This window comes from Pseudomonas sp. Ps21-P2 (assembly GCF_039672565.1).
In the GTDB taxonomy this organism is placed as follows: Bacteria; Pseudomonadota; Gammaproteobacteria; order Pseudomonadales; family Pseudomonadaceae; genus Aquipseudomonas.
Genome location: NZ_JBDFPL010000001.1, coordinates 804,616 through 862,286, shown reverse-complemented (window position 1 = coordinate 862,286; position 57,671 = coordinate 804,616). Strand labels below are relative to the sequence as shown.

Below are 57,671 nucleotides of genomic sequence, written 5' to 3'. Positions count from 1 at the left end.
CGGGAGTTCCCACTTTCTGGACAGGGCTCACCCGAACGGTGGCACCCGCCTGCCGGCAGTCCTGAATATCAGTTTTCGCTTGCCAAAACCCGGTCGCACCCTTAAACAGAGCGTGCCGTTTCAGCACCCGCGACGACTTGCCGCGCCCGTTCTGCCCGTTGCGCCCTCGCAACCCGGCGTCGGGACAGGCCTGCCGAAACGCCCAGACACCTGCAAATCATGGAGACGCCAGGTAAACCCGATGACAGGAAATACGTCAGACACGCTCCCCCGCACCCGTCGCGCCCCCAAGGGTGAGAAACGCCGCGAAGAACTGCTCGACGCTGCGCTGCAATTGTTTTCGCTGGAGGGCTACACCGGCGCCTCCATTGCCCGCATCGCCGACATTGTCGGCATCTCGGTGGCGGGCGTGCTGCATCACTTTCCTAACAAGGTCGCCCTGCTGATGGGCGTGCTCGCCCGTCGCGACGAGGTCAACCACAAAGTGATCAGCAGCCTGCACAGCGAGCCGACGCTGCAGGGCTTCGTCAGCGGCCTGCGGCAGATCAATCGTTCCAACGCAACGGCGCCCGGCGTGATCCGCGCGTTCAGCATGCTGAACGCCGAAAGCCTGGTGGACAGCCATCCGGGGTGGGAATGGTTTCAGTCCCGCTACGTGACGATTCACGGACGCATGCGCGCACGGCTCGACCATCTGGTGGCCACCGGCGAAGTGCGTGGGGATGTGGATCTGGACGCGATCGTTCACCAGATACTGGCGATGATGGACGGGCTGCAGCTGCAATGGCTGCGCTTCCCCGAGACGGTGGATCTGGTGCAGCGTTTCGACAGTTACATGGCACAGGTCGAGCGCGATATCCGCGCATAAAAAATGAGGCGATCCGGGCTGGCCGGATCGCCTCATTCTCTGTTTCTCAAGCTCAGGTTGTCACTCGGGTTCAGGCCTCAGCCAGCGCCGGGATCAAGTCCCCGGCGCCGACCTGTTGCTCAGCCCTTTCCCGTTGCGATCAATCAGTACTCGGTGTTGCCGTCGTAGTCCGTGTTGCCATTGGCTGCGTCGGTGTCTTCGGTCTGATCAAGCACACCGCCGGTCTTCACCGCTGGCAGGGTCACTTTGACCGAGTTCAGCGCCGAACGTGGCAGCGGGTTGCTGGTGGTGGTCGACAGTTCCTGACGGAACGGGTTGACCAGCTTGGCATTCAGACGGATGTCGTCCGAAGCCGCGCCCAGGCTGATGTTGAAGGTGTCGGCATCGATCACCCACTGCTTGCTTGCCTCGTCGAAGTACGCCAGCGAACGATCGTTCAGTTCGATGGTGACGTGACGGGTTTCGCCCGGCTGCAGGAAGACCTTCTTGTAGCCTTTCAGCTCCTTGACGGCGCGCTCGACTTTCGGGTTCTGCTGGCCGACGTACAGCTCGGCGACTTCGGAACCGGCACGCTTGCCGCTGTTGGTCAGGTCGAACGAGACCTTGATCGGCGTGTTGCCCACTGCAACGCCCGGGGTGACCGAGATGTTGTTGTAAGTGAACTGGGTGTACGACAGGCCGTGACCGAACGCGAACAGCGGTTTGGTGTTGGTCTTGTCGTAGCCACGGTAGCCGAGCATGGTCAGGTCGTGGGCGTAGGTGATTTCCTTGACCTTGGTGCGTGTGTTATCGAAGGCCGGGAAATCCTTGTACAGCGGATTGTCTTCGATGTTGCGCTCGATACTGATCGGCAGCTTGCCCGACGGGTTGACCTTGCCGAACAGGATCTCGGCCAGGGCCTGACCGCCGTTCTGACCCGGGTAGAACGCGTGCAGCGCAGCCGGCACCTGGTCGATCCAGTCGCTCATCTTCAGCGCGGTACCGCCGTGCATGGTCACCACGGTGTTCGGGTTGGCCTTGGCGATGTTCTGGATCAGCTCGTTCTGGTACTCAGGCAGATCGAAGCTGTGGTCGAAACCTTCACCTTCGTATTCGGCGCTGTTACCCACGGCAACCACGACCGCGTCGTATTGCGACAGGTCGGAAGGTGCGGTCAGCGAAGCGGTCGACATCTGCACGCCCACCAGGCCGCCCATGGTCGACAGGTAACCGTCACGGCGCGAGTACTCAAGCTTCACGTCGTAAGCCTTGCCGGCTTCCAGCTTGATCTTGCCGGAAACAGGGATGGTCGGCGGAATGCTCTTGTTGGTGATGTTCTCACCGTCGCCGTTGTCGATGATCTTCTCGCCGTTGACCCATAGACGCACAGCGCCGTCGGCACGGACTTTGAAGACCTGGTCGCCGCTGATGGTCGGGGTGACCTGACCGCTCCAGCGAATGGAAGTGTTGGCGGTGTCGCCGTTGCTCGGCACGCTGTCGGTGGACCAGTCCAGGTTGACGTAGGTGTCGATCTGGGTGGCCGACGGGTCGCCGGACCAGGTGGCGTTGTTGAAGTACTCGGTCTTCATGCCAGCGACACTGTTGCCTTTGCTGTCGGTGGTGGTCCAGTGCATGGCCGTTGGATCGAGGGACAGCGTGTCGAGGAACTCGACCTGAGCGCCCGGGGCGATCTGGCGCAGACCGCTCAGCTCGCTGATGTAACGGGTGGCGTCAACGTGAGCACTGCCGAAACCGGTCGGCGGCGCGTACTTGGCCAGGTCGCCAACGACGGCGATGCGCTTGACCTTGTTCTTGTCCAGTGGCAGCACGTCGCCCTGGTTTTTCAGCAGCACGATGCCTTCGCGAGCGATGTTCAGAGCGACCTTGTTGCTGGTGGCGCTGTTCATGTTGTGCGTGGTCAGCGGTGCAAACTTGTCGAACTGGTACAGGTAGATGTTCTTCAGGATGCGGCGGACCTTGTCGTCGATGGTCGCCATGTCCAGCTCGCCGCTGTCCAGGTACGGCTTGAGCACCGAACTGTTCATCTGGCCGCCCATCATGTCCAGGTCGGTGCCGGCTTGTGCCGCTGGCAGACCGTGGACGACGGCGTTGTAGTCACTCTGTACCAGGCCCTTGAAGCCCCATTCCTTCTTCAGGATGTCGGCGATCAGGTGCTTGTTCTCGCAGGCGTACTCGCCGTTCACTTTCTGGAACGAGCACATCATCATCGCCACGGTGCCGTTTTTGGTCGCGGACTCGAACGGCGGCAGCGTCATCTCGCGCAGAACGCGCTCAGGCATGACCTGGTTGAGGATGAAGCGGTTGGTTTCCTGGTCGTTACCGGCGTAGTGCTTGGCTTCCGCCCAGACGCGACGCTGCTGGATACCGTTGATGACCGCAGGGCCCAGGCTTGCGCCGAGGAACGGGTCTTCACCGGAGAGGTATTCGAAGGCACGGCCGCTCCACGGCATGCGGTACAGGTTCATGCCTGGACCGGTGACGAACTGGTAGCCGCCGCTGGCAGTGTCGTAGCCCAGGGCGCGGCCGAAATCAATGGCGCGACGCGGGTTGAAGGTGGCCGCCAGGTTCGGGCCGGACGGATAGACCACGCCCGGATCGTTGCCTTCGCTGGTGTAACGGATGCCCGCGCCACCGTCGGCGCCGTGGATCTGTGGCACGCCGTACTGGGTCAGCGGCTTGACGTCCCAACCACCGATGCCGCCGATGTAGGCCAGCTTTTCTTCCTGAGTCATCTTCGCCAGGGTTTTTTCTGCCGCTTTGTCAGCGCGCAGTTCCTTGGCCGCCAGTTGCTCTTGGGTCGTGGTGTCGGCTGCGTTGGCGTGGCAGATAGCCAGGCTCAACAAAGCCAGTGCCGAGTGGGCACCGAAAGTTTTACGGTTTCGCATAGGGGACGCTCTCCAAGTATCACCCGCGCTCATTTGTCGCAGTTGACACGCCACAAGCCTTTAATTCAGGCATTACTCGGCCTATACCGAAGTTCTCGAAAGAACATCGGTGAACGGGAAAGTGGCGTTACAACGTGACGATGAGTGTGGGCAATTTGATCTTCTGTAACTAACGTTAATGGCGATGAGCCACCGAACTGCACGAGCGTTGCCCGAGACGTTTAAATTAAGGCAATTGTTTTCAATTGATGTCAAACAAAAAAATCAATCTTCAACAAACTCGACATTTTTTGATACATCATCTGAACTCTTGCTAAACCTACAGGTCTGTAGGTTTAGCAATTTTCACCGCTCAATGCCTGAAACCCCGTAAACACTGGGTTTCACCCCTGAAACGAGCGGTGGGCCCACGCTGAAGCCAGCGTTGCGATCATTTCAAACACATGACAAACATTGGAGAAACATCACATGAAACTGCCAGTACTGGGCGCCATCGCTGCACTGACCCTGTCGTTTGCAACTGCAACAATGGCCGCTGACTCCGATACTCAGGAAACTGTTTCCGGCGCAGCAGATTCCACTGTCATGACGCAAACACAAAAAGATGCCACCACCGTGAAAGCCACCAAACAGAATCAGGCTGATGAAAACAAGCGTGGCCGTCCGACCGCTAATACGTCGCCTGCGACAAACTAACGCACTCCGTTAGTTACTGTTTTATTACGGCTGTTTATACATCACCCCGAGGTCTCGTCAGAGGCCTCACTTATTTGAATCCCCGTTGTGTCCATAAAACTGTCCCCTATCAATAGCCAACAACTGACCGCGCACACGGCCGAAGCGCTGTGTGCGTGGCTGTTGGCCAATGCCGGGCTGAAGACAGGTGATCTGGAACGGGCACAGCGGCTGGCCCAGGAATCCGAAGGCAGCTCGCTCACCGAATTGCTGACCCGCCTGGGGTTGGTCTCGGAACTGGACCTGGCCAGGGCGTGGGCCTCGACGCTGCAAGCGCCCTTGCTGCTGGCGGAAAACGTGACGCTGTCGGGTGAACCGCTGCCGGAATTGAGCGAGCGCTTTCTGCGCCACTATCGCCTGCTGCCCATCGGCGCTTATGCCGATGGCGTGCATGTGTTGGCCGCCAACCCGGGCAATGCCTACGGGCTGGACGCCGTGGCCTACGCCTGCCAGGCGCCGGTGTATGTGTCGGTGGGTGCTGGTAGCGAGGTCGACGGGCTGATCGAGCGTTATTACGGCCAGGGCCGTTCGGCCATGGGCTCGCTGATCGAAACCCTCGACGAACACGGCGGCGCCGAAGAAGACATCGAGCACCTCAAGGACCTGGCGTCCGAGGCGCCGGTCATTCGACTGGTCAACCTGATCCTGCAGCGAGCCGTCGAGCAACGCGCTTCCGACATTCATATAGAGCCGTTCGAGAGCCAGCTGAAAGTGCGCTATCGCATCGACGGCGTGCTCCACGAAGCCGAAGCACCGCCCTCCAGCTCTTCAGCCGCCATTATTTCGCGACTGAAGATCATGGCGCGGCTGGACATCGCCGAGCGTCGTCTGCCCCAGGACGGCCGCATCATGTTGCGCATCCAGGGCAAAGAGCTGGACCTGCGGGTGAGCACGGTGCCTACCAGCTTTGGTGAGTCGGTGGTGATGCGACTGCTGGATCGACAGACCGTCAGCTTCGACTTCCCCAGCCTGGGCATGGACGGCGAACGCCTGCAGAACTTCCTCGACGTGCTGGAAAACCCCCACGGCATTCTGCTGGTCACCGGCCCCACCGGTTCCGGCAAAACCACCACGCTGTACACCGCGCTGTCACGGCTCAACACCGCCGAGCGCAAGATCATCACCGTTGAAGACCCGGTCGAGTATCAGCTAGAGGGCATCAACCAGATTCAGGTCAAGCCGGCCATTGGCCTGGACTTCGCCGGCGCCCTGCGCTCCATCGTCCGGCAAGACCCGGACGTGATCATGATCGGCGAGATGCGCGACCTGGAAACCTGCCGCATCGCCATCCAATCGTCGCTGACCGGTCACCTCGTGCTCTCGACCCTGCACACCAACAGTGCCGCCGCGAGTATCACGCGATTGCTGGACATGGGCGTCGAAAGCTACCTGATCGCGTCCACCGTTAAAGGCATTCTGGCCCAGCGGCTGGTGCGCAGGCTGGATCCGCTCACGCGCATCGCCTTTGAAGCACCGCAGGAACTGGTCGCCGAGCACGGGCTGGATCGCTTCACCGATCAGCGCCCGATTACTCTTTATCGTCCCGCCAGCGAATTGCCCGGCGGCGGTTATCACGGCCGTAGCGCCATCACCGAATTGCTGGTGATGAATGAAGAGTTGCGCGGCCTGCTGATGCGCCAGGCCGACGCCTCGACGCTGGAGCAAGCGGCCCGTCGCGGTGGCCTGCGTACCCTATATGAGGAAGGCCTGCGTCAGGCCGTGGCCGGCGTGACCTCCCTTGAAGAGGTGCTGCGCGTTACGCGTGGCGATTGACCATGGCCCATTTCAAATACCGCGCACTGGATGCCGACGGCGTCGCCCAACACGGCACCCTCGAAGCGGCTGATCAAAACGCAGCCACCGCGATTTTGCACAAGCGCGGCCTGTTGCTGCTCAGCCTCGAAGCCAGTGCCAACAGCGGCCTGCGCGCGGCCATGCGCCGGGGTGCGATGAACGGCGCGGCGCTGGTGAGTTTCACCCAGCAACTGGCGACCCTGCTCGGTGCCGGCCAGCCGCTGGAACGCGCCCTGACCATCCTCCTCAAGCAGACCCACGAGCCCAAGCGCCAGGCACTGCTCGAACGCATTCGCGAACAGGTCAAGGCCGGTAAACCCTTGAGCCAGGCGCTGGAAGAAGAGCACGGCCAGTTTTCCAGCCTGTACATCAGCATGGTGCGCGCGGGCGAAGCCGGCGGGTCCCTGGAAAACACCCTGCGCCAGCTCAGCGATTACCTTGAACGCAGCCAGATGCTGCGCGGCGAAGTCATCAATGCGCTGATCTACCCGATCTTTCTGGTGGTCGGCGTGCTGGGTTCGCTGGCCCTGCTGCTGGCCTACGTGGTGCCGCAGTTCGTGCCGATCTTTCGCGATCTGGGCGTACCGATTCCGTTCATCACCCAGGCCATTTTGTGGCTGGGTGAATTTCTCAGCGCCTATGGATTGCTGCTGCTCGGTGCGATCGTCGGGCTGATCTGGACCGTCGCCGTGCTGCGCCGAGATCCCCAGCGACGTCAGCGTCACGACCGGCGCCTGCTGTTTATCAAAGTCATCGGCCCGCTGTTGCAGCGGATCGAAGCCGCGCGTCTGGCGCGCACCCTCGGCACCCTGCTGAGCAACGGCGTTGCGCTGTTGCAGGCCATGACCATCGTCCGTCAGGTCTGCGGCAACTACGCCCTGCGCGCCCAGGTCGAGCAGGCCACCGAGTGGGTCAAGGGTGGCGGCACGCTGGCCCAGGCGTTCGGCGAGCAACCGCTGCTGCCGGAGCTGGCCCTGCAAATGATCGAAGTCGGCGAACAGGCCGGCAACCTGGACGGCATGCTGCTCAAGGTCGCCGACGTGTTCGACGTCGAGGCCAAGCGCGGCATCGACCGCCTGCTCGCGGCGCTGGTGCCGAGCCTGACTGTTGTCATGGCGGTGATGGTGGCGGTGATCATGCTCGCCATCATGCTGCCGCTGATGAGCCTTACCAGTAACATTTGAGGAAATAGACATGTCCCGATTCAACGCTGCCCAAGGCCGTCGCCAGGGCGGTTTCACCCTGCTGGAAATGCTCGCCGTGATCGTGCTGCTGGGCATCGTCGCCACCATCGTCGTGCGTCAGGTCGGCGGCAACGTCGACAAGGGCAAATACGGCGCGGGCAAGGCGCAACTCGCCAGCCTCGGCATGAAGGTCGAAAGCTACGGCCTGGACGTCGGCACGCCACCGGCCAATCTGCAGCAACTGGTGACCAAGCCGGCCAATGCCACCGGTTGGGCCGGCCCGTACGCCAAGCCTTCGGACCTGAAAGACCCGTTCGGCCACGCGTTCGGCTATCGCTACCCGGGCGAGCACGGCAGCTTTGACCTGATCTTCTTCGGTCAGGACGGCCAGCCTGGCGGTGACGGCTACAAGGCCGACATCGGTAACTGGGAATAACATGCACGCCCTGCCCCGCGCCCGCGGCTTCACCCTGTTCGAATTGCTGGTGGTGATCGTTCTGATCGGCATCAGCGTCGGGCTGGTGAGCTTTGGCGTGGGTCGGGGTTTGCACGCGGTCAGTGAGCGCCGGGCGTTGAGCGAGGTGGTGCAGTCACTGCGCGCGGCGCGGGTGCAGGCGATCGTCACCGGGCAACCGGCGCAGACGCGCTTTGATCTGCGCAACGGTCGGCTTCAAGGCCCGCAACTGAAGCCGGTGCAACTGCCCACCGACATGCGCGTGCAACTGCAGACCGCCGACGGCCTCGGCCCGGCGTTCGAGTTCTACCCGGACGGCGGTTCCAGCGGCGGCCATCTGCTGCTGGCCCGGGGCGACAAACACTGGCGCGTCGACATCAACTGGCTGACCGGCAACGTTCAGTTGCGCACGCTCAATTGAGGCGTCAGCGCGGTTTCACATTGCTGGAAATGCTCGCCGCCCTGGCTGTGCTGGCGGTGTGCAGCAGCGTGCTGGTGGTGGCGTTCGGGCAGAGCGCGCGGGCCTTGCAGCAGGCGCAACGCAGTGACCGGCTGAGTCTGGCCGCGCGTTCGCTGATCGATGAGGCCAGCGCCGGTCGCTTGCAGCCGGGCCGGACCGAAGGTCGCTGGAGCGGCGTGAACTGGCAGATGGATGTCAGCGCGCTGCCCCGGGGTAACGGCCCGGCGACGGCCTGGCGACTGGATCTGGAAGTGAGCGACGGAGCACAGCGCGCCCATTACAGCAGCCTGCAAGTGCGCAGTGCTGCCTCAGGTGCCGGGCAATGAGGCGCAGCGCTCAGGGTTTTACCTTGCTCGAAGTGCTGGTGGTGTTGAGCCTGCTCGGCGTGCTGCTGACCATGGTCGGCGCGGCGATCACCGGGGCCAACCGCGCCATGGCCAAGGCCGAGCGCTACAGCACGCGGCTCGACGAAATACGTTCGACACAAAATTTTCTGCGCAGCGCCATCGGTCAGGCGCTGCCTCTTGCCGCTGGCGGCTCCGAGCCCGGTCAGGCGCCAGTGTTCGAGGGCGACGCCCAGGCCATGAGCTTTTATGCGCCGCTGCCCGCCACATTAGGCGGGGGTTTGTACCGGCACAGCGTGACGCTGGCGGCCGGTCAGCGTCTGCAGATCAGCCTGGAGCGCTTGCGCGGTCAGGCCTTGCTGCCGGCCGAAGAGCCCCAGGTGTTGTTGCATGAAGTGCGCGCGCTGCAACTGAGTTACCGCGGTGTGTCGCCCACCGGCGAATCCACGGCGTGGCTGGATCACTGGCCATGGCCGGGACGCCTGCCCATTAGCGTGCGCATCGACGCGCAACTGGCCGGTCCCGTGCCGTGGCCGCTGCAAAGCATCAATCTGCGCCTGGATTTGTCCGGCGAGGCGCACACGTTATGACAGGCCGTCGGCAAAAGGGCGTCGCGCTGCTCCTGGTGTTGTGGGTGCTGGCGCTGCTCAGTACCCTGCTCGCCGGTTTGCTGGGCTGGGTGCACCTGCAGAACCGTCAGGCCCTGTGGCAACGCCAGCACACCCAGGCGGTACTCGCCGCAGAAGCCGGTATCGGCATGGCGGTGCTGGCGCAACTGGACCGCGACCCGCAACGGCACTGGAAAGCCGACAACCAGCCCCATGGATTGCGCTTCGATGAGGCCGCGCTCGCGGTGAGTCTGGGCAGCGAGACCGGCAAGCTCGACCTCAACGCGGCACCGGCGGAATCCTTCGCCCGCCTGCTGGTGGCATGCGGGGCAAATCCGGACCTGGCCCGGCAAGTGGCCCAGGCCCTGGAGCAGCGTCGCGGCGGCGGCCGGGCGCCGCTGCGGATGATCGAGGAAGTGCGCGAACTGCCGGGCATCGGCCAGCCGCTGTACCAGTGCGCCAGCCCGCACGTCACGTTATGGAGCGGCCTGACCGCGCCGGATCCGCGCATGGCGTCGCCCTGGCTGCGGCAAGCGTTGGGTCTGCCGCAAGCGGGCCCCGCAACCGAAGACGCCGGCCCGGTCGTCAGTATTCGAAGCCAGGCGACATTGCCCGGCGGTTACACCACGACGCTCAACGTCACGTTGTTATTGAACCCATCGAAGGAGGGAGCGCGACCGTATCGCGTTCTGCGTTGGCAAGAATGAAGCAATCACTTTTACAGCAGCTGGCGCCCTTGCAGGCCCGGGTGCGCAGTCAGTGGCGTGACAGCCCGGCGCAGCATCTGTGGCAGGCCTGGCTCGAGGAGTTGCAGGCGCTGCTGCCCGCCAGCGTCCGCGCCCGGCTGATGCCCCAGGTGCGCGAGCGGCTGATTGACTGGCCGCTGCCCGAGCACATCACCCACGAGAGCGGCGAACGACTGATCCTGATGCTCCCCGCCGGCATGGTCCTGGCGCAGCCGCTGCAACTGCCGCTGGCAGCGCTGCGGGATCTGCACAGCGTGGTCGGTTTCGAACTGGACAAGTACACGCCCTACCCCCGCGAGCAGATGCAGTACGTCGCGCGCGTCACCGCCAAGGGCAAAACCCTGGCGCAGGTGCTGCTGGTGGCGGTGCTGCGCGAGCGTTTGCAGCCGATCATCGACACCTGTCGTCAGCAAGGGGTGTCGCTCTATGCCGTGGACGCGCGCAACGCGAAGGGCGAACGGCTCAACGTTGATCTGCTGCCGGCCGAGCTGAAACCGGCATCTGCAGGTTCCGCGCGCTTGCCGCGTTTCCTCGCCGTGGTCTGCGGCGCCTTGCTGCTGACCTGCATGGTGCTCTGGCTGAATGCACGCACGGCCCAGGTCGAAGCGATGCAACAGCACGTCGACGAGCAACGCAGCCAGGTGCAAGCCGTGCAAAACCTGCGCCGCGAGCTGATCAACACCCAGGGCGCCGCGCGCTATCTGGCCCAGCAAAAAGCCGCGCAGCCGACCACTTCCAGCGTGCTCGCCGACCTCACCGGTTGCCTGGGCGCCGACACCTGGGTCGAGCAGCTGGAAATCTCTGACGGCGGCAGCGTCTCGATCACCGGCCAGAGCGCCAAGGCCAGCGCCCTCATCAGCCGCATGAAAGACTGCCGCACCCTTACCGACGCGCAGTTCCAGGGGATCATTCAGCCCGACGCGCAGACCGGCAAAGAGCGCTTTTCCCTGCGCGCCCAGTTGCGCAAGGAGTCCGCCGATGCGCCGTGAACTGACCCCCCGTGAACGTCGCGGCGCCGCGCTCATCGCGCTGGCCCTGGTCCTTTGGGCGGCGTGGTGGCTGTTGGTGCAAAGCTGGTTTCTCGATCCGTTGAGCGACCTGCAGGACCAGGCCGACACTCTGCGCCAACAGGAACAACGCTACGCCGGCGCCCTCGCCCAGCGCGACAGCCTTGAGCAGCAATTGCAGGCGGCCCGCCGCGACCCGTCAAGCCGCAGCAGCCTGTTGCCCGGCGAAGACCCGAGCGCCGTGGCGGCCGATTTGATGCAGCGCAGCCTCGATCTGGTCAAGGCCCACGCCGATCAGGGCCCCGGCTGCCAGGTCACCCAGCGCATGCCGATCACCCCCGAGCGCGACAGTGCCGAGCCGTATCGTCAGGTCAAAGTCAGCCTGACCCTGGACTGCGCCATGGAGCCACTGGTGGGCTTGCTGCACGAACTGGAATACGGCCAGCCGTTCCTGTTCATCGACAACCTGAGCATTCGCCGCGCCACAACCGCCCCCGCCACTGGCGGCGCCGGACGCTTGCAGGTGCATCTGCTGTTGCGCGGTTATCTGCAGCAGGCCGCGCCGCATAAGGCGCTGCCGTCCAAAGCCCCCGCCGCCGAGCCAGCGACCGAATCCCGGCAGCAGCCTGATCCCGCCGAGCAAGCCGATCTGGATGAGCAACCTGAACCACCGACACCGTCCGAGGAGCCTGACGCATGAAGTTCGACTCCCTTACCCTCGCGCTCGGCGCGGCGACGGTTGCCCTCGCAGCCGTCGCCGTCAGCCTGAGCATGGGCGCCGGTCAGGACATCGACTGGTTGCCGGCCGGCGAAGCGCGCCAAGCCACACCAACGGCCGGGCCTGCGGCATTGCCTGCGCTGCCGGCCCAGGCCCTCGCGCTGACGTGGCAGCAGTCTATGTTCAGCCCGGACCGCAAGCCTGATCTGGTCACCGGCAAATCCCAGGTCTCGTCCCTGGACGGCATCAGCCTGAGCGGCGTGATCATCGACGGCGCTTCGCAATGGGTGCTGCTGCAGTTGCCGCAGAAGCGCCGCCTGAAGCTGGCCGTCGGCAGCACCCTGGACAACGGCTGGACCCTGGATTCGGTCACGCCGCAACACGCCACTTTCAGCCATCAGGGCCAGACCCGCGAACTGCGTCTGCCCATGCTGCGCCTTCCGCCGCCGTCGAAAGTCCCCCCTATTACTCTTCCAAACGTACCCACACCATGAACAATCGCACCCCTGAGTTTTCCCGTCTGCGCAGCCCGTTGTTGTGCCTGGCCACCGCTGTGGCCCTGGCTGGATGCGCGTCCACCCCGGAACGTTTTGAAAACGATCCGGCCCTGATGCAGGAAGCACTCAATGGCACCGGCTCGCAGCGAGGCCCGGTCAGCGATCCGGTTGAAGCGCCGAGCCCGAACAACCCCGGCGCCAAGCCTGCGCCCGCGCGCCAGCAGATCATTCGTGGCAACCAGACGTTCGTGCGCGGTGCGGGCCCGGCCCAGACCGGCGCGGGTGGAAAAGGCGCGTCGGCGGCCGCCGGTGACATCACCTTCAACTTCGCCAATCAGCCCATCGAAGCGGTGATCAACACCGTGCTCGGCGATTTGCTGCACGAGAACTACAGCATCAATCAGGGCGTAAAAGGCGACGTCAGCTTCTCGACCTCGCAGCCGGTGAACAAGCAGCAGGCGCTGTCGATTCTGGAAACGCTGCTGTCGTGGACCGACAACGCAATGATCCGCCAGGGCGATCGTTACGTGATCCTGCCGGCCAATCAGGCTGTGGCCGGCAAGCTGGTGCCGGAGATGCCGGTGGCGCGACCGTCCACCGGGCTGTCGGCGCGGTTGTTCCCGCTGCGCTTCATCTCGGCGACCGAGATGCAGAAGCTGCTCAAGCCTTTCGCCCGTGACAACGCGTTTTTGCTGGTGGATCCGGCGCGCAACGTGTTGAGCCTCGCGGGTACGCCGGATGAGCTGGCCAACTACCAGGACACCATCGACACCTTCGACGTCGACTGGCTCAAGGGCATGTCCATCGCCGTCTACGGCCTGCAACGCGCGAGCGTCGGCGAGCTGATGCCCGAGCTGCAGAAGATGTTCGGCCCGGACAGCGGTATGCCGTTGGCGGGCATGGTCAAGTTTCTGCCGATCGAGCGGACCAACTCGGTGGTGGCGATTTCTTCCCAGCCGCGCTACCTGAGCGAAGTCGGCGACTGGATTCACACCATCGACGAAGGCGGCGGCAACGAGCCGCAGATGTACGTCTACGACGTGCGCAACATGAAGGCCTCGGACCTGGCCAAATACCTGCGGCAGATCTACGGCAACGGCCAGATCAAGGACGACAGCGCGGCCAAGGTTGCACCGGGTCTGCGCACGCGTTCGCTGTCCTCGCTCAACGGCAGTGGCACCGGCAGCAGCGGCGGCCTGAGCGGCAGCGGTCAGGGCCTGAACAGCAGCTCCTCCGGGATCGGTGGCGGCATGGGTTCAGGGATGAGTGGCGCCAATGGTGGTTTGCAAACCGGCACTCAGCAAGGCGATGAAGAGCAGGACGGCGAGACGTCCGAAGACAGCGCAGACAGCAGCGGTCAGGGCGACACCTCGGACGCCGCGGCCAGCGGCTCTGGCGCCAGCAAGCGTCTGGACGACAGCACCCGCATCACCGCCCAGCAGAGCAGCAACCAGTTGCTGATCCGCACGCGTCCGGCCCAGTGGGCGGAGATCGAATCCGCCATCAAGCGCCTGGACAACGCGCCGATGCAGGTACAGATCGAGACGCGAATTCTTGAAGTCAACCTGACCGGCGAGCTGGACCTTGGCGTGCAATGGTACCTCGGCCGTCTGGCCGGCAATTCCACCAGCACCACCGTGGCGAACACTGCCGGCAGTCAGGGCGCATTGGGCGGCGGCGGTGCTGGGCTCGGCGCCACCGATTCGCTGTTTTATTCGTTCGTCAGCAATAACCTGCAGATCGCCCTTCACGCGCTGGAACAGAGCGGCCGCACGCAAGTGCTGTCGGCGCCGTCGCTGGTGGTGATGAACAACCAGCAGGCGCAGATTCAGGTCGGTGACAACATCCCGATCAGCCAGACCACGGTCAACACCTCGGCCACCACCGCTACCCTGAGCAGCGTCGAATACGTGCAGACCGGGGTCATCCTCGACGTCGTGCCGCGGATCAATCCGGGCGGCCTGGTGTACATGGACATCCAGCAGCAGGTCAGCGACGCCAATGACACGTCGACTGACGCCAACGGCAACCCGCGGATCTCGACCCGCTCGGTGTCGACCCAGGTGGCGGTGCAGAGCGGTCAGACCGTGTTGCTCGGCGGCCTGATCAAACAGGACAACGCCGACACCGTGTCCGCCGTGCCGTACCTGGGCCGCATCCCCGGCCTGCGCTGGCTGTTCGGCAACACCAGCAAGAGCAAGAAGCGCACCGAACTGGTCGTGCTGATCACCCCACGGGTCATCACCAGCAACAGCCAGGCGCGGCAAGTGACCGATGACTATCGCCAGCAGTTGCAGCTGATCAAGCCGACACCGCCGATGGGTAGCCGGTAGTTTGTTGATCGTTCCCACGCTCCGCGTGGGAATGCCGCCCCAGACGCTCCGCGTCCGTTCGTTGGAAGCTGTTTAAGGTCTGGGGGCGGGATGACGCGGAGCGTCACGGGAGGCATACCCACGCAGCGCGTGGGCGCGATCAACAGAAGTGATTGCGCGCTTGGCAATCCGCCGGTCCGTGGTAAAACAGGTTTTCAAACGACCCCTTTTATCGCGACCTTAAAGGACCAAGGCCCATGCCCTTCGATCTTCATCACCTTCTGCTCGTCTATACGGCCTACATCGTCGGCGCGGCGAGTCCGGGGCCGAGCAACATGCGCATCATGGGCGTGGCGATGCACCGGGGCCGACGCCCGGCGCTGATGCTGGCGGCAGGCGTGATCAGCGGTTCGTTTTTCTGGGGTTCGATGGCCGCCACCGGTGTTTCCGCCGTGCTCACGCAATACGCCGAAGCGCTCATGCTGCTGAAAATCCTCGGCGGCGCCTACCTGCTGTTTCTCGCCTTCAAAGCGGCCCGCTCCGCGCTAACCTCCACCGAAAAGGTCGAACGCGAGATCGCTGACGCACCGGCGCTTTCTGGCTGGCGCCTTTACCAGCGCGGCCTGCTCATGCACCTCACCAATCCCAAGGCGCTGCTGGGCTGGGTGGCGACGATGACGCTGGGTTTGGGTGCGCAAGCGACGCCGCAAACCGTCGCGGTCATCCTTGCCGGTTGCGCGGTGCTCAGCGTGACCATCTTCTGTGGCTACGCGCTGGTGTTTTCGACCGCGCCGATGATCCGTGCCTACCGCAGGGCGCGCCGCTGGATCGAAGGCACTCTCGCCCTGGTTTACGCCACGGCGGGCCTGAAATTGCTTTACTCGCGCCCGTGAAACTCTAAGCCGCCCGCGCACACCAAGACAGTACCCAACACTGGCGGGTATGAGCCCGAGAGAGAGCACGCAATTGGACAGCAACGACGGTCTGCATTTTCCCGACGACGAACTGGCGCAGGCGCGGCGCTTCAACCAGAAGCTGGCCTGGCTGCCGCGCTTTCGTATCCGCAACCGCTTCACCCCGCTTTTGATTCAGTCGCTGCTGCGCGTCGGCCAGCTCAATGGGGCGGCCAAGCTGGCCCGCCACGGCCTGCACGCCGAACGCACCACGGCGTTTATCGACGGTCATCGCGTGCCGGTACGGATCATCCGGCCCAAGGGCAAGGCCAAAGGCGTGGTGCTGGACATTCATGGCGGCGGCTGGGTGATCGGCAACGCGCAGATGAACGACGACCTGAACATGGCCATGGTGCGGGCGTGCGATGTGGCCGTTGTTTCGGTCGATTATCGGCTGGCGGTGTCAACGTCGGTCGAAGGGCTGATGGAAGACTGCCTGGTCGCGGCGCGATGGCTGCTGGGTGACGGTTGCCCGGAGTTCGCAGGGTTGCCGGTGATCGTCGTCGGTGAATCGGCAGGCGGGCATCTGGCGGCGACGACGCTGTTGCAGCTCAAGGCCTGGCCCGAGATGTTCAAGCGGGTGTGCGGCGCCCTGCTCTATTACGGGGTTTATGACCTGACCGGCACGCCGAGCGTGCGAGCGGCAGGCAAGGACACGCTGGTGCTGGACGGACCGGGCATGGTTGCCGCCCTGCGCTTGCTCACGCCAGACATCAGCGATGCCCAGCGTCAGGCGCCGCCGCTGTCGCCGCTGTATGGGGATCTATCCGGTTTCCCGGCCGCATTGATGTGGGTCGGCGAACTGGACCCGCTGCGCGACGATACCCTGCAAATGGCCGATCGCTGGGCGAAAACCGCCGGGGTCGAAGTGCACCTGTTGCCCGACGCGCCCCACGGTTTCATCCATTTCCCGACCATGATGGCCGACCGCGTGCTCGACCACAGCCGCGCCTGGATTCGTCAGCGCATTCAATCTGCGGCGAGTTGATCGCTTTGGTTTTAGTGGGACTGGCTTTAGCCGGGAAGGCGTCTGCGGCCATACCGCAAAATTGATGGCGTGCACACTGGCCTCTTCCCGGCTAAAGCCGGTCCCACTAAAAGCATCGCATGCAGCCATCGGGATCCCGCTGATGCCGGTCCTGCAAAAAGCAACCTGATCGAACCCCTTGCGCGCTCCCGGGTCTGCTCATCTATTGCTTAACCGGAGAACCTTCGATGTCCCCGCATCACACCCTTGTCCTGCTTGCCCGTTCGGGCTACGCCGCCCGCGGCGTTCTGTACCTGATCATCGGCATTTTCGCCTTGCTGGCTGCCCGCGATTCGTCACGCCCCAAAGACAGCCACAGCAGCCTCGAAGCTCTGTTCAGCCAACCGTTCGGTCACATTCTGGTGGGGCTGGTGGTCGCGGGCCTGCTCGCGTTTGCCGCCTGGCGCGTGTTGCAGGCGACACGGGACGTGGACCATCACGGCAGCGAATTCAAGGGCCTGGTGATCCGTGGCGGGCTGCTCGCGGGTGGATTGGTCAACGGTGCGCTGGCGTTCTTTGCCCTGGGCCTGCTGATCGACGGCCTGCGCAGTTCCGGCGGTGGCGGCGGCGGTCATACCCAAGACCTGCTTGCCACCCTGCTGTCGTGGAAACACTCCAACCTGGTCGTCTACCTCGTTGCGCTGGTGCCCCTTGGCGTCGGCATTGCGCATTTCTTCAAGGGCTGGAAAGCTTCGTTCGAGAAGTATTTCGAGGCCGACGAAGAGGTCATGAGATACGTGACCCCGGTGTCCCGCTTCGGCCTGATCGCGCGCGGCGTGGCGTTTGTCGAAATGGGCGTGCTGCTGGCCATCAGCGGTTCGAGCTATCAGGCGATGCACCCGCCCGGTCTGAAAGACGCGCTCAACGCCCTGCAAAACCTGCCCGCCGGGGGCGTGGTGCTGATGGTCATGGCGTTGGGGCTGATCGCATTTTCGGTGTACAGCTTTGCCGAAGCCGCCTGGCGCCGGATCAACATGGACGTGCCCGGAATGGCGCACGTCTGACGTTCAGTTCACTGCGCCCTCTTCAGGGCGCGGCTGCTGAATCGGCAGCTCGATACGGAACGTCGTGGCGCCCCCTTCCACGCTGCGCACGCTGATCGTTCCGCGATGCTTTTGCACTATCCCGTACGACAGCGACAGCCCCAGCCCGGTGCCCTGGCCCACCGGTTTGGTGGTGAAGAACGGGTCGAAAATCTTCGGCAGCACGTCCGGCGCAATGCCGCTCCCGGTGTCGCTGATCTCAAGCCACACGCGGTCCCCCTGCACGCCGTTGCGCAAGGTAATGGTGCCGCGCTCCGGGCCAATCGCCTGGGCCGCGTTCACCACCAGATTCATGATCACTTGATTGAGCTGCGCCGGCAGGCATTCGATCTCCGGCAACGGCACATAGTGTTTGACGATGTCCGCCTTGCACTTGACCGCATAGGCGGCGATGTTCAGCGTCGAATCGATACCCCGCTGCAGGCTCGCCCACTGCCATTGCGGGTGGGTGTCGGCCCGGGAAAAGTCCTTGAGGTCCTTGATGATCTGCGCGGCGCGGGCCACCCCCTCCCGCGACTCCTGAATCAATAACGGGATTTCCGCCTCGACAAAGGCCAGGTCCAGGCGCGTTTTCAGGGCATTGAGTGATTCAAGCACCTCAGCCACTCCGAGCTGATCCTCGGCCGCTTTGTAGGCCTCAAGCACTTCCTGGATTTTGCCGAAATAGACCGCCAGGGTGCCGAGGTTCGACGAGATGAAACCGATGGGGTTGTTGATCTCGTGGGCGATGCCGGCGGCCATCTGCCCCAGTGAGGCGAGCTTTTCAGCGCCGATCAACTGGCTCTCCAGCTGCTTGCGCTCGTCGATCTCGACCTGCAACGCATGACTGGCCTGCCTGAATTCCCGGGTGCGCTCCTCGACGCGCTGCTCCAGTCCTTCGTTGGCCGCCCGCAGGTCCTCGTTGACCCGGTTGATCACCTGATAACTGTGCAGCAGCCAGCGACCCAGCAGCACCAGCAGGCAGACGGAAATGATCGAGAATATCTGCAGGAGCAACATGATCGACCAAGCGCCTCAATCCGTGGACTCATGCCCTTGTGTCGGCCTGCCGAAGGTGAAGTTGAGGGGACGATTTATATTGCGCAAAAGCCGCGAAGAGTCGCGATATCTCAACTAATCTTGCGGCATCCAGCTGCCCTTGTCGGTGATGATGGCAGTCGGGGTGGCAGCCAAGGCACGGGCACGATGTCGGTACGAACGGGGGTCAATCATGGAAGCCTCAACCAGTGTTTCGTTGCAGCAACGCCCCACCGTCCTGCTGGTGGACGATGAAGAATCGATTCTGAACAGCCTGCGCCGCCTGCTCCGCGAGCAGCCCTATGACCTGCTGCTGGCCACTAGCGGCGAACAGGCCCTGGCGATCATGGCCGAAAAGCCGGTTGATCTGATCGTCAGCGACGCGCGCATGCCGGACATGGACGGCGCGGCGCTGCTGGCGCGGGTCTACAGCCTGTACCCGGACACCACACGCATCCTGCTGACCGGCTACGCCGACCTCGAAACCATCGTCAAAGCCATCAACCAGGGCCATGTGCATCGGTACATCGCCAAGCCCTGGACCGACGAAGAGCTGGTGCTGACCCTGCGTCAGTCCCTGGCATTCCAGTTTTCCGAACGCGAAAGACAGCGCCTTGAACAGCTCACCCAACGGCAGAACGATGAGCTGAAAAGCCTCAACGCCACCTTGGAAAAACGCGTGCTGGCGCGCACCGCCGAATTGCAGCAGACCGCCGACATGCTTGATCTGGCCTATGACGAGCTCAAGCACAGTTACGCCACCGGCACCGAGGTGTTTTCGATGCTGGTCAATCAGCGCCTGCCCGTGGACAAGCAGACCAATCGCGACGTCATCGACCTGATCAACGCGTGCAGCAGCCAACTCAATCTGGACGAGTCCACCCGCCGCGACTTGTGCATGGCCGCTGCGCTGTACAACATCGGCAAGCTCGGCTGGAGCGACGCGCTGATCAACACGCCGTCGGACATGGTCAGCCACGCCGACCGCGACACGTGGCGCAGTTACCCGCGGCAGAGCGAATCGTTGCTGATGACCCTCGAACCCATCCAGGACGCTGCCAGTCTGATTCTGCATCACCAGGAGCGCTGGGACGGCAGCGGCTTTCCGGCGCACCTCAAGAGTGAAGCGATTCCCTACGGCGCACGGCTGCTCAAGCTGGCCGTGGACTTCATCGAACTGCAGCGCGGGCTGATTCTGGAAAGACACCTAAGCAGCGGCGAGGCCTTGCTGTTCATCCGCCGCTACGCCGGCAAGCTCTACGACCCCGGCCTGATCGAGGATTTTGCCAAGGCCTGCGCGGCGTACCTGGACGATGCGGTGCTCAACGACCCGACCGTCAAGGCCGTGACTACCCGCGAGCTGGTGCCGGGCATGATTCTGGTGCGCAACCTGAACGCCGACAACGGCATGCTGCTGCTGAACGCGGGCAAGGTGGTCAACGCCGCGCTGATCGACAAACTGGCGGCCTTCGAGGCCATCGAAAACAAGACCCGCTACAGCATTTTCGTGCGCCTGCCCGAACACGTCCCCGGGTCAGAACCGCTGAAAACCCACTGGACTCAGGTCGGTTGATGCGCTGAGCAATCGATGCACAGAAATCGACGGCGCCTGAACCGCCCTCTTCCCGGTTGTAGGACTGGCTTTAGCCGGGAAAGCGTCAGGTGGCGCGCTGCGAAATCGAGGGTGAATGCACGGGCCTATTCCCGGCTGAAGCCGGTCCCACTAAAAAGCATTGCGTGCATCCAGAAGTATCGCGTGCGCCGCGAATTGTGGGACCGGCTTTAGCCGGGAAAGCGTCGGGTGGCGCGCTGCGAGATTGAGGGTGAATGCACGGGCCTCTTCCCGGCTGAAGCCGGTCCCACAAAAAAGCATTGCGTGCATCCAGAAGTATCGCGTGCGCCGCAAAATTGTGGGACCGCCTTCAGCCGGGAAGGCGTCGGATGGCGCGCTGCAAGATTGAGAGTGAATGCACTGGCCTCTTCCCGGCTGAAGCCGGTCCTACCAAGCATTGCGTGCATTCAGAAGTATCGCGTGCGCCGCAAAATTGTGGGACCGGCTTCAGCCGGGAAAACGTCAGGTGGCGCGCTGCAAAATTGAGGGTGAATGCACGGGTCTCTTCCCGGCTGAAGCCGGTCCTACTAAAAACACTGCATGCATCCAGTGCGGTGACCTGCAACCTCGCCCGAGCATGCTTCATGTTCAGCTCCGATTAAGTATCCGGGCGCTAACTTAGCGGAACGGGCATCCGCGAGTGCCAAATAACTTGAATGGAGCGGTTAAAAAATAGTGGCCAATTCGGCTGTTTATAGCCCTCTGTCGACAACTATCGAAATGCTGAACCCAAGCTGTCTGAACATTAAATAACAGCCCATTTGTTAATACGTCACCCGAAACAAAAACAATACTCGAACAACCGTCACATTCAGCTGATAGCCCCGTAGCGACTGGCTAAGGCGTACTGAAGAACGCACACGGAAAACTGACGCAGCGCCCACGTTTTTTCATATTGGCGAGATTAACCTCCGGATAACGCAATACCCGAACTACTTGATCAGATCTGGTCATCTGATGAATAAGTCACATATATGACGCGGTGTCCACGACGGCACTGTGATGAATACCTGCACGCGATTTAAATGACTTTCCAGCCGGTGCACAGTGGCGCCAGCGGACGGGTGTGTTCAAACCTTGAACTTCAGTGGGACGTCCTCTTTATGAATGAGGCTTTTCTTCCTTTTTCCCGCCCCAGTATCGGCGATGAAGAAGTGGCGGCGGTGACCCGCGTGCTGCGCTCCGGCTGGATCACCACGGGCGCCGAATCCCAGCAGCTTGAAGCGCAGTTCGCCGAACGGGTCGGTGCCCGGCATGCCGTCGCGGTTTCATCGGCGACAGGCGCCATGCACATCGCCTTGCTCGCCCTGGGCGTCGGCCCCGGTGATGAAGTGATCACGCCCTCGCAAACCTGGGTCTCGACCGCCAACATGATCTGCCTGCTGGGCGCCACCCCGGTGTTTGTCGATGTCGACCGCGACACGCTGATGACCGACGCGGCGCTGATCGAACAGGCCATCACCCCACGCACCAAAGCCATCGTCCCGGTGCATTACGCCGGTGCGGCCTGTGACCTCGACCCGATTTATGCCCTCGCGGAGCGCCACGGCATCGCCGTCATCGAAGACGCCGCCCACGCGGCGGGCACGGCCTACAACGGCCGGCCGGTGGGCAGCTGTGGCACGGCGATTTTTTCCTTTCATGCGATCAAGAACATGACCTGCGCAGAAGGCGCGATGTTCGTCACCGATCTGGCCGTATTAGCAGATCGGGTGCGTCAGCTGAAATTCCACGGCCTCGGCGTCGATGCCTACGACCGTCTGACGCTGGGCCGCAAACCCCAGGCCGAAGTCATCGAGCCCGGCTTCAAGTACAACCTGGCGGACATCAACGCCAGCCTGGCCCTCGTGCAACTGCACCGGCTCGATCACATGAACGCGCAACGCCGCCGGCTCGCCGAGCACTATCTGCAGCGACTGGGAAACAGCCCGGTCATGCCGCTCTCCCAGCCCGTTTACCCGCAACAACACGCCTGGCATCTGTTCATCCTGCGCATCGACCCCGAGCGCTGCGGTCTGGACCGCGACGGGTTCATGAAGGCCCTGCAAGAGCGCGGCATTGGCACCGGCATTCACTTCATCGCCACCCACCTGCACCGCTACTACCGCCAGCGCTTCCCGGACGTGCATTTGCCGAACACCGAGTGGAATTCGTCGCGGCTGTGTTCGATCCCGCTGTTCCCGGACATGACCCGCGACGATGTCGAGCGCGTCGTCGGTGCCATTGAATCCATCGTCGGAGCGCGCCCTTGAAAGCCTATCCCGTCCGCTGTGTGTCCGTTGTGATCCCGGTCTACAACGAGGAGCAGAGCCTGCCCGAGTTGCTGCGCCGCACCGAGGCCGCTTGCGCCCTGTTGAACTGCGCCTACGAAATCGTCCTGGTCGACGATGGCAGCCGAGACGCCTCGGCCGAGCTGCTTCAAGAAGCCGCCGAGCGACAAGGCAGCCACGTGGTGGCGGTCATTCTCAATCGCAATTACGGCCAGCACGCGGCAATCATGGCGGGGTTCGAGCAGTGCAAGGGCGACGTGGTGATCACCCTGGACGCCGACCTGCAGAACCCGCCCGAAGAGATTCCCCGTCTGGTGCGACTCGCCGAACAGGGCTACGACGTGGTCGGCACTGTGCGCAACCAGCGGCAGGATTCCGCCTGGCGGCGCTGGCCGTCGAAACTGATCAACCTGGCCGTGCAGCGCTCCACCGGCGTGGCGATGAATGACTACGGCTGCATGCTCCGCGCCTACCGACGCAACATCGTCGACGCCATGCTCGCCTGCCGGGAGCGCAGCACTTTCATCCCGATTCTGGCCAACAGCTTCGCCCGGCACACCACGGAAATCCTGGTCGAGCACGCCGAACGCGAGTACGGCGATTCCAAATACAGCCCCATGCGCCTGATCAACCTGATGTTCGACCTGATCACCTGCATGACCACCACGCCCCTACGCCTGCTGAGCATCGTCGGTTTTGGCATGGCCTTGCTCGGCGTGCTGTTCGCTTTGGCGCTGGTCGCCCTGCGGCTGATCTTCGGCGCGCCGTGGGCCGGGCACGGCACTTTCGTCCTGTTTGCGGTGCTGTTCGTGTTCACCGGCGGTCAGTTCATCGGCATGGGCCTGCTCGGCGAATACCTCGGCCGCATGTACAGCGACGTGCGCGCGCGGCCGCGTTTCTTCATTGAGAAAGTCGTCCGTGGATCCCCGGTGATTGCGCTCGACGCCCCCGCTTCTGCCCCCGCTTACGCCCACAAGGTTGCGCCATGAACAAGAAAGCTGTCGTTTTCGCTTACCACGATATTGGCTGCGTTGGCCTGCAGGCCCTGCTCGACGCCGGGTATGAGATCGCTGCCGTGTTTACTCACGCCGATGATCCGAAGGAAAAAACCTTCTTCGGCTCGGTGGCCCAGCTGTGCGCTCGACACGAGATTGCCGTGCACGCCCCGGAAGACCCCAACCACCCGCTGTGGCTTGAGCGCATCGCCCGGCTTGCCCCCGATTTCATCTTCTCCTTCTACTACCGCCAGTTGCTCAGCGAACCGCTGCTGGCCTGCGCGAAAGATGGTGCGTTCAACCTGCACGGTTCGCTGCTGCCCAGGTATCGGGGCCGGGCGCCGGCCAATTGGGTGCTGGTGAACGGCGAAAGCGAAACCGGCGTGACCTTGCATCAGATGGTCAAGCGCGCCGACGCAGGGTCCATCTTCGCTCAGCAACGCATCGCCATCAGCCCGACAGAAACGGCGCTGACCCTGCATGGCAAATTGCGTGAAGCCGCGGCGGACCTGCTCTCGGAAACCCTGCCATTGCTTGCCCGGGGTCAGTTGTCGGGGACACCCCAGGATGAATCCGCCGCCACCTGTTACGGCCGGCGCACCGCTGCCGACGGCTTGATCGACTGGTCGCTGCCGGCAACCCGTCTGGGCAATCTGGTGCGGGCAGTGACCCAGCCCTACCCTGGCGCGTTCTGCCCGGTGGGCGAGCACAAACTGGTTGTCTGGGCCGCGCGAGCAGAGACCGGCTACACCGGCGAAGCGCCCGGCACCGTGCTCGGTTGCGAGCCGTTGCGCATTGCGTGCGGCGAAGGCTCGCTGGTGATCAGTGCCGGTCAGCGCGGCGACGACGGCCTGTACCTGAGCGGCGCGCAACTGGCTCGCGAGTTCGGTCTGGTGGAGGGTTCGCGCTTGCAGGGCATTGACCCGCGCCGCCCGGTCCGGCGCACCCGCGTGCTGATCCTCGGGGTCAACGGCTTCATCGGCAATCACCTGTCCGAGCGTTTGCTGCAGGACGACCGTTACGAAATCTATGGCATGGACATTGGTTCGGACGCCATCGAACGCCTGCGCGCCAGGCCGAATTTCCACTTCATCGAAGGCGACATCAGCATCCACTCCGAGTGGATCGAGTACCACATCAAGAAGTGCGACGTGGTGCTGCCGCTGGTCGCCATCGCCACGCCCATCGAATACACGCGCAACCCGCTGCGGGTGTTCGAGCTGGACTTCGAAGAAAACCTGAAAATCGTCCGTTACTGCGTCAAATACAACAAGCGGGTGATCTTCCCGTCGACGTCCGAGGTGTACGGCATGTGCCAGGACGCCAGCTTCGACGAGGACACCTCGAACCTGGTGGTCGGCCCGATCAACAAACAGCGCTGGATTTACTCGGTGTCCAAGCAGTTACTCGACCGGGTGATCTGGGCCTACGGGCAGAAGGGTTTGCAGTTCACCCTGTTCCGCCCGTTCAACTGGATGGGGCCGCGGCTGGACCGCCTGGACTCCGCGCGCATCGGCAGTTCGCGGGCCATCACTCAGCTGATTCTTCACCTGGTCGAGGGCACGCCGATCCGGCTGGTGGACGGCGGTGCGCAAAAGCGCTGCTTCACCGATGTCGTCGACGGCATCGAAGCCCTGGCGCGGATCATCGAAAACAAGGGCGGCCAGTGCAACGGCCAGATCATCAACATCGGCAACCCCGACAACGAGGCCAGCATTCGCCAATTGGGAACCGAGTTGCTGCGCCAGTTCGAAGCCCACCCGCTGCGCCACAACTTCCCGCCCTTCGCCGGGTTCCGTGAGGTTGAAAGCCAGTCGTTCTACGGCAAGGGCTACCAGGACGTCAGCCACCGCAAGCCGAGCATCGCCAACGCCCAGCGGCTGATCGGCTGGACGCCGACCATCGAACTGAGCGAAACCATCGGCAAGACCCTGGACTTCTTCCTGCGGGAAGCCATGGCCGAAAAGGCCGAACTGACCGTCACCACCGGCGCCCGCGGCTGATGAAGGCCGGCCTGCGCATCGACGTCGACACTTGGCGCGGCACTCGCGACGGTGTGCCGCGACTGCTGGACCTGCTCGACGAAGCGCAGGTCAAGGCGACGTTTTTCTTCAGCGTCGGCCCGGACAACATGGGCCGCCATCTGTGGCGCCTGGCGCGTCCGCAATTCCTCTGGAAAATGCTGCGCTCCCGGGCGGCCAGTCTGTACGGCTGGGACATTCTGCTGGCGGGCACCGCGTGGCCGGGCAAGCCGATTGGCCGCGACCTCGGGCCGCTGATGCGCCGCGCCCGGGACGCCGGTCATGAAGTGGGCTTGCACGCCTGGGATCACCATGCCTGGCAGGCCGATGCCGGTCGCTGGAGCGAGGCTCAACTGAGTGATCAGATCCAGCGCGGCGTTGACGTTCTCAGCGATATTCTCGGCCAACCGGTGAGCTGCTCCGCCGCCGCCGGCTGGCGCGCCGATGAACGCGTGGTCCAGGTGAAAGAGGCATTCGGTTTTCGCTACAACAGCGACTGCCGGGGGACGTCGATTTTTCGCCCGATGCTGGCCGACGGGACCCTGGGTACGCCGCAGATTCCGGTGGACCTGCCGACCTACGACGAACTGGTTTCGCCCCAGCTGGACGCGCGGGCGTTCAATGACGACATCCTCGGGCGCTTCGCGGCATCGAAGCTGAACGTCTACACCGTTCATGCCGAGGTCGAAGGCATCGTCATGGCCCCGGCTTTTCGCACGCTGTTGAGTGAGGCGAAAAACCGTGAGATCGACTTTCAGCCCCTCGGCGCGCTGCTGCCGAATTCACTGGATCACCTGCCTTCAGGCCACTTGGTGCGTGGCGCTTTGCGCGGGCGCGAAGGCTGGCTGGGGGTGCAGCGATGATCAAAGCCGAACAGCGCAACATCGCCCTGCTGGTGCTGGCCTTCGCCGCGTTCTACCTGCTGCCGCTGGGGTTCCACGGTTTGTGGATCCCCGATGAGACCCGCTACGCCCAGATCAGCCAGGAAATGCTGCACAGCGGTCACTGGGCCGCGCCACATTTCATGGGCCTGCGCTATTTCGAAAAACCCGCTGCGGGCTATTGGCTGATTGCCGTGGGTCAGGCCATTTTTGGTGAAAACCTGTTCGGCGTGCGCATCGTGTCGGCGTTGAGCAGTGGTCTGAGCGTGGCGCTCGCGTACTGGCTCGCCGCGCGGATGTGGAACGACCCGCGCAAGAGTTTCGCCAGTGCGCTGCTGTTCATGAGCTTTGCGTTCATTGCCGGGCAAGCCGGTTACGCCAACCTCGATCCTCAGTTCACCCTGTGGGCCAACCTGACGCTGGTGGGATTCTGGTGCGCCGTTCACAGCAGCGGGCGTGCTCGACTGGGTGCCTGGGCTGTGATCGGTCTGGCCTGCGGCATCGGCTTTATGACCAAAGGGTTTCTTGCCTGGGCGCTGCCGGTGATGATCGCCCTGCCCTACATGCTCTGGCAGCGGCGGCTCGGCGAGCTGCTTCGGTACGGGCCGCTGGCGGTGTTGATTGCCATCGTCGTGAGCCTGCCGTGGGTGCTCGCGGTGCATGTTCAGGAACCCGATTTCTGGCGGTTCTTCTTCTGGCACGAGCACGTGCGGCGATTCGCCGGGGCCGATGCCCAGCACGCCGAACCCTGGTGGTTTTACCTGCCGCTGCTGGTGGTGTCCTGCCTGCCATGGGCCGGGTTGTTGCCGGTCACGTTCCGCCAGGCCTGGCAGCACCGGCGTCGACCCGACATCGGCTTTCTGCTGTTGTGGCTGCTGGTGCCACTGGCGTTTCTCAGCGTCAGCAACGGCAAGCTGCCGACCTACATTCTGCCGTGCCTTGTGCCGGTGGCACTGTTGATGGCCGATGGGCTGATCGAGCGCCTCAAGCAAGGTCAGCTCACCGCGTTGCGCGTCAACGGATGGCTCAACGCCGCCGTTGGTCTGCTCGGATTCGGGGCGCTGCTGTACCTGCAAATCAAACAGCCGCTGTACGCCCATGAACCGCTGCACCTGCTGCTGGCGCTCATCGTGCTGACCGGCTGGTGTGCGAGCAATGCGCTGCAAGGCCTGCGCCCGCTGAAGTATTGGACGGCGCCGGCACTGGGCGGTTGGCTGCTGGTGGCGATGTTGCCGGTAGCACTTCCCTATGACGTCGTGCACAACAAGACGCCTGACCAGTTCGTGCTTGCCCATCAGGCGCAATTGGCGGCCAGCACCCACCTGTTGAGCAATGACCTGGGCGCTGCCTCGGCACTGGCCTGGCGCCTGAACAGGACCGACGTGTCGTTTTTCAACACCTGGAACGAGCTGGAATACGGCTTGGGTTATCCCGGCGTGAAGGGTCGCGAAGTCACTCTTAAAGGGGTTGATGAGTGGATGACCCAGGCCCGGCGAGAGGGTCAGGTGGGTGTGGTCATGCGCGGCAGAAGCGACGAGGAGCTGCGCGAACTCGAACTGCTGCCCAAGGACGCCGAGCGCTTCGACGAAGGCAACCTGATCATCCTTATTTACGGGAAGACGGCGCCATGACCTGGCTGCTGCTGTTGGGCACCTGCGGGCTGACGTGTCTGGGCCAGGTCGCGCAGAAGTGCGCGGTGGAGCGTTGGCACGGCACATTTCCGGGGGTGCTCGCCGCATTGCGCTCGTTCTGGCTGTGGCTGGCGGTGGCGTGTCTGGGCCTGGGTTTGCTGGGCTGGCTGCTGGTGTTGCAGCGCCTGGAGGTCGGCATCGCCTACCCGATGCTGGGGCTCAACGTGGTGCTCATCACTTTGGCCAGCCGCTTTGTGTTCAAGGAATCCATCGACGCCGTGCACTGGCTGGGTGTCGCGCTGATTCTGGCCGGCGTTGTGCTGCTCGGACGCCAGGCATGAGCCGGCCGAGTGCGACCGTCTGGGCAATGGGCAGCGTACTGCTGGTGAGTTCGGCGCAGTTGGGGATGCGCTGGGGCATGAGTCGTCTGCCCTCGCCTGCGCTCTGGTTCGAGCCGGGGAGTCTGACGCGATTCGAGCCCGCAGCCGTGCTGGTGATCGGCGCCGCGATCATCGCTTACGCCCTGTCGATGCTCGCCTGGCTGCTGGCCCTGCGCGACCTGCCCCTAAGTCGTGCCTATTCACTGCTCAGCGTCAGCTACGGGCTGGTGTATGCGCTCGCCGCGGTTCTGCCATTTTTCAACGAGACGTTCACGGGATCGAAAACTTTGGGCGTCATGCTGATCGTGATGGGCGTGCTGACCATCAACCTTCGGCGCATTTCCAGCACTCCTCCACAGGGCTTTTCTTCATGAAAATCAGCGTTTTCGGTAGCGGGTATGTCGGGCTGGTGCAAGCCACCGTCCTTGCTGAAGTCGGCCACGACGTGGTCTGCATGGACATCGATCAGGCCAAGGTCGAGCAGTTGCGGCAGGGTCAGGTGCATATTTTCGAACCGGGGCTGGCCAGCCTGGTGCGGGAGAATCTGGAAAACAAACGCCTGCAGTTCACCACCGACACCCAGTTGGCGGTCGAGCACGCCGAGGTGCTGTTCATCGCCGTCGGCACCCCGTCCCGCGACGATGGTTCCGCGGACCTGAGGGGTTTTTTCGCGGTTGGCGAGGCCATCGCCACTTACCGCTCCGAACCGCTGATCATCGTTGAAAAGTCCACCGTGCCAGTGGGCAGTGGCGATGCCCTGCGTGCACACATCGACAAAGCCCTGCGCCAGGCCGGGCGCTTGCTGCAGTTCGATATCGTCTCCAATCCCGAGTTTCTCAAAGAGGGTTCGGCGGTCAACGACTGCCGGCGTCCGGACCGGATCGTCATCGGCTGCGACAGCGATGCCGTACGCAAGGTGATGCGTGAGCTGTACGCGCCGTTCAACCGCAACCATGACCGGATCATGTTCATGGACCTGCGCAGCGCCGAGCTGACCAAGTACGCGGCCAACTGCATGCTGGCGACCAAGATCAGCTTCATCAACCAGATCGCCGAACTGGCCGAACACCTGGGCGCGGACGTTGAATCGGTGCGGCTGGGCATCGGCGCGGATTCACGGATCGGCTACGACTTCATCTACCCCGGCTGCGGTTACGGTGGCTCGTGCTTCGGCAAGGACATCCGTGCCTTGATCCACAGCGCCCGGGAAGCTCATTGCTCCAACGACCTGCTGGCGGTGGTCGAAGCCATCAACGAGCGGCAGAAGAACAAACTGTTCGAGCGGGTAAAAGCGTTTTACGAAGGGGATCTGCGCGGCAAGACGTTTGCGTTGTGGGGCCTGGCGTTCAAGCCGAACACCGATGACATGCGCGACGCGCCGAGCCGGGTGCTGATGGAAGCGCTGTGGGATGCCGGCGCCACAGTGAGGGCATTTGACCCCGAGGCCATGCAAGAGACGCAGCGACTCTACGGCAACCGCAAGGATTTGATTCTGATGGGCACGCCGGAGTCAACGCTGAACGATGCCGACGCGCTGATCATCTGCACCGAATGGCAACAGTTCAAGGCCCCGGATTTCGAACTGATCCAGCAACGCCTCGCCGCACCGGTGATCTTCGACGGCCGCAACCTGTACGACACCGAGCGGCTGGCGCGCAGCGGGTTTCACTACTACCCGATCGGGCGCGGGGACTCCTGTGAATTGCCGATCCCGCAGAAGCAGTGGCTGCCATACAAAAACCTCGCGGGTGGAGCGATGGTGTAGCGGTCGACGCCTTCCCGGCTAAAGCCGGTCCCACACTAGGGCCCGGCGTCAGTCCCACGAGTTCTTCACACCCCTCAAACCAATTTTTGACAATCGCGGCCCTACTATCCCGCCACTGTCGCGAGGGTGGGATCATTTATATGCTGGTTGTTGAAGATCTGGTGCTGGATACCGGGAAGTACCGGGCATTCCGCGCGGACAAACACCTGAAACTCAACCCGACCAACATCGACATACTGGCGCTGCTGATGCTGAGAAGTCCCGCCATTGTCAGCAAGGAAGAGATCGCCAAAATGCTCTGGGGCGAACAAGGCACTCACAAGAGCACCGGCCTCGGCACTCGCGTGCATCAAATCAGAAAAGTAGTCGACGACGGTTTTGCCTTCCCGCTGGTCCATACGGTGTATGGCGTCGGCTATCAACTTTGTAAATAGCCGCACACGTCGGCTTACGTACCCTCCTTCATCGCCAATTGCTTCCAGTCCTCGGGATTAAGCACACCCCGGATAACCGGCCGACTGCGCTTATCCAGCGATATAAATACCGCACTGTCATATCCGCTGTTATCGGCATGGGGATAACCCTGCTCTTTTTCGATCTGGCCGATACAACCGCTGTGGGTCACCACCACCAGATTACGGTCGTTTGCCTTGTGCGCCATGACCTGGCCAAGGTTCATCTTCTCGCAGTCAAACAGCCAGTCCTGGGACGCAACCGGATGACCGAACAAGGCTGCGGCGGTTTGCTCCGTGCGCGTGGACGGGCTGGCGATGACATCGGTCCGGCCCAGCCCCAGTTGGCTTAATGATCGTCCCACCTCGGCAGACACCTGGTTGCCGTTGCGGGTGATCCCGTCTTCTGGCCCGAAGCATTCCTTGTCAGAGCGGTCGCAGCGCTCGCCGTGGCGCACCAGCACAACCACCTCGCCTTTCTTCCAGCTCGCATAAAGCCCCGCCCTGTTCATGTTCTCACCGCTGGCGAGGGCAATCGGCGAACGCGGCCAATAGGTGTAACCCGTCAACAGCAGGAGCGACACGCCGATGGCCGCAGCGGTCAGCAGCACTCTAACTGTGTGACGGTTTCGAGGTAACTTGCCCGCCCTGAGTGCAAGCGGGACATTGGAATGATCGCGCATCGTGTTACTCCGACTATGAGCCCATCGGCAGATGGAAGTCTGTGTTCTTGAATGGGAACAAGCGTAAACAGCGATGCATGATTGTTTGGTTAACGGCAGGTGAAAAAAACAGTGGCATTAAGAAGTCATTCATTCCGGGCACATGGTTAAATCTTCACGCTTACACGCGCGCTTCAACTAACGAATTACACATTCCTCAAATCTGAATAGAGTTTTCACATTCCCTTCACTGCCGCTTGACCTGCATGTGTTTATGTTCCACCAGCGGCCGGCAATAGCCGGGCAAAGTTAATAATCACGCTTATCGGGACATTTCAACGTGCGAAGCGAACGATCACGATTTTATGCCTGGAACCTGGGTTTACCGATCGCCATTGCGCTGGCGATATTCGTGGTCTTCGACCTCACGTCCCTGGACGAGATGATCAGCAACTGGCTGTACTACCCCAATCACGAGTTTCCCTACGGCCACAACCGCCTGTTCGAAAACCTGACCCACCGCTGGCCGCGGATCATTCCGGACCTCACCGGGGAAGCCGCGATCATTGGTTCAATCCTGTCGTTTATCTGGCCACTGTTCAAACCCGGGCGGCACGACCGGCTGATCAAGTCGCTGGAGACATTGCGCATCGCCCCGGTGCTGCGCTTCACGGCTCGCCACCGGCGGGACTTCCTGTACATCGTCGTGTCGTTTGCAATCATCACCGGGATGATCCATTTCTTCAAAAGCCACACCAGCATCTACTGCCCCGTGGAAACCACGCTGTACGGCGGGACGATGGAGAAAAGGGAGTGGTTCGAGAATTTCAGCCTGTTCCATGAAGCTGGCGCCGGTCGCTGCTGGCCGGGTGGGCATGCTTCCGGCGGCTTCACCATGGTCGCGCTGTACTTCGTCGCGCGGCGTCATCAGTGGCGCCACGCCCGGGCGATCCTTTACGCGTCGATGGTTCTGGGCGCGATCTACGGCACCACGCGCGTCCTGCAGGGCTGGCACTTCATGTCGCACACGTTCTGGGCCGGGGTGATTGTGTGGATCGGTGCGCTGCTCACCGCCCTTGCCTTCTATGGCTGGCGACGGCTCGCCCCTGCGCCCGTCGACGAGGTCAGGCCCGCGCTACGGAGGCGGTCGGTGCCCGGCCCCAATCAGGTCACTGATCTGTAAGTGTGGCATGAGCGCGTCAGCCAGCCAGGCGTGAATCCAGCCGCGCATCTGCGTCGCCGGCATTGGCTCGGCGATTCCGAACCCCTGGACGACCTCACAACCAAGCTGCAAAAGGCGTGAGGCCTGGGCGGGGCTGTTGACGCCCTCGGCGATGACTTCGCGACCGAACGCACTGGCCAGGCCCAGTATCGCCTGCAGGATCGAGATATCACCGGGGGCGTCGAGCATGCCGTGAATGAACGTCTGGTCGATCTTCAGTTGCGCCACCGGCAAGCGCTTCAAGTAGCTAAGGGATGAATACCCTGTGCCGAAATCGTCCAGGGCAAATCTCACGCCCAGTTGTTCGCAGGCACGCAGGGTGCGCGAGACCCCTTCGACGTCTTCCAGCGCGCTGGTTTCGAGGATCTCGATCATCAGCATTTCCGGCCCGACATCAGGGTGAGCCGCAAGCCGTTCGGTCAGGTTGGCCACGAAATCAGGGTGTTGAAGTTGCCGTGCCCCAACGTTGATGCTCACGGCCAGACGCAGCCCCTCCCGTTGCCAGCACTCGATCTGGCTCAAGGCACTTTCGAGCACCCACTCCCCGACCACTTCCGCCAGTGAGCTGCTTTCGAACAGCGGCAGAAAACTGCCCGGCAACAGCAGTCCGCGCTCCGGATGCTCCCAACGCAGCAGGGCTTCCGCACCGACGACCGCGCCCGTGCGCAGGTTGACCTTGGGCTGAAAATACAGGCGCAGTTCCTTCTCGCGAATGGCCTGATCGATACGGTCCAGTCGCGCGTTGTGCCCACGCATCTCCTGGTCATGCTGCGCATCAAACACGCGGAAGCGATTCTTGCCCTCGAGTTTCGCCTGATACATCGCCTGATCGGCCTGGCGCAGCAACTGATCGGCGCTGATCTCGTTGTCCTGCGGGTAGTAACTGACGCCGATGCTCGCCGAGAGCGTCAGGTTCAGCGCGCCCACCTGCACCATTTCGCTGGCGGCCGCCAGCAGTCGCTCAAGCATCGGCGCGCTGTCGCAGACTTGATCGAGATCGACAACCAGCGCCACAAACTCATCTCCGCCCAGGCGTGCCAGCGTGCAGGCATCGCTTAGCGCCTGCTGCATGCGTCGCGACACGCTGGACAGCACCCGATCACCCACGTCATGCCCGTGCAGATCGTTGATCGCCTTGAAGCCGTCAAGGTCCAGGTAGCCCAGCGCCAGCCGGGTGCCGTTGCTCAAAGCATCGGCCATCGCCTGCTGCATGCGCGAGGCCAGCAGGACGCGGTTCGGCAAATGGGTCAGCGGGTCGTAATGGGCCACGTATTCCAGCTGACGCTGATAGCTGTGCAGTTCGGTGACGTCGGTGAACAGCGACACATAATGCTGAGTGACGCCACGGGCATCGACGATGGCGGTAATGGTCTGCCGCGCGGCGTACTCCGATCCGTCACGTCGACGGTTCCACAAGTCGCCCTGCCAGTAACGCTCCGAGAGCAGGCTGTGCCAGAGGCTGACGTACTGCGCACGCGGGGTCCTGCCGGAGGCGAGGAAGCGCGGATTCTCGCCCATCGACTCCTCGCGTCCATAGCCGGTGATGGTAGTGAAAGCGTCGTTGACTTCGATGATCGCACCGGCCGGGTCGGTGATCATGATGCCTTCCCGCGCGTGGGTGAACACGCTGGCGGCGAGGTTGAGTCGCTGCTCGATCTGGCGGCGCGCGGTGAGGTCGGTGAGGGTCACCCGAATGCCACTTGACTCGCCGCCGGGGCGCGCGCAGTTCAGCCGCGCCTGCCAGTGCGTACCGTCGGTGCGCTCCAGGCTCAGATCGCACTCTTGCGCCTGGCCCGTGCGACAGACCCGGGCGAATACTTGCTGCCAATGGTCGCGGTCCCGGCTGACGACACGGCCGGCAAAACGGCGCTGCAGCAGGCGATGACGCGGGTAGGTCAACAGTGTCTCGCCGGTGCGGTTGACGGCTTCAATGACCCCTTGCGGGGTCAGCGTCAGGTAGCCCACCGGCGCGTTCTCATACAAATCCAGATAGAGATCGCGCGAGGCTTCCAATGCGGATTGCGCAGCGCGCAGTTCCTCGTTCTGAGTCTGCAATTCAACCTGATGCAATTGCAGGTCAAGCAGCAGCCGGGCGTTGTCATCCAGGTCGTCGAGCGGGTCGGCGGATTGGGCGATATGGGGCGCAGAGGGCGGCGTCTTCATGGTCCTCCCGCGCCTCAGGTCTGCGAACGTTCAGGCTGCATCGCCAGCAGAATCAGGTGCGGACGCGTGCCGTCCCCTACCACCCGACGGGCATTCAGGGTGATCGCCCGCGGCCCTGAGCCGGTCAGCTCATGCTCCACGACGAAACCGTCGAAGCTGGTGTCACTTTCCAGAATCGTGCCGAGCTTTTGCCGCAGCGCCGGGATATCCCACTGTCGGTTGTTGAGTTCGAAGAGCTTGCGGCCGGTGGTCAACGGCTCAGTCGTCGGGAAGGTGCGGTAATAGGAACGACTGGCGGACACGACGCAGAGGTTTTCATCCAGCACCAGCAACGGCTCGATCACCGTGTCGACGATGGCCTCCGCCAGTTCCCGCGCAGCCTGCACAGCCTTCTGGTTAGCGATGCGGCTGTTGATGTCGTGGAAGGTCATCACCACGCCGTCGATGACGTTGTCCAGCGTGCGGTACGGTGCCAGCCGCGCCAGGAACCAGTTGCCCGAGACAGTGCACAGCTCGATCTCTTGCGGGATCAGCATGTCGAGCACCTCCTGTGCGGGGACCAGCAGGTCCAGGGAGTGAATGTACGAAGAGATATCGGCCAGTGGCCGCCCCACATCCTTGGGAATCAGGCGGTAGATCTTCACGGCATCGCGCGTGAAGCGGCGAATAATCAGCTTTGTGTCAAGAAATATAGTCCCGATATTGATGCTGTCGAGGAGGTTCTTCATGTCATTTTGCATGTCGCCGAGCTGCTCGATTTTCGCTTGCAGCTCTGCGTTCACGGTGACCAGTTCCTCATTGACCGATTGCAGTTCTTCACGGGAGGTTTCCAGCTCCTCGTTGGATGACTGCAGCTCCTCATTGGTCGATTGCATCTCTTCGTTGGCCGCGCCCAGCTCCTCGTTCAGGTGCTGCAATTCATCGATGGTCGCCTGCAGATTCTCCCGCGTGTAAGCCAGGTCGTGCTCCAGCAGCCTGACCCGTTCGGGCGCCAGATGTGCGGCCGTGGCGGGCAATGCGTCCGGCGGGATATCTAGGCCGCGGGCCGGTTCCTGGAACGTGATCAGCAGCAATTGCTCGCCCTGAGCCGTGTTGCCCATCCGGCGCACGCTGAGGCTGACCCAGCGCGTCGTGCCATCGCTGCTGACCGGCAGCGGCTGGGTCGAGGTCGGTTCGGCGCTGAGGGCGGCACATTGCACCGCACCGCGCAGGTCCAGCTGCAGGCCTTCGCGGGCCATTTCGACCACGTTGAGGCTGGCCTGCCCCGGCGCCGGACGCAAGTAGCGTCCCGTGTCGCCGTGGACGTACAGAATGTTGCCGGTCAGATCGGTGACCACCGAGGCAGGGCCGAAGTCCTGCAGCAGCGCCCGGCGGGTCAGTTCGGCAATGTTGGTTTCCTTGGTCATGGTCGCAGGGCGGTCCGCAGGTCGGCTGATGGGTTTGGGCAGCCACGACAGCGTGCTGTCCATCGGCATGGATTTGGGGGTTCGGGTCTTCACGGCCCGGTAGAATTTCCATTTGCGCTGCAACGGCGTGAACAGTGTGGCATGCCCGCCGATGCTCTCGGAGGGTGACAGAAACAGCACGCCGTCAGGCTTGAGCGCGTAGTGAAAGGTCGGAATCAGGCGGTTCTGCAGCGCATGCCCCAGGTAGATCATCAGGTTGCGGCAGCACAACAGATCGATGCGGGTGAAGGGCGGATCCTTGATCACGTTCTGCACCGCGAAGACGATCATCTCGCGGATTTCCTTCTTCACCCGGTAGCCGCCTTCAACGGGGCTGAAATAACGCTCCAAGCGTTCGGCGCTGACGTCACTGGCGATGGTCTGCGGATAAAAACCGGCGCGGGCGGTACTGATGGCGTCGGCGTCCAGGTCGGTGGCGAACACCTGAATGCCCGGCACCACACCGGCGGCCTGCCCCTGCGCGTGCAGCAGTTCATGCAGAACAATGGCCACCGAGTAAGCCTCCTCGCCGCTGGCGCAACCGGCGATCCACACTCGCAGCGGCTCATTGGGAGCCTTGGCGTCGATCATCGGCTGGAGGATCTGCCGTTGCATGACCGTGAACGCAGCAGGGTCACGAAAGAACTGAGTGACGTTGATCAGCAACTCGTTGAACAGCGACTTGCACTCCTCTGCCGAGTCCTTCAGCAGCCGCAGGTAATCATCCTCACCAGCGAGGTGCATGATCTGCAGACGCCGCTCGATCCGCCGGGCGATGGTGCTCTTTTTATACTGCGTGAAATCATGGCCGGTCATGCTGCGCAGGTGCAGAAGAATCTGCTGCATGGCGTCCCCCTGCCTGATCGACGGTGCAGGACCGTCCGGGTCCCTGGCGCCGGTGAGTACCCCAGGCATTTGCTCGACGCTCAGGACATGACTGGCGTTGCCCGCCTGAATCGCGCTGTTGGGCATGCCGCTGTAGGTCGCCTCCTCCGGCCATTGCACCAGGGTTCGGCCGCCATGGTCGAGAATCGCCCGGCAGCCGGCAGTGCCGTCTGCACCGGTCCCGGACAGAATCACGCCGACTGCCCTCGCCCCGTGATGCTCGGCCATCGACGCGAAGCAGGCGTCGATGGGCAGATGGTGGCCGCGCTCGCCCTCGTAGCGGGTCAGGACCAGCGCATTGGCCGTGACGCTCAGGGCGTACTGCGGCGGGATCACGTACAGGGTGTCGGCGTCGAGGGTCGCGCCATGGGTGGCCTCGACGACTGTCATGGAGGTCGAACGGGCGAGGATTTCGGTGAGCAGGCTGGGTGTGGTCGGAGCAAGATGCTGGATGACCAGAAAGCTGATCCCGGAGTCGCTTGGCATCAATCGTAGGAAGCGCTGCAACACTTCCAGGCCGCCCGCTGACGCGCCAAGCCCGACGAGCAGGCGGCCTTGCGGGCGGTTGTGCAGCGCGGTGTCGGGCACGGGACGCCTCCATGTGTCGAATGGACGGGGATGATGCCCGCTGCCAGCCCACCCGGCAATGGCGGATATGCCACCATCGCCCGCCGGACACGCGATAGGCCAGACAGGCGAACGCATTGATGTCACACTGGCGCCCGCCCAGACCCTGATAGCTCAGTGCCATATTAGTGCAGCACGGGTCACGGCGTGGCGCCTGATTGCCGTTCATCCAGAAGCGGAAATCTCTTCCTGCGTCCCCAGTCCATCCTTTCTCTGAACCACTGCGTCGAGACGTCACCCATGAAGTCGGACACCGTACAAATTGCCCCCCTGGATTTTCTCCTGGGCGGCGGCGAAATGGGGCAGCTGATCCGGGACTTCGACTGGGCGTCGACATCGTTGGGCGAGCCGGCGGGCTGGCCGCAGTCCCTGCGCTCGGCCATCAGCATCTGCCTGCATTCGAGTTTCCCGACGGCTATCTATTGGGGCGAGGATTTCTGCCTGCTGTACAACGACGCCTGGGCGCCGATTCCGGCGGATCGCCATCCGGCCGTGCTGGGGCGCCCGGCGCGGGAAGTCTGGTCGGCCATCTGGGACGTCGTCGGCCCGCAGTTCGAGGCGGCCTACCGGGACGCCCAAGGTTTTTCGACGTTCGACCAACTGTTGATGATGGAACGCGGCGGGCGGGCGCAGGAAAGCTGGTGGAACTACAGCCTCACGCCCATTCGCGGCGAAAACGGCCGTATCGCGGGCATCCTCAATCAGGGCCACGAGGTGACTGACCGTATTCTGGCCGAGCGTCGCCGGGCGCAAGAACTCGTCCGCCAGCGCAAGATGTTCGAGCAGGCGCCCGGCTTCATCACCGTGCTCAACGGCCCCGAGCACCGCTTTGAATTCGTCAACCAGTCCTACACCCGGCTGTTCGGCGAGCGCGACTACGTGGGCAAGACCATTTACGAAGCGTTCCCGGAGCTGGTGGGCCAAGGGTTTTACGAATGGCTGGATGAGGTCTACAGCACCGGCGAGCGGCTGGTGCAGCAACGCACCCCGATCCAGCTCAGTCATCCCGACGCCCCGTCCGAAGTGCGTTATCTGGATTTCATCTACGAACCGCTGCTCGATGAAACCGGTCAGGTCACCGGTATCTTTTGTGAAGGCTACGACGTGACCGAGGCGCATATCTCCCGAGCCGCGCTGGAGGCCAGCGAAGCGGCGTTGCGCGAGGAAACCCGGACCCTGGAAACGCTGAACCGGGTCAATACCGAGCTGGCCCTGGAGCTGGACCTCAAACGCCTGGTGCAGACCGTGACCGATGCCGGCCGCGAGATGACGGGCGCGGAGATCGGCGGGTATTTCCACAATGCTACCAGCGGTCATTTTGACCTCTTCACGCTGTCGGGCGCTCAGTCGTCCGAACTGGCGTACTTGCCGGGGCCGCGGGCCTGTCCGGTGTTCGCACCGGCGTTCCTCACCGAGGGCGTGATGCGCTCTGACGACATCCTGCCGGACCCACGCTATGGCGGCATCACGCCGCATTTTGGCTTGCCGGCCGGCCATGCGCCGGTGCGCAGCTACCTGGCAGTCTCGGTGGTGTCGCGCTCGGGTGACGTGCTGGGCGGGCTGTTCTACGGCCACACCGAGCCCGCTCAATTTACCCCGCGCCACGAAAACCTGATGTCGGCCCTGGCCGCTCAGGCCGCCATTGCGATCGACAACGCGACGCTGTTCCAGCAGGTGCAGAGCGCCAACGAAACCCTTGAACAGCGGGTGCAGGCTCGTTCCCAGGAATTGTCCGAAGCCCATTCGGCCCTGCGCCAGGCGCACAAGATGGAAGCCATCGGGCAGCTCACCGGCGGCATCGCCCACGACTTCAACAACCTGCTCGCCGGCATCATCGGCAGCCTGGAAATGATCGAGCGGCGCATCGCCAACGGCCGGGTCGACGGCCTGGATCGCTACGTCAATGCCGCCCACGATTCGGCCAATCGCGCCGCCACCCTCACCCAGCGGCTGCTGGCGTTCTCCCGTCGCCAGACCCTCGACCCCAAGCCCACCGACGTCAATCGGCTGGTGGCGGGCATGGGTCAGCTCATCGCGTCCACCATCGGCCCGTCCATCAGCATCAGCACCATTGCCAGCGGCGACCTGTGGCTCAGCAAGATCGACGCACCGCAGCTGGAAAGCGCGCTGGTCAATCTGACGCTCAATGCCCGCGACGCGATGCCCAACGGCGGCGTACTCACCGTGCAGACCCGCAACGTCTCCGCTGACCACGTCGCCGGGATCGCGGCGCAACTGCCCTCGGGTGACTTCGTTGAACTCAGCGTGAGCGACAGCGGTACCGGCATCGCACCGGAGATCCTCGACAGGATTTTCGACCCGTTCTTCACCACCAAACCCATCGGCCAGGGCACAGGCCTGGGGTTGTCGATGATTCACGGTTTTGTGCACCAGTCCGGCGGCACCATTCAGGCGCGCTCCGCCCACGGCGCGGGCACGACGATCTCGATGTACTTGCCGCGCCATCTGGGTGACCGCGAACAAGCGACTGCCCGCTGCCCGTCGCAGCCCCACAGCCGTGGCGAAAGCGTGCTGGTCATCGACGACGAGCCCCACGTGCGCATGCTGATGTGCGACGCCCTGCGCGAACGCGGTTATCAGGTCAGCGAAGCCATGGACGGGCCGTCGGGGTTGCAAATGCTCCGCTCGATGGCATCGATTGATCTGCTGGTGACCGACGTCGGCCTGCCCGGCGGCATGAATGGCCGACAGGTCGCCGACGCCGCCCGCGCCCTGCTGCCCTCACTGGATGTGCTGTTCGTCACCGGTTACGCGCAAAACTCGGCGGTGGGCGGCGATCAACTGGAAACCGGTATGGCCGTATTGCTCAAGCCCTTTGGCATGAACGTCTTCGCGCAGAAGGTCGGCGAGATGCTCCAGGCTGGCGCTCTCGCTCACGACTGATCGGTCAGGTTTTTTCGCCCTCTCACGGAACTCACAGGCCCGGCATGCCCCTAAGCACGACGTCAGCGAACCGGCACAACGCCAGTTCCACGAGAGGTTTAGGTTTCCATGTCTTCCAGCACCCCATCCGCCGCCATAGGCCAACCAGACGAGCAGCGCACTTCGCCGCGTCGTCTGATCTTCATCTCGGTCCTTGTCGCCACCATGGGCGCACTCGCTTTCGGTTACGACACGGGCATCATCGCGGGCGCTCTGCCCTTCATGACCTTGCCGCTCGATCAGGGCGGTCTTGGCCTGAACCCCGTCAGCGAAGGGCTGATCACCGCATCGCTGATCGTCGGGGCCGCCTTCGGCTCGCTGGCCAGCGGTTACCTGTCCGACCGTTTTGGCCGACGCGTGACCCTGCGCATGCTGTCGCTGTTGTTCATTGTCGGCGCCCTCGGTACAGCTACCGCGCCGTCGGTGCCGTTCATGGTCGCCGCGCGCTTTCTGCTGGGCATCGCCGTTGGCGGTGGTTCGGCCACAGTGCCGGTGTTCATTGCCGAAATCGCCGGTCCCTCGCGCCGCGCGCGACTGGTCAGCCGCAACGAGCTGATGATCGTCAGCGGCCAGTTGCTGGCCTACGTGCTGAGCGCGGTGCTCGCGGCCTTGCTGCACACCCCCGGCATCTGGCGCTACATGCTGGCCATCGCCATGGTCCCGGGCGTTTTGCTGCTGATCGGTACGTTCTTCGTGCCGCCGTCGCCGCGCTGGCTGGCCTCGAAAGGTCGTTTCGATGAAGCGCAGCAGGTGCTCGAACAACTGCGCGACACCAAAGACGCCGCCAAGCGCGAAGTCGAGGAAATGAAAACCCAGGAGAAGGAAGCCCACAAGCGCGTCGCCGCTCGCGAGTTGCTGCGTCAGCCGTGGGTGTTGAAGCTGTTGCTGATCGGTGTCGGGCTGGGCTTTACCGCGCAGTTCACCGGCGTCAACGCGTTCATGTACTACACGCCCATCATCCTCAAACACACCGGCATGGGCACCAACGCTGCACTGACCGCGACCATCGGCAACGGCATCGTCTCGGTCATCGCGACCTTGCTGGGGATCTGGGCCATCGGCCGTTACGGGCGTCGTCACCTGCTGATGACCGGTCTGGTCATCGTGATCATGATGCAGGCGGCGCTGGGTTGCGTGCTGATGTTCATGCCGCAGAACCTGACCCAGAGCTATGCCGCGCTGGCGTGCATTCTGGTGTTCCTGCTGTTCATGCAGATGTGCATCTCACCGGTGTACTGGCTGCTGATGTCCGAGCTGTTCCCGATGCAGGTCCGTGGCTTGCTGACCGGCACGGCGGTGTCGATGCAGTGGCTGTTCAACGCGACCGTCGCGTTCCTGTTCCCGATCGCGGTGGACACGATCGGCAACCCGACCTTCTTCGTGTTTGCGGCCATCAACATCGGCTCGCTGATCTTCGTCTTCCTGTGCCTGCCGGAAACCAAGGGCAAGTCCCTGGAGCAGATCGAGAAGCACATGAAGAAGGAGCTGTGAGACGAGGTTTCGAGTCCCGGGCCTTGCGTCCGGGACATTAAGACCGAAGGGCTTCTACCGCGCACATTCAGCCAAGCAATTCGGTGATCCAGCGCACTTGCTGCTCGGTGTCGCGAAGCTTGTCTTCCGGCACCGCCTGCCGCGCACGTTGCAAGTTGGCCAACGTGCGCTGCCTGTAACGCAGCAGGCGCCGCCACTTGTCGAGAAACGCCGGGCTGCGCGCCGCCATCAACAGCGGGCCGAAGTACAACGCTTCAGGGCTGTACACCACCGGCCCGCTGCGTTCGGCGACGATGATTTCGTAGTCGAAGCGGTTCTCCCGCAGCACGTCCTCATGGACGATGCGATAACCGTTGTCCATCAACCACCGACGTAGTTCAGGCTCGCCGCCGTTGGGCTGCAGAATCAGTTGTTCCCTTCCACTGAGACGCTGTTTACCGGCCTCAAAGATGTTGCGAATCGTCTCGCCGCCCATGCCGCAGAGGCTGATCGCGCTAATGCCGTCATCCGCTTCAATCGCCGCCAGGCCATCGGCCAGACGCACGCGGATGTGCTCCTCGAAGCCGTTCTCGCGCACGGTACGTTCGGCCGCCCTGAACGGCGTCGGCGCCACCTCCCCCGCCACGGCCATCGCAATAAGCCCTCGGCGCATCAGCGCCACCGGCAGGTAGGCGTGATCGGAGCCGATGTCGGCCAGTCGCGCGCCGGCCGGCACCAGCGCCGCCACCCGCTCCAGGCGCCTGGACAATGTGTGTTCGTTCAACGTTGCCGCCCCTGTTCTCGCTACCGCCTGGCACGACCTGCCGAAACGGGGCGTGAGTCTGTCGGGCTGTGGCGCGGATTTCAACTGCGTTGAGTTGTGGCCGGCGGCTTTAACATCGGGTGCTAAGGCAGCTTGGCAATCACCTTGATCTCGAAATCAAAGCCATACAGCCAGGTCACGCCTACGGCGGTGATGGTCGGGTGCGGCGCTTCGCCCCAGAACTCCGGCACCACTTCCCAGGCCTTTTCGAAGGTCGACTGCGGATCGACCATGAACACGGTGACGTCAATCACGTCATCGAAGGTGCAGCCGGCGGCATTGAGAATGGCGTTGAGATTGGTGAACGCCAGGCGAACCTGGGCGCGCAGATCGGGTTCGGGCGAGCCATCTTCGCGGCTGCCCACTTGTCCCGAGACAAACAGCAAGCCGGCGGATTTGATCGCCGGCGAGTAGCGATTGCGCTCGTACAATGCGTGGCGGCCGGGCGGGAATACAACGTCACGAACAGTCATGGGTCTTCTCCTTCAGCGGAGCGGGAGGCTCCGTCGTTTCGATGGGCAGACTGTAGGGCGGCGGATTCGCTGGATAAACCAGCAGCCTTGATCAAGACTGTTTGGATTAACCAAACAATCAGGTGGCGCGATGGACCGTTTCGACGCGATGCAGGCGTTCGTTCGAGTGGTGGAAACCGGCAGTTTCACCAAGGCCGCCGGCACGTTGCACATGAGCAAGACCACGGTGACGCAATTGGTGCAACAGCTCGAAGCGCGGTTGCGGGTCAAGCTGCTCAACCGCACCACGCGCAAGGTCAACGTCACCGCCGACGGCGCGGTGTTCTACGAACGCGCACTGCGCGTGCTGGCGGATCTGGACGACGCGGAAACCGGTCTGTCCGCTGCCTCCGCCTCGCCCCGAGGGCGTTTGCGTGTCGACGTGCCCAGCCCGTTCGCACGCATGGTGCTGATCCCGGCACTGCCAGACTTCAACGCGCGCTACCCCGACATCCAGATCGACCTGGGCGTGAGCGACCGGATGATCGACCTCATCGGCGAGAACGTTGACTGCGTGGTGCGCGGCGGCGAGCTGACCGACCAATCGCTGATGGCGCGGCACATCACCGACCTGAAGCTGGGCGTCTACGCGGCGCCGACCTACCTGCAGCGCGCAGGCAAGCCGGCTCATCCCCGTGACCTCGAAGACCCGCAGCACCGCATCGTCGGTTACCGCTGGGCGCGCACCGGGCAGCTATTCCCGATGGTGCTGCAGCGGGACGGCGAAAGGGTTCAGGTGCAGAGCCGCTACTTGCTCACGGTGGACGACGGCAACGCGTACCTTGCAGCAGGCCTCGCCGGCATGGGCGCCCTCTGGCTGCCGCAGTACATGGCACAGGCGTCGGTGCTCGGCGGTGAGTTGGTTACGCTGTTCGACGACTGGCAGCTGGAGTCGATGCCGATGTACGTGGCCTTCCCGCCCAACCGGCACATCAGCATCAAGCTGCGGGTGTTCATCGACTGGGTTGTGGAGTTGATGGGCGACGGGTACAAAAGCCGATCTTCCGCAATGGCTGAACAAGGAGCGACGCGCAATGGATGAAGTGATCAGTTATCGAAAAGCCACGGCCGAGGATGTGGCGGCGATCTGCGAACTGGGGCAGTTGCTCAACGCCATTCACCACGCTGAGCGCCCCGATATCTACGCGGCTGAAACCCTGGATCACATCCGCGATGCCCCTCACTGGATGAGCTTTCTGAACAACCCGGAGCAGGTTATTTTCCTGGCGTTCGTCGGGGATCGAGCGGCGGGGTTTGTCAGCGCGGGGATGTTTTCAGCGGGCGGGCCGTTGATGCAGCCGATGGCATTCGCGCGAATTGGCTCGGTGTGCGTGGCCCAGGTTTTCTGGGGGAAAGGCTTGGGCCGTGGGCTGATCCAGCACGTGCAAGCGTGGGCGCTGGAACGCGGCGCGCAGGACATTCGCCTGTCGGTGTGGGGCTTCAATACCCATGCGCGGCGGCTGTATGAAGAGCTCGGGTTTGAGACACGGGCTTATGAAATGGGGAGGCGGTTGATGTGACTGCCGTTCATCGCACCTGACAGAGACCTTGTAGACGACCGGTCAGTTTTGTCTTAAGGTGCTGCGCATTATGAAGAAACCCAACCTGGAAATGCGCCAACACATCATCGACGTCGCCAAGTCGCTGATGACCCACAAGGGCTACACTGCCGTGGGCCTGGCAGAAGTGGTGAGCGCGGCGGGCGTGCCCAAGGGCTCGTTTTACTATTACTTCAAATCGAAGGAAGAGTTCGGCGCTGCGTTGCTCGATGAGTACTTCTCCGAGTACCTCGGCCGTGTCGACACCGTCATGACACGGTCGGGCACCGGAGCTGAAAAGCTGCTGGCCTACTTCGATTACTGGATCGAGACCCAGGGCACTGATCACCCAGAAGGCAAATGCCTGGTGGTCAAGCTGGGCCCGGAAGTCTGCGATTTGTCCGAGGACATGCGCAGGGTGCTGGAGGCCGGCACGGCGAAGATCATCAAGCGCATCACCGCCTGCGTGGACATGGGCCTGGCAGACGGCAGCCTGCACATCGAAGAAGGCAGCGAAGCCTTCGCCGAAACCCTCTATCAACTGTGGCTGGGCGCTTCCCTTCTGGTGAAAGTGAACAAGTCCACCACGCCCTTCGACACGGCCATGAGCCTGACCCAACGCCTGCTGCGGTAGCAGGCGCTTTTTTTTGAAAGATTGGTAGACGACCGGTCAAATATGCGAGTAATTATCAATGAGTGATATCAGTAACAGCACCGACTTGTTTTCCCCAGTGCGCATGGGCGCCATCGAAATGGCCAACCGCATTGTCATGGCCCCCGTCACCCGCAGCCGCTACGAAGAAGACGGCGTGCCCGGTGAACTGCACGCCACCTATTACGCCCAGCGTGCCACCGCCGGATTGATCGTGGCCGAAGCCACCAACATCTCGGCCCAGGGACGCGGCTATGCGGCGACGCCCGGGATCTGGAGCGAAGCGCAGGTCGCCGGCTGGCGCAAAGTCACCGACGCCGTGCACGCGGCCGGCGGCAAGATCGTCAGCCAGCTCTGGCATGTGGGGCGGTTCTCAAGCGTCGACCTGCAGCCCAACGGCGAAGCCCCGGTCGCGCCGTCCGCGATTCAGGCCGAGCGCAACACGTACACGGCCAACGGCTTCGTCCCGGTGTCGATGCCCCGGGCGCTGGAAACCGACGAAATCCCCGGCATTATCGAGCAGTACAAACTCGCTGCCGAGAACGCCAAGCGCGCAGGATTTGACGGTGTTGAGGTTCACTCGGCCAACAGCTACCTGCTCGACCAGTTCCTGCGCGACTCCACCAACCAGCGCACCGACCAGTACGGTGGCTCGATTGAAAACCGTGCCCGGCTGACGCTGGAAGTTACCCAGGCCATCGTCGACATCTGGGGCAACGATCGCGTGGGGATTCGACTGTCGCCGGTGACGCCGGATGCGGGCAACACGCCGCCGGACAGCAACGTCATGGCGTTGCACGGTTACCTGATTCAGCAGTTGAACCGCTTCGACCTGGCGTACCTGCACTTCGTCGAAGGCGCGACCGCCACCTCCCGCGACGTGCCGGAAGGCGTGGACATGGACGCCCTGAGCGCCCAGTTCAACGGCCCGTTCATTGGCAACAACAACTACGACCTGGACATGGCCGTCCAGCGCCGCGCCCAGGGCAAGATCGACGCCGTCGCGTTCGGCCGCCTGTTCATCTCCAACCCGGACCTGGTTGCGCGTCTGCGCCATGGCGCCGAACTGACCATCGCCCCGCGCGAAAGCTATTACGGCGGCGGCGCCAAGGGCTACACCGACTGGCCGCTGGGCACTTACTAACAGCGCTGGCAACCGCACCGCTTTCAAGCACCGCATTCAATAAAGGCTAAACGGCAAGGCTTTCCCCGGAAAGCCGACGCTGCCCGCACGCCTTGAATTTGAGGAAACATGAAGATGAATTATCTGGAAAAGAAAACCGCCATCGTCACCGGCGCGTCGTCAGGGATCGGCGCCGCGACGGCCAACGCTTTGTCGGCTCAAGGGGTCAACGTCGTGGCTGCTGCGCTGGATGAGAAAAGCCTCGCCGCCCTTGTCAGCGAACTCCGCGCGGCCGGTTACGAGGCGTCCAGCTTCGTCACCGACGTGACCGACGCTGACCAAACCCGCGCCCTGGCGCAGTTCGCCAAAGACACCCACGGCTCCGTCGACATCCTCGTCAACAACGCTGGCCTGATGCTGTTCTCCCACTGGGTCGATCTCGTGACCCAAGACTGGAACGCCATGATCGACGTCAACATCAAGGGCTACCTGAACACCATTGCCGCCGCCCTGCCCTTCATGCTCGAACAGAAATCCGGGCAGATCCTCAACATGGATTCGGTGGCCGGCCACCAGGTCGGCCCCGGCGCCGGCGTTTACAGCGCGACCAAGTTCTTTGTGCAGGCCATGACCGAATCCATGCGCAAAGAACTGGGCGTGCACCACGGCATCCGCGTCAACACCGTCAGCCCCGGCGGCGTCAACACCGGCTGGGCGGACAAAGTCACCGACCCCGCCGGCCGCAAAGCCGCTCAAGCGCTGAACGAAATTGCCATCGCACCGGAAGACATCAGCCGCGCCGTGATCTACGCGCTGAATCAGCCGGCCAACGTCACCGTCAACGACCTGATCATTTCACCCACCCGACAGGACTGGTGATTGCGCAGCTGTTGGTTATTAACGCTTTCGCCTTTCTAACTTAAACCCTGGAGTAACAAACATGAGCAAGAACATCAAAGCCGTTGCCACCCACGACTACAACGCCGTGATCGACACCGCCAGCCGCTACGTTGAAGGGCTGCGTGAAGGCAGCGTTGCGACGATCAAACAGGCCTTTCACGAAGAAGCGGTGATGTACGGTTTCACCAACGGCCAATTGCTGGGTGGGCCAATCAGCAACCTATATGACTTTGTTGAAAGCAACGGTAAGGCGGCCGAGATCACGACGCGGCTGGATGTGTTGGCGATTACGCCGACTACGGCTGTGGTGCGGGTGGATATGGAGAAGGACGCGATTGGCGCGGATTACGACGACTACCTGACGCTGATCAAGATCAATGGGGGCTGGAAGGTGATTGCGAAGGTTTATCACCAGTTTGAGGGGTAGGTTTTAAAGCGGTGAGTGTTATGGACGTGGGCTTCGGGGTTTTGACTTCGGGGCTTGCGGGCTGGGTTAAAGCGGCTGGGTATTGAGCGTTTTTTGAGTCGTAGCGTTGGTTATTTTTGGAGTAAGACGTGATGGTTTTAGTTGAGTACATCGCCGGTTTGCCGTGCAGTGCGGATCAGGCGTGGAAGGTGCTTCGGGACTTTGGCGGGATCGCGTCATGGCATCCGGCGATTGTGAAGAGTGGCATCGAGAGTGAAGTTGGGATTTTACGGGTGGGTGCGGTCAGGCGGCTGGAACTTGCGGACGGTGCGGTGTTGCGGGAGCGGTTGATTGAGTTTGATGATGGGGTTAGGGCGTTGGCTTATGTGTTTGAAGAGTCGCCGTTGCCGGTGGATGGGTATCGGGCGCAGGTTAGCGTGGATGAGGTAGCGGATTTGGCGGATCGGTGTGTGGTGCGATGGAGCGCGCGGTTTGAGGTGCGGGAGGCTGGGACGGAGGGGGCATTTGAGGAGTTCGTCAGGGGGTTGATTGTGCAGGGGCATGAGGGGTTAGAGGGGGTTGTTCGGGGTTGATTGCGGCGCGGGAGGGCTAGTTTTTTTCGGAATAATTCGACCGGTTGACAGTACGTTTATCGAGGAGTCTGACCGCTCCGCAGGTTCGCAAGGATCAAAAGTCGAGAGCGGGCCGAACAACGGTGGATCCGCCAATACTGCGCTGATCAATTGGTCCAAGTGGCGATCGGGAAGTCGCCGACGGCTGAGCTGCTGCGCAACCCATTCAGTAACGGTGGCGCAAAAACCGGCAGATCAAGACCGATGACGACATCCTTATCAATCTGCGGCCTTTTTAGCCAGATATTGAAGTGAGGTATCTACTGGCTCGAGGCAAAACTGAAAACGGCGCATTGAGTCGCCAGTCCAATTCATCACTTCAGTCAACTGGTCGCTTCGTCGTAGCGATATAGAGTGAGGGTTTCGACGGGTAGACCTGACGTTATGGCAGATTGTGTAGTGCTATGGATACGCACACTTTACATGACAAACTTTGTCCCGGACAGTCGTTCTCATCACCCCTGAAGTAGTCGTTTATCCGTGATATAAAATTTCAAATCAACCTAAGTCCTAAAAGTGTCATTCTCCCGATAATAATTTATTTCATCAATAAGCCAGGTCGTGTCATGCTCTCCCGCCACCTTATGACCCAATATATATGACAAGGAGCTAACTAGCATCCAGCTGCGTAAACCTAAATTCTGGACCTGTAATGGCATCTCCATATCTTCATCATCTAGGTATATCTGATCGTCCTCTAGGCTTTGTAGATAATCCCACGGGATAAAATAGAAATCAGTATCTTCAGGCTCTCGCCCCCAAGATTCGATATTTGCGTATACCCACTCACCCGAATCTAAATCTGAAAGATCGGCGATCACTTGCCCTAACGAACTATAAGCTTTCATTTGAGTGCACCCTTGTTTTCTGCAACATGAACCACCGCTCCGCGTTTTTCTTTGCCCATGGCCGCATTACAGATGAAAGTTCAAATGTCTGGAGTTATAGACTGATCCATTAACCACTGTAGTGAGCCGCCAACCTCTGATGATAATGCAAGATTATTTCGTATGAGGATCAGTCGACGCCTTTCTTAGAAATGCAACGCGCACCGCTAGATCGCGCGTGGCATGCCGGCGATGGATTCCAGCGTTAGTTGCAGCTCAAGCCTAATGCGTTGCTGTGCCTGACCATCACGCCCTCGGCGTAGGTAAACCGGCGCATGGAATCGCCATTGCGACTGATGACTTCGATGAGCTGACTGTTGTCGTCGTGGCGGCTAAATCACGAAGCGCGTGCAGGGAATGGCGGCCTTCAAACCTAGCTGAATGCCAAAGTAGATGCCTACCAGACCCTTGGCACCGTCGGCAGACATAAGAACGTCGAACGTGTAGCTCAGCCAACTTTATAACGCATCGTTGAACGGTAATTGGTATGTGACGTGCCGGCCAGGTTGGCGGCGCTGATATTTAAAGCCCATAAATACTATCAGCTTCTTTATTCATACTTAACGCCCCCAAAGCTCCCAAGTCCAAACTATAGACCTCATCCTCTCCTTTCAGACTTAAAAAATACCCTAAATCTCCATCCTGGCCGATAAGAAGATAGTCAGACTCATACACTTGCACTTCATACGTTGCATTTCTTTCAAGCAACTCTGCACAACGATAAAGGTAGACCTGCCCCTCTGAAACAAGCTCCAACTCATAAACTTCATTTCCCTGTACCACTTCAGAAGAAAACTTTTTATAATCTTCAGAAATCTTACCGCCGAGAGTAGCTTCAATCTCTTTGAGTTTTTTCCGCACCTGACTTGCGTCCATATTCAAAGCCCTCATTCGCGAGTCAACAATTAGATATCAAAAAATTGGTTTTCCATACCTTTCGTTCGAAGCCCATCGAAATAATTATAGGCATCCCCAATAATTTTCTTGCCTGCGATGTGGACGCTCCCAATCAGGCATCTCCTTATAGCTTATATTAAACTCATGCTTCAATATGTTATCTCATCCTCCTGCTGCTGCTCTTCTGGTTCGTTGAGCGGCACTGATTGCAGCATGTGGACTGCAGAGTCGTTACCGGAGCAGAGTTCTTCGATGACATATTCCAAGTACCACAAAGATAATGCCGGCGGTGAGCGGATTCCGAATAGTTAAAGCTCCGCTATTGAGGTGCGAACAGTGTCACAGAAAAACGACTCAAAACTATCGTACATAACTTCTTTGGCACCATCTCGCTTAAAAGACAGTTCCGTCAATACTACTACCGCCTCGCCAGAGGAGCTAAGCTGAGAAGTATCGATAGAGAATAAAGGACCGTAGCCCGATGCCTTGACTACGATCATTTTTGAATCCGCATCTCCCGCATCTCGAGCATCCTTTGTTGCAAAAAACACGCAGGGGACCTCCGCGGCTGTGAGCCCGCTTTTGGTAATACCATAATATGTGTTACCACCAAAAGATAACGCACCAAATTTTTTGAGGAACAGCTTATAGGAGGGAGGAAACTCAATCCCTAATGCTTTTTCAAACTCAGCTATAATTTCATCGCTCGCGCCTCCGGCAAATGCAGGCTCGTCACTGCTCAAGTTCATTTCGTTTTCAATAACATCAATATAAGTCATGATCACCTCTCAAAAATCTAAAGACCGCTCTTTCCAATAGGTGTTTTTCCAAGTATTAAAAGGGCCGCGGTTCATACTTTGCGGCGCGCTGTTATAAACTCGCCGCAGACCGTCAGACCCTAACCAACTTTTGTCCCATTGGTTGGAATAAATGTGTAGCACTCTGTCATTCTTAGAATGGAAGCTACTCAAGACCTCGGCCATAGAACCGGTCTCATCTTGAGTTAAATGGTGAAGATTTACTTCCTTTCCGTCTTTTCCGATCGGTGCATCTCCTTTTTGCATCCTTTGAACGTTCGTCCTTCCTACCTTATCAACGTGATGAGGATCGAAGATACTGTTTCTCTGATAAACCTTCCTACCTGCGACATTTTTCGGACTCCAGCAAGCCCGACCTAACGGATCTACCCAACCATTTGCATTTGGAGCGTAAGCGTATAAATTCTTACCACCAGACAATCCAATTGGATCTTGTGTAATGAACCGCCCAACCTCCGGATCGTAATACCTGAATGTATTGTAGTGCAGGCCCGTCTCTCTGTCTAAGTACTGCCCTTGGAACCGCAGGTTCTGCTCAATCTCACTCACGGCAAGCATTTCGACCTCGCCCCACGACTTGTATGTCGCTTGCCAAACGATCTGGCCGTCGACATCCGTCATCTCAAGCGGCGTGCCGATCTGGTCCGTGTGGAAGTAATAAAGCTTTTTCTCCTCTTCGCCTTCGTTTTGGTCCACTCGCGCCAAGGGCGCGTAGCTACCAGGCTCGTAGATATAAAGGCTGCTCTGCCACGGTGTTTCTTCGCGCAGCATCTGCAATCCTTGCCAGAGAAAATGCTTGTGCTCGGTCTGGCCATCAATCTCGGACGTCTTTCCAACCCGACGACCCAGGCTGTCGTACCGGTACGTGCCAACGCTGTGCATCTGGCTGTTGACCATCGTCTCCGCACGCACGAGCCGGTTTTCGCAGTCGTAGGTGAACGTCTGCAGCTTGTATAAGCCCGACCGCTTCTCAATCAGGTTGCCCCAGGCGTCGTAGGTATATTCCTGATCGCGCCATCGTTTGATGCGGTTGTCTTTCACCTAATCAAACTGGCTGGTGTTGAAGTTCAGGCGGTTGGCCGCAGCGTCGTATCGAAACTCTTCGCTATCCACCAGTCGCCCAGTATCGCGACTGTGAAGCTGACCATTCGCGTCATACTCGTACTTAATCTCGCCACGCAGTTTGTCGAGCGTACGGGTGAGCTCTCCCGCAGGATCGTACTCGTAGCGACGATGAATCGGGTTGTACGCATGATCGACCAGCAACGAGGTATTGATGCCTGGGTTCTGGATCTGCGACAGCTTTTCAGCGGGCAACGTCGATGCAAACTGCCAACTTTTACGCCCCATCGCGTCATAACCGAAACAACTGGTGAGCTTGCCTTGGGATCGATAGACCTCGCGATGCAGGTCATCGCGCTCCATGTCACTGATGAGCAGCCCGTCGAGGTTAAGCTGATGCAGGTGGCCGCTGCCGTAGTACAGATGATTCAGGTGCTGACCAGTCGGCAATGTCAGCGTGTTCAGATTGCTGAGCGGATCGTATTCGTATGTGATCGCACCTTGCGGTGTGGTTTCTTTTACCAACCGACCTAACAGGTCATAGCTGAAGTCGAAGGTTTCCTCCTCTACACCCAGTTTTTTGCCAATACTTGAAGGCAGCCGATGAATGCTGAGCAACCGGTCCGCGTCGTCATAGACGTAATCCTGCCGAGCATCCTGATTGACCTTCGCCAGCAAGCGGCCAATCACATCACGCTCAAATTCCGTGCTGCGTTGCGGCCGCTCAGCCCTGTCCCCGTAGCCGATTTCATCCAAGCGCGTCAGATGCCCACCCACGTTGTAGGTGAATCGGCGCGTCAGGTTGTCGATGCGTTTTTCTTCGATCAGGCGATCCGAAGCGTCATAAGCAAATTCATAAGTCGCATTGTTTTCGTTGACCAGCGCGGTGAGCCGAATCGGCTTGTCGTACTCGTAACGGATGCGCTGGCCCTTGGCGTCTTGCCGCGAGCTCGGCAGGCCGCGCTCGTTGCGTTGCAACCTGATGATCTGGCCCTTGCCGTCAGTATGGGTAACCACTTGGCCATAGGCGTTGTACGTAAACGCTTCTTGTGTGCCATCGGGATGTTTGATGCGCAGCACTTCACCCGCGGGTTTCAGCTCCAGCTCGGTGGTCTGACCCAGTGCGTCAGTGACCGAAACCAGCTGCAGGCGCTCGTTTTATTGGTACGTGGTGCACTTTCCAGAGCAGTCCTGAAACGTCTCAACCTGTGCGTGGTTGTTCCACCAGAGGAATTTGGATTTGTGGTTGGCATCGATGATGGTGTGCACCAAACCGTCATCGTTGTGGAAATACTCGGTGCGCTGGCCTACCGCGTCGTATTCCTCTATCAGGTTGCCCTTGTTGTCGTAATGGCCCTTCCAGGTACTCCCGTCGGGATAGCTGACCTGCTTGACCAGTGAGGTCAGATGGTGATGCTGATAGCGCGTGCTGCGACCCAGCGGGTCGACTTCCTCAATCAGGCGCGAGTACTCGTCGTATTTGAGCGTCAGTTGGTTGCCGTCGGGCAGCGTCAAGCCGACGATGTTGCCGAAGTCATCGAGCGTAATTGCGTACTCTTCACCACCGAAGTCGCGACTAGCGGTCACTCGGCGATCGGCGTTGTAGTAAACCAGCGCCTCGCGACCCAGTACATCTATGACGCGGGTGGCTGCCCGTCAATGGTTCCCCAGCGGCAGTCACAGCTCAGCCCCAGCGCATTGTTGTGGCTGACCATTACGCCTTCGGCACAGCTGAACCGGCTCATGTATCGGTTTTACGATTGATGACTTCGGTGAGCTGACCCTCGCCGCAGCGGTACCGAACCGATTTTCTAGATCGCATGAAATTCGACGACTAAGGTAATCTTCATATCACCCGCATTACCGCATTGACCGTTATTCTTACCCTCACACTAAGGACACCAAAATGCTAAATACTGATAACACGATTGAGCGGGTCAAAAGCCTTCCAATGGTGCGTAGACAAAAGCGTCATTAATCTCGGTAAAATTCAGACCGGTCAAGCCCAGACTTTCAAACTCTAGCTTGAACTTAGCTGAACAAACGACACGCTTAATCTCCTCACAATAGAAAAAGTCTAGCCGGACACCCTCTTTGATGACAAATTTGTCGATCCTACTGAATACATCAAAATCGCCGCGCTCCCCCCTCGGACTAAGTAAGCGCTCATCCATCAACTCGAACTTAGAAGCGCCTCTATCCAGCATTGAAACTCTTCCGGTCACACAAAAGAAGTAATAGTCTTTAACGACCTTTGTATTTCGTGCAGTGACTATCTCAGTCGGTACTGAGATAAACTCCGCTTCTAGGGACTCACACAGCCGAACAAAGTTAACACTAGCAATGAAGTCACCTAACAAAACGTCGACGCTCAAGCTCTCAACCTTTGCTTTGAGCGTATAGCGGCTTGCGAACATTACGCCTACTGGACTAGAGCGAGGCAGCTCAAAGCTCGGCAGCTCTGGAGACCACTCGGACTCAAAGAAATACGGGATCGACTCTCCATCGGGATTACTGTCGACAACATAATAACTGTTCATTTTTTCATCTCACATTAATCCACCTGTAACAGGATTCACTTTGAATGCCCCATTTTGAAGTCCTGCACGCGCCCAGTCCTGGATGCTCTTCATTCCAAGCCCTAATTGTAGATCACTCAGTGAAGGTGCGATCGCGCTAAGGCCTTGGAGTTTTTCTCTAACTGCAGAGGTATAAATCGGATGGTTTGTCCAATGGCCGGGCAAATCTATGGTCTTCACGGCTTCCTTATCAGGAAGAAACATTCCATTTGAGGGACCATGGTTTTTAAAGCCTATTGCGTTAAGCCGCGAAAACATCGGTTTGAACTCGGGCGCTTTCATCAGTTCTTGTGGGATAAGATGATGGTTGCCCATCCCATCTCCACTTCTCGCGCCCATGGCCCGCCCTAACGCGCGCGCGCACCATCCTAAAGGATCGATCCAAGTATTAGAGTTAGGAGCATACACATACAGGTTATTGCTTCCCGATAGTCCAATCGGATCTTGGGTGATAAACCGCCCAACCTCCGGATCGTAATACCTAAACGTGTTGTAGTGCAGGCCCGTCTCATCGTCGAAATACTGACCCTGAAACCGCAGATTTTGCTCAACTTCACTCACGGCCAGCGATTCAATTTCGCCCCACGCCTTATGCGTCGCCTGCCAAACGATCTGGCCATCGACATCCGTCATCTCCAGCGGCGTGCCAATCTGGTCGGTATGGAAGTAGTAAAGCGCCTGCTCTGCCTCACCTTCGCTCTGGTCAACCCGGGCAAGTGGCGCGTAGCTTCCTGGCTCGTAAATATAGAGGCTGCTCTGCCACGGTGTTTCTTCGCGCAGCATCTGCAGGCCTTGCCAGAGAAAGTGCTTGTGCTCAGTCAGGCCATCAATCTCGGACGTCTTGCCAACCCGACGACCCAAACTGTCGTACCGATACGTGCCCACGCTGTGCATCTGGCTGTTAACCATCGTTTCAGCACACACGAGACGATTTTCGCAGTCATACGTAAACGTCTGCAGCTTTGCTCAGCCCTACCCGCTTTTCAATCAGGTTGCCCCAAGCGTCATAGGTATATTCCTGGTCGCGCCATTGATTGATGAGGTGGTCCTTTACCTGATCGAACTGGCTGGTGTTGAAGTTCAGCCGGTTGGCCCAGTATCGCGACTGTGCAACTGGCCGTTGGCCTCATACTCGTACTTAATTTCCCCGCCTAGCTTATCTAGCATTCGGGGCAGTTCACCTGCCGGATCGTATTCATAACGCCGATGAATCGGGTTGTACGCATGATCCACCAACAACGAGGTATTGATGCCTGGTTTCTGGATATGCGACAGCTTTTGCGCAGGCAATGTCGACGCTAACTGCCAACTCTTGCGATCCATAGCATCGTAGCCAAAGCAGCTGGTGAGCTTGCCTTTGGACCGATAAATCTCGCGATGCAGATCACCGCGTTCCATGTCGCTGCGGCCGTTCGTGACGTCGACCGGATAGCCGATAATATCGACTAAGACTCATCCGATTGTCGGCCCAATTATCTCGATGCCCGCGACGCTGCTGGTGGCGAAGGTCGCGCAGACGCGTAACGCGAAGGGCCCTGCAGCCTTCAACCCTTGCGTCCACGCCAGCCTGGCCGCTGATGCCACCGCTATGCCCACCGATGCGACGATCATCAGTACGTCAGCACCGACGCGGAGCCGCCAGGGCTCTCATCATCAATATCAAGGCACTGAACCCTGCCGCACCCAATAAACACATCGTCCCAGCCGGATTAAATCACGGTACCGCAGGTCAGCCTGCCACCACGATATGTGGGCATTGATTACTGCCCATTTACCCTGCTAAAAATAGGCCTTATTTTATGTTGAGGCTGCACGCGTTCCGACTACTAGTGTTGATTTAAATATCTATCAACCAAGACGTACCCAGCAACAGCCATTTCCAAGTAGTTTTTATACTCCTCGATAGCAAGGACTCTCACAGGCTCGCCAGAACGATATAGAGTACCTGCCATATGGAACTCAAGGCTCACCAATTTTTCATCTCTTATCGGGCCATTTCCAACCACAGGCCACTCTCCAGAGAGAAGATTATCCACGGCAGTAAAAATCACTCTAAAAGACCCTTTGTAATCCTGGAAACTCAAGTAGCTTACTTCTTCAGAAATACCTTTTTCATCTCCTACGGATAATACACAGAACGCAAATACTCTCTTGAATTTTTGCCCTGGACAATTCCGTCCGATCCATATAGCCTGACATATGGCTTGTCTCCCGTCAGACATCGGTACGGTGAAGTAATCACCATTACTCACTATCTGTTTAGAACTCATAATCCAATACCCTTCATTTTCGCCAATGCATCAGCTAGTATTTTAGCCCCCCAATCGGAGCTGTGCCCTGCTATGTCATACGTTACTGAGTTAGGGTTAGCTGGACTGTAGGACCTGATCTCATTGAGAAGATTAGTTGCTTCATTAGTAGATTTAGCCCCACCCTTAATGTCCATGATAGATTGCTCGAGAAACTTAGCCTCAGCCTTCGTCAGATTATTATCGAAAATTATACGCTGATCTAAATGTGACTTACCTTCTGTAGCCGCATGCACAGCCAACCGCGACGTGGCATCACCACGACCAACGTATTTTACTTTGCCATTGTCAACCAGTACATAAAGCCCTTGGCCGTTGAGTTTATCGTAGTTCGCACCGGTACCGCCTGCGCTGCGCTCTGATGGCTTCCCCTTACAAGGAGTAAGCCCTAGCGGATCAATCCATGCGATCGTATTGCTTGCATACTGATAAAGATTCCGCCCACCAGCCAATCCAA

General features: G+C 60.9%; 45 protein-coding genes and 7 pseudogenes (1 of these 52 running past the window's edge). 36 read left to right on the top strand and 16 right to left on the bottom strand.

Features of this window, described 5'->3' with window-relative positions:
* The first annotated feature begins 241 nt into the window (after positions 1–241).
* Positions 242–868 (top strand): TetR/AcrR family transcriptional regulator, encoded by a 627-nt coding sequence (locus ABEH28_RS03715; protein WP_192173603.1) that lies wholly within the window; start codon positions 242–244, stop codon positions 866–868.
* A 143-nt stretch (positions 869–1,011) separates the two neighbouring features.
* Here the strand turns inward: ABEH28_RS03715 and ABEH28_RS03710 are convergent, their stop codons facing one another.
* Positions 1,012–3,753 (bottom strand): glycoside hydrolase family 3 C-terminal domain-containing protein, encoded by a 2,742-nt coding sequence (locus tag ABEH28_RS03710; protein ID WP_192173602.1) that lies wholly within the window; start codon positions 3,751–3,753, stop codon positions 1,012–1,014.
* A gap of 468 nt (positions 3,754–4,221) precedes the next feature.
* On the opposite strand from ABEH28_RS03710, the gene ABEH28_RS03705 reads away from it, so the two are divergent.
* The 15 genes and pseudogenes from ABEH28_RS03705 (at position 4,222) to ABEH28_RS03635 (ending at position 17,596) form a co-directional block, all read left to right on the top strand.
* Positions 4,222–4,449, top strand: a complete 228-nt coding sequence (locus ABEH28_RS03705; protein WP_192173601.1) for a hypothetical protein — start codon at positions 4,222–4,224, stop codon at positions 4,447–4,449.
* Between the two features lie 93 nt (positions 4,450–4,542).
* Positions 4,543–6,261, top strand: coding sequence for a type II secretion system ATPase GspE (gene gspE / locus ABEH28_RS03700; RefSeq protein WP_346629198.1), 1,719 nt, complete (start codon positions 4,543–4,545; stop codon positions 6,259–6,261).
* 2 nt (positions 6,262–6,263) lie between these two features.
* Positions 6,264–7,466, top strand: coding sequence for a type II secretion system inner membrane protein GspF (gene gspF, locus ABEH28_RS03695; protein WP_282368013.1), 1,203 nt, complete (start codon positions 6,264–6,266; stop codon positions 7,464–7,466).
* 10 nt (positions 7,467–7,476) lie between these two features.
* On the top strand, positions 7,477–7,902 hold the full coding sequence (gspG, locus tag ABEH28_RS03690) for a type II secretion system major pseudopilin GspG (RefSeq protein WP_065989019.1): 426 nt from the start codon (positions 7,477–7,479) through the stop codon (positions 7,900–7,902).
* Position 7,903: 1 nt separating this feature from the next.
* A complete protein-coding gene (locus ABEH28_RS03685; RefSeq protein WP_346629153.1) occupies positions 7,904–8,341 on the top strand; it encodes a GspH/FimT family pseudopilin in 438 nt (145 codons plus the stop codon).
* 29 nt (positions 8,342–8,370) lie between these two features.
* Positions 8,371–8,706, top strand: coding sequence for a hypothetical protein (locus ABEH28_RS03680; protein WP_346629197.1), 336 nt, complete (start codon positions 8,371–8,373; stop codon positions 8,704–8,706).
* Positions 8,703–9,314, top strand: coding sequence for a prepilin-type N-terminal cleavage/methylation domain-containing protein (locus tag ABEH28_RS03675; protein WP_346629152.1), 612 nt, complete (start codon positions 8,703–8,705; stop codon positions 9,312–9,314). Before ABEH28_RS03680 ends, ABEH28_RS03675 begins: the two co-directional genes overlap by 4 nt.
* Positions 9,311–10,039, top strand: coding sequence for a type II secretion system minor pseudopilin GspK (locus ABEH28_RS03670; RefSeq protein ID WP_346629151.1), 729 nt, complete (start codon positions 9,311–9,313; stop codon positions 10,037–10,039). The genes ABEH28_RS03675 and ABEH28_RS03670 overlap by 4 nt, the downstream gene beginning before the upstream one ends.
* Entirely contained in the window at positions 10,036–11,067 is a 1,032-nt protein-coding gene (locus tag ABEH28_RS03665) for a PilN domain-containing protein (RefSeq protein WP_346629150.1), read from the top strand. Before ABEH28_RS03670 ends, ABEH28_RS03665 begins: the two co-directional genes overlap by 4 nt.
* A pseudogene (gene gspM, locus ABEH28_RS03660) lies at positions 11,057–11,647 on the top strand (type II secretion system protein GspM); the annotation flags it as partial. The gene ABEH28_RS03665 and the pseudogene gspM, both read left to right, overlap by 11 nt.
* 134 nt (positions 11,648–11,781) lie before the next feature.
* Positions 11,782–12,297, top strand: a complete 516-nt coding sequence (locus ABEH28_RS03655; RefSeq protein WP_346629149.1) for a hypothetical protein — start codon at positions 11,782–11,784, stop codon at positions 12,295–12,297.
* Positions 12,294–14,633 (top strand): type II secretion system secretin GspD, encoded by a 2,340-nt coding sequence (gspD, locus tag ABEH28_RS03650; RefSeq protein WP_346629148.1) that lies wholly within the window; start codon positions 12,294–12,296, stop codon positions 14,631–14,633. Before ABEH28_RS03655 ends, gspD begins: the two co-directional genes overlap by 4 nt.
* Before the next feature lie 236 nt (positions 14,634–14,869).
* Complete coding sequence (locus tag ABEH28_RS03645; protein WP_192173590.1) at positions 14,870–15,505, top strand: LysE family translocator; 636 nt, start codon at positions 14,870–14,872, stop codon at positions 15,503–15,505.
* A 73-nt stretch (positions 15,506–15,578) separates the two neighbouring features.
* Positions 15,579–16,553: an alpha/beta hydrolase gene (locus ABEH28_RS03640; protein ID WP_346629147.1), complete on the top strand. Its 975-nt coding sequence runs from the start codon at positions 15,579–15,581 to the stop codon at positions 16,551–16,553.
* A 227-nt stretch (positions 16,554–16,780) separates the two neighbouring features.
* Positions 16,781–17,596 carry a DUF1206 domain-containing protein gene (locus ABEH28_RS03635; protein ID WP_346629146.1) on the top strand — a complete coding sequence of 272 codons (816 nt, stop codon included), beginning with the start codon at positions 16,781–16,783 and terminating at the stop codon, positions 17,594–17,596.
* A 3-nt stretch (positions 17,597–17,599) separates the two neighbouring features.
* On the opposite strand, the pseudogene ABEH28_RS03630 reads toward ABEH28_RS03635, so the two are convergent.
* Positions 17,600–18,496 (bottom strand): annotated as a pseudogene (locus tag ABEH28_RS03630) (ATP-binding protein); the annotation flags it as partial.
* A 349-nt stretch (positions 18,497–18,845) separates the two neighbouring features.
* Here ABEH28_RS03630 and ABEH28_RS03625 point away from each other — a divergent pair.
* The 10 genes and pseudogenes from ABEH28_RS03625 to ABEH28_RS03580 all read left to right on the top strand — a co-directional run bounded on the left by ABEH28_RS03625 (position 18,846) and on the right by ABEH28_RS03580 (position 30,641).
* Positions 18,846–20,225 (top strand): HD domain-containing phosphohydrolase, encoded by a 1,380-nt coding sequence (locus ABEH28_RS03625; RefSeq protein ID WP_346629145.1) that lies wholly within the window; start codon positions 18,846–18,848, stop codon positions 20,223–20,225.
* A gap of 1,142 nt (positions 20,226–21,367) precedes the next feature.
* A complete protein-coding gene (gene arnB / locus ABEH28_RS03620; protein WP_346629144.1) occupies positions 21,368–22,516 on the top strand; it encodes a UDP-4-amino-4-deoxy-L-arabinose aminotransferase in 1,149 nt (382 codons plus the stop codon).
* Positions 22,513–23,523 (top strand): undecaprenyl-phosphate 4-deoxy-4-formamido-L-arabinose transferase, encoded by a 1,011-nt coding sequence (gene arnC / locus ABEH28_RS03615; protein ID WP_282368038.1) that lies wholly within the window; start codon positions 22,513–22,515, stop codon positions 23,521–23,523. The genes arnB and arnC overlap by 4 nt, the downstream gene beginning before the upstream one ends.
* Positions 23,520–25,532, top strand: coding sequence for a bifunctional UDP-4-amino-4-deoxy-L-arabinose formyltransferase/UDP-glucuronic acid oxidase ArnA (gene arnA, locus ABEH28_RS03610; protein WP_346629143.1), 2,013 nt, complete (start codon positions 23,520–23,522; stop codon positions 25,530–25,532). Before arnC ends, arnA begins: the two co-directional genes overlap by 4 nt.
* Entirely contained in the window at positions 25,532–26,413 is an 882-nt protein-coding gene (arnD, locus tag ABEH28_RS03605; protein ID WP_346629142.1) for a 4-deoxy-4-formamido-L-arabinose-phosphoundecaprenol deformylase, read from the top strand. Before arnA ends, arnD begins: the two co-directional genes overlap by 1 nt.
* Complete coding sequence (gene arnT, locus ABEH28_RS03600; RefSeq protein ID WP_346629141.1) at positions 26,410–28,062, top strand: lipid IV(A) 4-amino-4-deoxy-L-arabinosyltransferase; 1,653 nt, start codon at positions 26,410–26,412, stop codon at positions 28,060–28,062. Before arnD ends, arnT begins: the two co-directional genes overlap by 4 nt.
* Positions 28,059–28,403, top strand: coding sequence for an EamA family transporter (locus ABEH28_RS03595; RefSeq protein WP_282368045.1), 345 nt, complete (start codon positions 28,059–28,061; stop codon positions 28,401–28,403). The genes arnT and ABEH28_RS03595 overlap by 4 nt, the downstream gene beginning before the upstream one ends.
* Before the next feature lie 26 nt (positions 28,404–28,429).
* Positions 28,430–28,835, top strand: a pseudogene (gene arnF / locus ABEH28_RS03590) (4-amino-4-deoxy-L-arabinose-phosphoundecaprenol flippase subunit ArnF).
* Positions 28,813–30,207 (top strand): UDP-glucose/GDP-mannose dehydrogenase family protein, encoded by a 1,395-nt coding sequence (locus ABEH28_RS03585; protein ID WP_346629140.1) that lies wholly within the window; start codon positions 28,813–28,815, stop codon positions 30,205–30,207. Before arnF ends, ABEH28_RS03585 begins: the two are co-directional and overlap by 23 nt.
* 140 nt (positions 30,208–30,347) lie before the next feature.
* A complete protein-coding gene (locus ABEH28_RS03580; protein WP_205483730.1) occupies positions 30,348–30,641 on the top strand; it encodes a winged helix-turn-helix domain-containing protein in 294 nt (97 codons plus the stop codon).
* Between the two features lie 14 nt (positions 30,642–30,655).
* On the opposite strand, the gene ABEH28_RS03575 is transcribed toward ABEH28_RS03580, so the two are convergent.
* Complete coding sequence (locus tag ABEH28_RS03575) at positions 30,656–31,270, bottom strand: histidine phosphatase family protein (RefSeq protein ID WP_346629139.1); 615 nt, start codon at positions 31,268–31,270, stop codon at positions 30,656–30,658.
* Between the two features lie 391 nt (positions 31,271–31,661).
* On the opposite strand from ABEH28_RS03575, the gene ABEH28_RS03570 reads away from it, so the two are divergent.
* Positions 31,662–32,504, top strand: coding sequence for a phosphatase PAP2 family protein (locus ABEH28_RS03570; protein WP_346629138.1), 843 nt, complete (start codon positions 31,662–31,664; stop codon positions 32,502–32,504).
* Here ABEH28_RS03570 and ABEH28_RS03565 read toward each other — a convergent pair.
* Both ABEH28_RS03565 and ABEH28_RS03560 read right to left on the bottom strand, forming a co-directional pair.
* A complete protein-coding gene (locus ABEH28_RS03565; protein WP_346629137.1) occupies positions 32,457–34,706 on the bottom strand; it encodes an EAL domain-containing protein in 2,250 nt (749 codons plus the stop codon). The genes ABEH28_RS03570 and ABEH28_RS03565 overlap by 48 nt on opposite strands.
* Before the next feature lie 14 nt (positions 34,707–34,720).
* A complete protein-coding gene (locus ABEH28_RS03560; protein WP_346629136.1) occupies positions 34,721–37,624 on the bottom strand; it encodes a chemotaxis protein CheB in 2,904 nt (967 codons plus the stop codon).
* A gap of 279 nt (positions 37,625–37,903) precedes the next feature.
* Here ABEH28_RS03560 and ABEH28_RS03555 point away from each other — a divergent pair, with 279 nt between their 5' ends.
* Together ABEH28_RS03555 and ABEH28_RS03550 are read left to right on the top strand one after the other, a co-directional pair.
* Entirely contained in the window at positions 37,904–40,567 is a 2,664-nt protein-coding gene (locus ABEH28_RS03555) for an ATP-binding protein (protein ID WP_346629135.1), read from the top strand.
* 108 nt (positions 40,568–40,675) lie between these two features.
* A complete protein-coding gene (locus tag ABEH28_RS03550; RefSeq protein ID WP_346629134.1) occupies positions 40,676–42,097 on the top strand; it encodes a sugar porter family MFS transporter in 1,422 nt (473 codons plus the stop codon).
* Positions 42,098–42,164: 67 nt separating this feature from the next.
* Here the strand turns inward: ABEH28_RS03550 and ABEH28_RS03545 are convergent, their stop codons facing one another.
* A complete protein-coding gene (locus tag ABEH28_RS03545; protein ID WP_346629133.1) occupies positions 42,165–42,860 on the bottom strand; it encodes a tRNA (adenine(22)-N(1))-methyltransferase TrmK in 696 nt (231 codons plus the stop codon).
* A 122-nt stretch (positions 42,861–42,982) separates the two neighbouring features.
* Positions 42,983–43,372, bottom strand: a complete 390-nt coding sequence (locus ABEH28_RS03540) for a RidA family protein (protein WP_108119461.1) — start codon at positions 43,370–43,372, stop codon at positions 42,983–42,985.
* A gap of 130 nt (positions 43,373–43,502) precedes the next feature.
* Between ABEH28_RS03540 and ABEH28_RS03535 the strand changes: the two genes are divergently transcribed.
* The 7 genes from ABEH28_RS03535 (at position 43,503) to ABEH28_RS03505 (ending at position 48,623) form a co-directional block, all read left to right on the top strand.
* Positions 43,503–44,453 (top strand): LysR substrate-binding domain-containing protein, encoded by a 951-nt coding sequence (locus ABEH28_RS03535; protein WP_346629132.1) that lies wholly within the window; start codon positions 43,503–43,505, stop codon positions 44,451–44,453.
* A complete protein-coding gene (locus ABEH28_RS03530) occupies positions 44,446–44,931 on the top strand; it encodes a GNAT family N-acetyltransferase (protein ID WP_346629131.1) in 486 nt (161 codons plus the stop codon). The genes ABEH28_RS03535 and ABEH28_RS03530 overlap by 8 nt, the downstream gene beginning before the upstream one ends.
* A gap of 70 nt (positions 44,932–45,001) precedes the next feature.
* The gene (locus ABEH28_RS03525; protein WP_346629130.1) at positions 45,002–45,583 is read left to right on the top strand and encodes a TetR/AcrR family transcriptional regulator; all 582 of its coding nucleotides are present in this window, start codon (positions 45,002–45,004) and stop codon (positions 45,581–45,583) included.
* A 58-nt stretch (positions 45,584–45,641) separates the two neighbouring features.
* Entirely contained in the window at positions 45,642–46,745 is a 1,104-nt protein-coding gene (locus ABEH28_RS03520) for an alkene reductase (RefSeq protein WP_346629129.1), read from the top strand.
* A 114-nt stretch (positions 46,746–46,859) separates the two neighbouring features.
* The gene (locus ABEH28_RS03515; RefSeq protein ID WP_346629128.1) at positions 46,860–47,603 is read left to right on the top strand and encodes an SDR family oxidoreductase; all 744 of its coding nucleotides are present in this window, start codon (positions 46,860–46,862) and stop codon (positions 47,601–47,603) included.
* Between the two features lie 61 nt (positions 47,604–47,664).
* A complete protein-coding gene (locus ABEH28_RS03510; protein ID WP_346629127.1) occupies positions 47,665–48,051 on the top strand; it encodes a nuclear transport factor 2 family protein in 387 nt (128 codons plus the stop codon).
* Between the two features lie 131 nt (positions 48,052–48,182).
* Positions 48,183–48,623 carry an SRPBCC family protein gene (locus ABEH28_RS03505; protein WP_346629196.1) on the top strand — a complete coding sequence of 147 codons (441 nt, stop codon included), beginning with the start codon at positions 48,183–48,185 and terminating at the stop codon, positions 48,621–48,623.
* Between the two features lie 542 nt (positions 48,624–49,165).
* Here the strand turns inward: ABEH28_RS03505 and ABEH28_RS03500 are convergent.
* From ABEH28_RS03500 to ABEH28_RS03460, 9 genes and pseudogenes are all read right to left on the bottom strand, one after another.
* Positions 49,166–49,510 carry a hypothetical protein gene (locus tag ABEH28_RS03500; RefSeq protein ID WP_346629126.1) on the bottom strand — a complete coding sequence of 115 codons (345 nt, stop codon included), beginning with the start codon at positions 49,508–49,510 and terminating at the stop codon, positions 49,166–49,168.
* A gap of 561 nt (positions 49,511–50,071) precedes the next feature.
* Entirely contained in the window at positions 50,072–50,425 is a 354-nt protein-coding gene (locus ABEH28_RS03495) for a hypothetical protein (RefSeq protein WP_346629125.1), read from the bottom strand.
* Between the two features lie 329 nt (positions 50,426–50,754).
* The gene (locus ABEH28_RS03490; protein ID WP_346629124.1) at positions 50,755–51,225 is read right to left on the bottom strand and encodes an SMI1/KNR4 family protein; all 471 of its coding nucleotides are present in this window, start codon (positions 51,223–51,225) and stop codon (positions 50,755–50,757) included.
* 9 nt (positions 51,226–51,234) lie between these two features.
* Positions 51,235–51,513 (bottom strand): annotated as a pseudogene (locus ABEH28_RS03485) (HNH/ENDO VII family nuclease); the annotation flags it as partial.
* Positions 51,514–51,609: 96 nt separating this feature from the next.
* Positions 51,610–54,127, bottom strand: a pseudogene (locus ABEH28_RS03480) (RHS repeat-associated core domain-containing protein); the annotation flags it as partial.
* Positions 54,128–54,263: 136 nt separating this feature from the next.
* Positions 54,264–54,866, bottom strand: a complete 603-nt coding sequence (locus ABEH28_RS03475) for a DUF1629 domain-containing protein (protein WP_346629123.1) — start codon at positions 54,864–54,866, stop codon at positions 54,264–54,266.
* A 9-nt stretch (positions 54,867–54,875) separates the two neighbouring features.
* Positions 54,876–56,309 (bottom strand): annotated as a pseudogene (locus ABEH28_RS03470) (RHS repeat-associated core domain-containing protein); the annotation flags it as partial.
* A 422-nt stretch (positions 56,310–56,731) separates the two neighbouring features.
* Complete coding sequence (locus tag ABEH28_RS03465) at positions 56,732–57,175, bottom strand: Imm26 family immunity protein (RefSeq protein ID WP_282368114.1); 444 nt, start codon at positions 57,173–57,175, stop codon at positions 56,732–56,734.
* 419 nt (positions 57,176–57,594) lie between these two features.
* A pseudogene (locus ABEH28_RS03460) lies at positions 57,595–57,671 on the bottom strand (RHS repeat-associated core domain-containing protein); its annotated part runs 1,853 nt beyond the window's last position; the annotation flags it as partial.

Excerpts from the sequence above, each read along its gene's own strand:
- ABEH28_RS03715 (WP_192173603.1), top strand. The coding sequence starts at position 242 with ATGACAGGAAATACGTCAGACACGCTCCCCCGCACCCGTCGCGCCCCC.
- ABEH28_RS03710 (WP_192173602.1), bottom strand. The coding sequence starts at position 3,753 with ATGCGAAACCGTAAAACTTTCGGTGCCCACTCGGCACTGGCTTTGTTG.
- ABEH28_RS03705 (WP_192173601.1), top strand. The coding sequence starts at position 4,222 with ATGAAACTGCCAGTACTGGGCGCCATCGCTGCACTGACCCTGTCGTTT.
- gspF (WP_282368013.1), top strand. The coding sequence starts at position 6,264 with ATGGCCCATTTCAAATACCGCGCACTGGATGCCGACGGCGTCGCCCAA.
- gspG (WP_065989019.1), top strand. The coding sequence starts at position 7,477 with ATGTCCCGATTCAACGCTGCCCAAGGCCGTCGCCAGGGCGGTTTCACC.
- ABEH28_RS03685 (WP_346629153.1), top strand. The coding sequence starts at position 7,904 with ATGCACGCCCTGCCCCGCGCCCGCGGCTTCACCCTGTTCGAATTGCTG.
- ABEH28_RS03680 (WP_346629197.1), top strand. The coding sequence starts at position 8,371 with ATGCTCGCCGCCCTGGCTGTGCTGGCGGTGTGCAGCAGCGTGCTGGTG.
- ABEH28_RS03675 (WP_346629152.1), top strand. The coding sequence starts at position 8,703 with ATGAGGCGCAGCGCTCAGGGTTTTACCTTGCTCGAAGTGCTGGTGGTG.
- ABEH28_RS03670 (WP_346629151.1), top strand. The coding sequence starts at position 9,311 with ATGACAGGCCGTCGGCAAAAGGGCGTCGCGCTGCTCCTGGTGTTGTGG.
- ABEH28_RS03665 (WP_346629150.1), top strand. The coding sequence starts at position 10,036 with ATGAAGCAATCACTTTTACAGCAGCTGGCGCCCTTGCAGGCCCGGGTG.
- ABEH28_RS03655 (WP_346629149.1), top strand. The coding sequence starts at position 11,782 with ATGAAGTTCGACTCCCTTACCCTCGCGCTCGGCGCGGCGACGGTTGCC.
- gspD (WP_346629148.1), top strand. The coding sequence starts at position 12,294 with ATGAACAATCGCACCCCTGAGTTTTCCCGTCTGCGCAGCCCGTTGTTG.
- ABEH28_RS03645 (WP_192173590.1), top strand. The coding sequence starts at position 14,870 with ATGCCCTTCGATCTTCATCACCTTCTGCTCGTCTATACGGCCTACATC.
- ABEH28_RS03635 (WP_346629146.1), top strand. The coding sequence starts at position 16,781 with ATGTCCCCGCATCACACCCTTGTCCTGCTTGCCCGTTCGGGCTACGCC.
- ABEH28_RS03625 (WP_346629145.1), top strand. The coding sequence starts at position 18,846 with ATGGAAGCCTCAACCAGTGTTTCGTTGCAGCAACGCCCCACCGTCCTG.
- arnB (WP_346629144.1), top strand. The coding sequence starts at position 21,368 with ATGAATGAGGCTTTTCTTCCTTTTTCCCGCCCCAGTATCGGCGATGAA.
- arnA (WP_346629143.1), top strand. The coding sequence starts at position 23,520 with ATGAACAAGAAAGCTGTCGTTTTCGCTTACCACGATATTGGCTGCGTT.
- arnD (WP_346629142.1), top strand. The coding sequence starts at position 25,532 with ATGAAGGCCGGCCTGCGCATCGACGTCGACACTTGGCGCGGCACTCGC.
- arnT (WP_346629141.1), top strand. The coding sequence starts at position 26,410 with ATGATCAAAGCCGAACAGCGCAACATCGCCCTGCTGGTGCTGGCCTTC.
- ABEH28_RS03595 (WP_282368045.1), top strand. The coding sequence starts at position 28,059 with ATGACCTGGCTGCTGCTGTTGGGCACCTGCGGGCTGACGTGTCTGGGC.
- ABEH28_RS03585 (WP_346629140.1), top strand. The coding sequence starts at position 28,813 with ATGAAAATCAGCGTTTTCGGTAGCGGGTATGTCGGGCTGGTGCAAGCC.
- ABEH28_RS03580 (WP_205483730.1), top strand. The coding sequence starts at position 30,348 with ATGCTGGTTGTTGAAGATCTGGTGCTGGATACCGGGAAGTACCGGGCA.
- ABEH28_RS03565 (WP_346629137.1), bottom strand. The coding sequence starts at position 34,706 with ATGAAGACGCCGCCCTCTGCGCCCCATATCGCCCAATCCGCCGACCCG.
- ABEH28_RS03555 (WP_346629135.1), top strand. The coding sequence starts at position 37,904 with ATGAAGTCGGACACCGTACAAATTGCCCCCCTGGATTTTCTCCTGGGC.
- ABEH28_RS03550 (WP_346629134.1), top strand. The coding sequence starts at position 40,676 with ATGTCTTCCAGCACCCCATCCGCCGCCATAGGCCAACCAGACGAGCAG.
- ABEH28_RS03540 (WP_108119461.1), bottom strand. The coding sequence starts at position 43,372 with ATGACTGTTCGTGACGTTGTATTCCCGCCCGGCCGCCACGCATTGTAC.
- ABEH28_RS03535 (WP_346629132.1), top strand. The coding sequence starts at position 43,503 with ATGGACCGTTTCGACGCGATGCAGGCGTTCGTTCGAGTGGTGGAAACC.
- ABEH28_RS03530 (WP_346629131.1), top strand. The coding sequence starts at position 44,446 with ATGGATGAAGTGATCAGTTATCGAAAAGCCACGGCCGAGGATGTGGCG.
- ABEH28_RS03525 (WP_346629130.1), top strand. The coding sequence starts at position 45,002 with ATGAAGAAACCCAACCTGGAAATGCGCCAACACATCATCGACGTCGCC.
- ABEH28_RS03520 (WP_346629129.1), top strand. The coding sequence starts at position 45,642 with ATGAGTGATATCAGTAACAGCACCGACTTGTTTTCCCCAGTGCGCATG.
- ABEH28_RS03515 (WP_346629128.1), top strand. The coding sequence starts at position 46,860 with ATGAATTATCTGGAAAAGAAAACCGCCATCGTCACCGGCGCGTCGTCA.
- ABEH28_RS03510 (WP_346629127.1), top strand. The coding sequence starts at position 47,665 with ATGAGCAAGAACATCAAAGCCGTTGCCACCCACGACTACAACGCCGTG.
- ABEH28_RS03505 (WP_346629196.1), top strand. The coding sequence starts at position 48,183 with ATGGTTTTAGTTGAGTACATCGCCGGTTTGCCGTGCAGTGCGGATCAG.
- ABEH28_RS03500 (WP_346629126.1), bottom strand. The coding sequence starts at position 49,510 with ATGAAAGCTTATAGTTCGTTAGGGCAAGTGATCGCCGATCTTTCAGAT.
- ABEH28_RS03495 (WP_346629125.1), bottom strand. The coding sequence starts at position 50,425 with ATGGACGCAAGTCAGGTGCGGAAAAAACTCAAAGAGATTGAAGCTACT.
- ABEH28_RS03490 (WP_346629124.1), bottom strand. The coding sequence starts at position 51,225 with ATGACTTATATTGATGTTATTGAAAACGAAATGAACTTGAGCAGTGAC.
- ABEH28_RS03475 (WP_346629123.1), bottom strand. The coding sequence starts at position 54,866 with ATGAACAGTTATTATGTTGTCGACAGTAATCCCGATGGAGAGTCGATC.
- ABEH28_RS03465 (WP_282368114.1), bottom strand. The coding sequence starts at position 57,175 with ATGAGTTCTAAACAGATAGTGAGTAATGGTGATTACTTCACCGTACCG.